The 57,671-nt window shown below is 26.4% G+C and carries 46 protein-coding genes and 3 tRNA genes (1 of these 49 only partly in view); 22 read left to right on the top strand and 27 right to left on the bottom strand.

What is annotated here, in order from left to right:
* Positions 1–217: the 5' portion of a YigZ family protein gene (locus tag EXC66_RS01730; RefSeq protein WP_006886650.1), read on the bottom strand. It extends 149 nt beyond the left edge of the window; only the first 217 of its 366 coding nucleotides appear in the window; its start codon is at positions 215–217; its stop codon lies beyond the left edge, outside the window.
* Positions 218–482: 265 nt separating this feature from the next.
* On the opposite strand from EXC66_RS01730, the gene EXC66_RS01735 reads away from it, so the two are divergent.
* Positions 483–1,448 carry a bifunctional oligoribonuclease/PAP phosphatase NrnA gene (locus tag EXC66_RS01735; protein WP_006886652.1) on the top strand — a complete coding sequence of 322 codons (966 nt, stop codon included), beginning with the start codon at positions 483–485 and terminating at the stop codon, positions 1,446–1,448.
* 27 nt (positions 1,449–1,475) lie between these two features.
* Here the strand turns inward: EXC66_RS01735 and metK are convergent, their stop codons facing one another.
* The 6 genes from metK to EXC66_RS01765 all read right to left on the bottom strand — a co-directional run bounded on the left by metK (position 1,476) and on the right by EXC66_RS01765 (position 6,909).
* A complete protein-coding gene (metK, locus tag EXC66_RS01740) occupies positions 1,476–2,630 on the bottom strand; it encodes a methionine adenosyltransferase (protein ID WP_112579118.1) in 1,155 nt (384 codons plus the stop codon).
* A gap of 145 nt (positions 2,631–2,775) precedes the next feature.
* On the bottom strand, positions 2,776–3,663 hold the full coding sequence (era, locus tag EXC66_RS01745; protein ID WP_006886654.1) for a GTPase Era: 888 nt from the start codon (positions 3,661–3,663) through the stop codon (positions 2,776–2,778).
* The gene (gene cdd, locus EXC66_RS01750) at positions 3,663–4,061 is read right to left on the bottom strand and encodes a cytidine deaminase (protein ID WP_006886655.1); all 399 of its coding nucleotides are present in this window, start codon (positions 4,059–4,061) and stop codon (positions 3,663–3,665) included. Before cdd ends, era begins: the two co-directional genes overlap by 1 nt.
* Position 4,062: 1 nt before the next feature.
* The gene (ybeY, locus tag EXC66_RS01755; RefSeq protein WP_006886656.1) at positions 4,063–4,530 is read right to left on the bottom strand and encodes an rRNA maturation RNase YbeY; all 468 of its coding nucleotides are present in this window, start codon (positions 4,528–4,530) and stop codon (positions 4,063–4,065) included.
* A gap of 14 nt (positions 4,531–4,544) precedes the next feature.
* Positions 4,545–4,766 (bottom strand): hypothetical protein, encoded by a 222-nt coding sequence (locus EXC66_RS01760; RefSeq protein WP_129622332.1) that lies wholly within the window; start codon positions 4,764–4,766, stop codon positions 4,545–4,547.
* Positions 4,767–4,890: 124 nt separating this feature from the next.
* Positions 4,891–6,909 carry an Mbov_0121 family peptidase domain-containing ABC transporter gene (locus EXC66_RS01765; RefSeq protein WP_006886658.1) on the bottom strand — a complete coding sequence of 673 codons (2,019 nt, stop codon included), beginning with the start codon at positions 6,907–6,909 and terminating at the stop codon, positions 4,891–4,893.
* Between the two features lie 70 nt (positions 6,910–6,979).
* Here EXC66_RS01765 and EXC66_RS01770 point away from each other — a divergent pair, with 70 nt between their 5' ends.
* The 5 genes from EXC66_RS01770 (at position 6,980) to EXC66_RS01790 (ending at position 14,481) form a co-directional block, all read left to right on the top strand.
* Positions 6,980–7,417 carry an RpiB/LacA/LacB family sugar-phosphate isomerase gene (locus tag EXC66_RS01770; RefSeq protein WP_006886659.1) on the top strand — a complete coding sequence of 146 codons (438 nt, stop codon included), beginning with the start codon at positions 6,980–6,982 and terminating at the stop codon, positions 7,415–7,417.
* A gap of 112 nt (positions 7,418–7,529) precedes the next feature.
* On the top strand, positions 7,530–10,439 hold the full coding sequence (locus tag EXC66_RS01775) for a coiled-coil domain-containing protein (protein ID WP_006886660.1): 2,910 nt from the start codon (positions 7,530–7,532) through the stop codon (positions 10,437–10,439).
* Between the two features lie 101 nt (positions 10,440–10,540).
* Positions 10,541–12,727 (top strand): transglutaminase domain-containing protein, encoded by a 2,187-nt coding sequence (locus tag EXC66_RS01780; protein ID WP_006886661.1) that lies wholly within the window; start codon positions 10,541–10,543, stop codon positions 12,725–12,727.
* 9 nt (positions 12,728–12,736) lie between these two features.
* Complete coding sequence (locus EXC66_RS01785; RefSeq protein ID WP_006886662.1) at positions 12,737–13,561, top strand: Mbov_0400 family ICE element protein; 825 nt, start codon at positions 12,737–12,739, stop codon at positions 13,559–13,561.
* 116 nt (positions 13,562–13,677) lie between these two features.
* Positions 13,678–14,481, top strand: a complete 804-nt coding sequence (locus EXC66_RS01790) for an Mbov_0400 family ICE element protein (RefSeq protein WP_006886663.1) — start codon at positions 13,678–13,680, stop codon at positions 14,479–14,481.
* A 65-nt stretch (positions 14,482–14,546) separates the two neighbouring features.
* On the opposite strand, the gene EXC66_RS01795 is transcribed toward EXC66_RS01790, so the two are convergent.
* A complete protein-coding gene (locus EXC66_RS01795; RefSeq protein WP_006886664.1) occupies positions 14,547–15,731 on the bottom strand; it encodes a phosphoglycerate kinase in 1,185 nt (394 codons plus the stop codon).
* Between the two features lie 144 nt (positions 15,732–15,875).
* On the opposite strand from EXC66_RS01795, the gene EXC66_RS01800 reads away from it, so the two are divergent.
* From EXC66_RS01800 to EXC66_RS01810, 3 genes are all read left to right on the top strand, one after another.
* Entirely contained in the window at positions 15,876–16,283 is a 408-nt protein-coding gene (locus tag EXC66_RS01800; RefSeq protein ID WP_006886665.1) for an MscL family protein, read from the top strand.
* Positions 16,284–16,423: 140 nt separating this feature from the next.
* Positions 16,424–17,647: a hypothetical protein gene (locus EXC66_RS01805; protein WP_006886666.1), complete on the top strand. Its 1,224-nt coding sequence runs from the start codon at positions 16,424–16,426 to the stop codon at positions 17,645–17,647.
* A 14-nt stretch (positions 17,648–17,661) separates the two neighbouring features.
* Entirely contained in the window at positions 17,662–18,225 is a 564-nt protein-coding gene (locus tag EXC66_RS01810; protein WP_006886667.1) for a toxin-antitoxin system YwqK family antitoxin, read from the top strand.
* Positions 18,226–18,280: 55 nt separating this feature from the next.
* Here the strand turns inward: EXC66_RS01810 and EXC66_RS01815 are convergent, their stop codons facing one another.
* The 13 genes from EXC66_RS01815 to EXC66_RS01870 all read right to left on the bottom strand — a co-directional run bounded on the left by EXC66_RS01815 (position 18,281) and on the right by EXC66_RS01870 (position 38,851).
* A complete protein-coding gene (locus tag EXC66_RS01815; RefSeq protein ID WP_112579113.1) occupies positions 18,281–22,204 on the bottom strand; it encodes a putative immunoglobulin-blocking virulence protein in 3,924 nt (1,307 codons plus the stop codon).
* A gap of 340 nt (positions 22,205–22,544) precedes the next feature.
* Entirely contained in the window at positions 22,545–23,426 is an 882-nt protein-coding gene (locus EXC66_RS01820) for a putative immunoglobulin-blocking virulence protein (RefSeq protein ID WP_206750136.1), read from the bottom strand.
* On the bottom strand, positions 23,423–26,440 hold the full coding sequence (locus tag EXC66_RS01825; protein ID WP_129622337.1) for an IgG-blocking virulence protein: 3,018 nt from the start codon (positions 26,438–26,440) through the stop codon (positions 23,423–23,425). Before EXC66_RS01825 ends, EXC66_RS01820 begins: the two co-directional genes overlap by 4 nt.
* A 37-nt stretch (positions 26,441–26,477) precedes the next feature.
* The gene (locus EXC66_RS01830; protein WP_006886671.1) at positions 26,478–27,839 is read right to left on the bottom strand and encodes an MSC_0618 family F1-like ATPase beta subunit; all 1,362 of its coding nucleotides are present in this window, start codon (positions 27,837–27,839) and stop codon (positions 26,478–26,480) included.
* Complete coding sequence (locus EXC66_RS01835; protein WP_006886672.1) at positions 27,839–29,362, bottom strand: MSC_0619 family F1-like ATPase alpha subunit; 1,524 nt, start codon at positions 29,360–29,362, stop codon at positions 27,839–27,841. The genes EXC66_RS01830 and EXC66_RS01835 overlap by 1 nt, the downstream gene beginning before the upstream one ends.
* A gap of 1 nt (position 29,363) precedes the next feature.
* Positions 29,364–31,559 (bottom strand): MSC_0620 family F1-like ATPase-associated subunit, encoded by a 2,196-nt coding sequence (locus tag EXC66_RS01840; RefSeq protein ID WP_006886673.1) that lies wholly within the window; start codon positions 31,557–31,559, stop codon positions 29,364–29,366.
* Complete coding sequence (locus EXC66_RS01845) at positions 31,549–32,025, bottom strand: MSC_0621 family F1-like ATPase epsilon subunit (RefSeq protein WP_006886675.1); 477 nt, start codon at positions 32,023–32,025, stop codon at positions 31,549–31,551. The genes EXC66_RS01840 and EXC66_RS01845 overlap by 11 nt, the downstream gene beginning before the upstream one ends.
* A 2-nt stretch (positions 32,026–32,027) precedes the next feature.
* Positions 32,028–32,666, bottom strand: a complete 639-nt coding sequence (locus EXC66_RS04530) for an MSC_0622 family F1-like ATPase gamma subunit (protein WP_416371541.1) — start codon at positions 32,664–32,666, stop codon at positions 32,028–32,030.
* The gene (locus EXC66_RS01850; RefSeq protein ID WP_129622340.1) at positions 32,597–32,914 is read right to left on the bottom strand and encodes a hypothetical protein; all 318 of its coding nucleotides are present in this window, start codon (positions 32,912–32,914) and stop codon (positions 32,597–32,599) included. Before EXC66_RS01850 ends, EXC66_RS04530 begins: the two co-directional genes overlap by 70 nt.
* Positions 32,914–33,435: an MSC_0623 family F1-like ATPase-associated protein gene (locus EXC66_RS01855; protein ID WP_006886677.1), complete on the bottom strand. Its 522-nt coding sequence runs from the start codon at positions 33,433–33,435 to the stop codon at positions 32,914–32,916. The genes EXC66_RS01850 and EXC66_RS01855 overlap by 1 nt, the downstream gene beginning before the upstream one ends.
* The gene (locus EXC66_RS01860; RefSeq protein WP_006886678.1) at positions 33,428–34,837 is read right to left on the bottom strand and encodes an MSC_0624 family F1-like ATPase-associated membrane protein; all 1,410 of its coding nucleotides are present in this window, start codon (positions 34,835–34,837) and stop codon (positions 33,428–33,430) included. Before EXC66_RS01860 ends, EXC66_RS01855 begins: the two co-directional genes overlap by 8 nt.
* Before the next feature lie 154 nt (positions 34,838–34,991).
* The gene (locus EXC66_RS01865; RefSeq protein ID WP_112579110.1) at positions 34,992–36,137 is read right to left on the bottom strand and encodes an SLAC1 family transporter; all 1,146 of its coding nucleotides are present in this window, start codon (positions 36,135–36,137) and stop codon (positions 34,992–34,994) included.
* A gap of 98 nt (positions 36,138–36,235) precedes the next feature.
* Complete coding sequence (locus EXC66_RS01870) at positions 36,236–38,851, bottom strand: hypothetical protein (RefSeq protein ID WP_006886714.1); 2,616 nt, start codon at positions 38,849–38,851, stop codon at positions 36,236–36,238.
* Between the two features lie 84 nt (positions 38,852–38,935).
* Between EXC66_RS01870 and EXC66_RS01875 the strand changes: the two genes are divergently transcribed.
* From EXC66_RS01875 to EXC66_RS01890, 4 genes are read left to right on the top strand one after another with little or no spacing between them, the layout of a single operon-like run.
* Positions 38,936–40,393 carry a DUF1846 domain-containing protein gene (locus EXC66_RS01875; protein ID WP_006886713.1) on the top strand — a complete coding sequence of 486 codons (1,458 nt, stop codon included), beginning with the start codon at positions 38,936–38,938 and terminating at the stop codon, positions 40,391–40,393.
* An 8-nt stretch (positions 40,394–40,401) separates the two neighbouring features.
* Entirely contained in the window at positions 40,402–40,866 is a 465-nt protein-coding gene (bcp, locus tag EXC66_RS01880; protein ID WP_006886712.1) for a thioredoxin-dependent thiol peroxidase, read from the top strand.
* Positions 40,857–41,570, top strand: coding sequence for a YaaA family protein (locus EXC66_RS01885; RefSeq protein ID WP_006886711.1), 714 nt, complete (start codon positions 40,857–40,859; stop codon positions 41,568–41,570). Before bcp ends, EXC66_RS01885 begins: the two co-directional genes overlap by 10 nt.
* Before the next feature lie 58 nt (positions 41,571–41,628).
* A complete protein-coding gene (locus EXC66_RS01890) occupies positions 41,629–42,456 on the top strand; it encodes an MAGa3780 family membrane protein (protein WP_006886710.1) in 828 nt (275 codons plus the stop codon).
* 280 nt (positions 42,457–42,736) lie between these two features.
* Here the strand turns inward: EXC66_RS01890 and EXC66_RS01895 are convergent, their stop codons facing one another.
* Entirely contained in the window at positions 42,737–43,984 is a 1,248-nt protein-coding gene (locus EXC66_RS01895) for a restriction endonuclease subunit S (RefSeq protein WP_006886709.1), read from the bottom strand.
* A 221-nt stretch (positions 43,985–44,205) separates the two neighbouring features.
* Positions 44,206–45,195 carry an ECF transporter S component gene (locus tag EXC66_RS01900; RefSeq protein WP_006886708.1) on the bottom strand — a complete coding sequence of 330 codons (990 nt, stop codon included), beginning with the start codon at positions 45,193–45,195 and terminating at the stop codon, positions 44,206–44,208.
* 101 nt (positions 45,196–45,296) lie between these two features.
* On the opposite strand from EXC66_RS01900, the gene EXC66_RS01905 reads away from it, so the two are divergent.
* From EXC66_RS01905 to EXC66_RS01915, 3 genes are all read left to right on the top strand, one after another.
* On the top strand, positions 45,297–46,268 hold the full coding sequence (locus EXC66_RS01905) for a potassium channel family protein (RefSeq protein WP_006886707.1): 972 nt from the start codon (positions 45,297–45,299) through the stop codon (positions 46,266–46,268).
* Positions 46,269–46,390: 122 nt separating this feature from the next.
* Positions 46,391–49,114: a cation-translocating P-type ATPase gene (locus EXC66_RS01910; protein ID WP_006886706.1), complete on the top strand. Its 2,724-nt coding sequence runs from the start codon at positions 46,391–46,393 to the stop codon at positions 49,112–49,114.
* Positions 49,115–49,122: 8 nt separating this feature from the next.
* Positions 49,123–49,962 carry a Cof-type HAD-IIB family hydrolase gene (locus EXC66_RS01915; protein ID WP_006886705.1) on the top strand — a complete coding sequence of 280 codons (840 nt, stop codon included), beginning with the start codon at positions 49,123–49,125 and terminating at the stop codon, positions 49,960–49,962.
* A 49-nt stretch (positions 49,963–50,011) separates the two neighbouring features.
* Here the strand turns inward: EXC66_RS01915 and EXC66_RS01920 are convergent, their stop codons facing one another.
* Together EXC66_RS01920 and EXC66_RS01925 are read right to left on the bottom strand one after the other, a co-directional pair.
* Complete coding sequence (locus EXC66_RS01920; protein ID WP_112579108.1) at positions 50,012–51,226, bottom strand: IS3 family transposase; 1,215 nt, start codon at positions 51,224–51,226, stop codon at positions 50,012–50,014.
* 75 nt (positions 51,227–51,301) lie between these two features.
* Positions 51,302–52,060 carry a class I mannose-6-phosphate isomerase gene (locus EXC66_RS01925; protein WP_006886324.1) on the bottom strand — a complete coding sequence of 253 codons (759 nt, stop codon included), beginning with the start codon at positions 52,058–52,060 and terminating at the stop codon, positions 51,302–51,304.
* Between the two features lie 89 nt (positions 52,061–52,149).
* Here EXC66_RS01925 and EXC66_RS01930 point away from each other — a divergent pair, with 89 nt between their 5' ends.
* The 4 genes from EXC66_RS01930 (at position 52,150) to EXC66_RS01945 (ending at position 53,468) form a co-directional block, all read left to right on the top strand.
* Positions 52,150–52,668, top strand: coding sequence for a type III toxin-antitoxin system ToxN/AbiQ family toxin (locus EXC66_RS01930; RefSeq protein ID WP_006886323.1), 519 nt, complete (start codon positions 52,150–52,152; stop codon positions 52,666–52,668).
* A gap of 319 nt (positions 52,669–52,987) precedes the next feature.
* A tRNA-Ser gene (locus EXC66_RS01935) sits at positions 52,988–53,080 on the top strand.
* A gap of 1 nt (position 53,081) precedes the next feature.
* Positions 53,082–53,155: transfer RNA gene (locus EXC66_RS01940), tRNA-Thr, on the top strand.
* Between the two features lie 97 nt (positions 53,156–53,252).
* Positions 53,253–53,468 carry a hypothetical protein gene (locus EXC66_RS01945; RefSeq protein WP_006886322.1) on the top strand — a complete coding sequence of 72 codons (216 nt, stop codon included), beginning with the start codon at positions 53,253–53,255 and terminating at the stop codon, positions 53,466–53,468.
* A gap of 277 nt (positions 53,469–53,745) precedes the next feature.
* Here the strand turns inward: EXC66_RS01945 and EXC66_RS01950 are convergent, their stop codons facing one another.
* Entirely contained in the window at positions 53,746–55,857 is a 2,112-nt protein-coding gene (locus tag EXC66_RS01950; RefSeq protein ID WP_006886321.1) for an ATP-dependent Clp protease ATP-binding subunit, read from the bottom strand.
* A 112-nt stretch (positions 55,858–55,969) separates the two neighbouring features.
* Between EXC66_RS01950 and plsY the strand changes: the two genes are divergently transcribed.
* Positions 55,970–56,650, top strand: coding sequence for a glycerol-3-phosphate 1-O-acyltransferase PlsY (plsY, locus tag EXC66_RS01955; RefSeq protein WP_006886320.1), 681 nt, complete (start codon positions 55,970–55,972; stop codon positions 56,648–56,650).
* 50 nt (positions 56,651–56,700) lie between these two features.
* Complete coding sequence (locus EXC66_RS01960; protein ID WP_006886319.1) at positions 56,701–57,369, top strand: YgjP-like metallopeptidase domain-containing protein; 669 nt, start codon at positions 56,701–56,703, stop codon at positions 57,367–57,369.
* 34 nt (positions 57,370–57,403) lie between these two features.
* Here EXC66_RS01960 and EXC66_RS01965 read toward each other — a convergent pair.
* Positions 57,404–57,488: transfer RNA gene (locus EXC66_RS01965), tRNA-Leu, on the bottom strand.
* Positions 57,489–57,671 lie beyond the last annotated feature (183 nt).

Here is a 57,671-nt window from a genome sequence, read left to right on the forward strand (position 1 = left end):
AAATTGGTCTTCCTGCAGTATGTTTAGGTTCACCATCATCATCATAACCAGCCTCATCCACTTTATTTTCGTTTGTAAAAAGATAAGCATAACAAACATGTCTAGCCTTTTTATACTCTTTTTTAAGATTTTGTACTATAGTTGAAACTTCTTTTTTATTATTTATTTCATAAACTTTTGAATAAAAAGTGGACTTTTTTATCACTATTTCATGCATTTATATTGTAATTATATTACAATTATTTCTATTTAGAAGTATAATTATAATTGTATAAATATAGATAGGAGTAATTGTGAACTTTTTAATCTTAATAATAGTTTTTTTAATAGGTATTGCTTTGATGAAAATATTCCTTAAAACATTGAAATTTATATTAATTGGAATGTTAGTTTTGCTTATTATTTTAGCCTTACTAGGAACTGGACTGTTCATATGACTCTAATATAATCTATATTTTTTATTTTAAAAATTAGGAGAAGAAATGATTATTGGTAATTCTAAAGTAGCTATAGAAGCTATTGAACAATACGATTCAATTGTTATTTTTCACCACATTAGACCTGATGGTGACTGTTTAGGAAGTCAAGCTGGTTTGGCTGAATTAATCAGAACTAATTATCCAAATAAAAGAGTTTATACCGTTGGAGATAGTCAACATACATTTGATTTCATGAACTATAAATTTAATAAATACGAAGAAATTGATTTTACTAATTCATTAGCAATTGTTGTTGATGCATCAAGTGGTGATAGAATCGAATGTGCTGAACTATTGTACGAAAATAAAACAACAGCTAAACTAAGAATAGATCATCATCCAAATGATGCTGATATTAAATATGACTATAACTGAATAGATGAACATTATGTAGCTGCTGCTGAAATGATAGCTCAAATAGCTAAAGATGCCGGTTGAAAAGTAACAGAAAAAGCCGCTGCACACGTATACCTTGGTATTAATACAGATTCAGGTAGATTTTTATATCCAGATACATCAGCAAGAACTCATGATTTAGTTTCATTCTTAATGAGAGAAGGGAACTTTCATCCTAAAAATATTCTTGCTGAACTTGGAAAACGTTCATTAAGAGATATTCAATTTGTTGGAAAAATTTTAAGTGGGTTTGAGAAAAAAGGAAGAGTTCTTTATTATAAAATAACAACAGAAATTATGAATGAGTTTGGTATGAACTCACTTGAAGCTGCCATCTTTGTTAATGAGTTGGCTAATATTGATGATAATAGATGTTGAGCATTCTTTATTCAACTTGAAGATGGAAAAGTTCGTGGTAGATTACGTTCAAACGGACCACTTGTTAATGTTGTAGCACGTGAATTTAATGGTGGTGGACATGATAATGCTGCTGGTATTACTTTGGATTCATGAACTCAAGTTGATTTAGTTTTAGATAAATTAAATGAAGCTATTATTGAATTTGAAAAATAAAAATATAAGCATTAAATGCTTATATTTTTATTTTTTGTAATTAGAGTTATAGTTTAATTCGATATATTGTTTAATATTATCAACCATGTTTAATTTTTCTCATGTAAATGATTCTTCATTTCTTCCGAAGTGCCCAAAACAAGCTGTTTTAGCATAAATTGGTTTTTTTAGATCTAATTTTTCAATAATACCTCTTGGTGTTAAATCGAATAAATCATCAACCATTTTTTGAATAAATTTAACAGGGTACTTGTGAGTTTTGAAAGTATTAATCGCAATTGAAATAGGTTTAGCTTTTCCAATAGCATAAGCTATTTGAATTTCAATTTTTGAACAAACACCAGCAGCTACAAGGTTTTTACAAATTCATCTTGCTGCATAAGCAGCTGAACGATCAACCTTAGTTGCATCTTTACCACTAAAAGCTCCACCACCATGATGAGCATAACCACCGTAAGTGTCAACTATAATTTTTCTACCAGTTAATCCTGTGTCGCCTATTGGACCGCCAATTACAAATTTTCCAGTTGTATTAATTAAAATTCTATTTGCTTTATCGAATCCATATTCATTTAATACAACATTAATAATATTTTCGATTATAAAAGTATTGAATTCTTCCTTATTATAATCTTCAGCATGTTGAATCGACATTAAAACTGTGTCGATTTTAACATTTTCAAAATCTGTATAATCAACAGTGACTTGACTTTTCATATCAGATTTTGCTCATTTGAATTTGCCATTTGCTCTAAGTTCATCTGCTTTTTGAACTAATTTATGAGCTAAAGTAATAGCCAAAGGCATATAATCTTTAGTTTCATTTGTAGCAAAACCAAACATTATTCCTTGATCACCCGCACCTAAGTTATCATTTTTTTTGACTACTCCTTGTGCAATATCAGGACTTTGTTTCTTAATGTCTGTAAAGAAATTAATGTCATATGAATAATATCCTAAATTCTTAAGTACATTTTTTGCAATTTCTACTACGTCAATTTTTGCTTGTGATTCAACTTCTCCAGCAATCATAACATTTTTACCACTGGCCATCGTTTCAATAGCTACTCTAGAATTAGGATCAAGTTTTAAATACTCATCAAGAATTGAGTCAGAAATTTGATCACAAACTTTATCAGGATGTCCTTTTCCGACTGATTCAGATGTAAAAAGTTTTTTCATTTATTCCTCCTTATAAATTAGCACAGGAGTTTATTTTGCATGTTGGTTAATACCCTAACTATCCACCTTGCTTAAATGTAGGTTGGCAATGGTCACAGCCGTCAAGCTACCATACTCTATATGCTAATTGGATTTATATTATATATTAATATCCAAATCTTTTTAATTCTTTTTCGTTGTCAACTCACTTTTTTGATACTTTAACTTTAAGCCTTAAAACAACAGGTTCACCCATAACGTGTTTTAATTTTTCTCTTGCTATAGTACCGATTTGTTTAATTTTTGAAGCTCCAGCTCCAATAACCATTCCTTTTTGCGAATCTTTCTTCACATAAATATTTGCATCAATTTCTATTGGTGTAGTGTATTCGTTAAATTCAGTTATTTCTACTGCTATTGAGTGAGGCAATTCTTCATAAAGATTATTTATTGCTGCTTCACGAATAATTTCTTGAGCAATAAATCTCATACTTTTGTCAGTAATAAAATCATCATCATAATACACAACATCTTCATATGCGTATTTTTTAATTGTATTTATTACATCATCAACAGATTTAGGATCATTAACAGAACAACTAATAATGTCGGTGAAATTAAACTTTTTAAGTTCCTCAATTTTACTAGTTAATCTCTCTGGTTGACCTTTTATTTTATCTATTTTAGATATAACCGCAATTTTATTTTTAATATCTTTAATTTTATCTAATATAAGTAAATCACCTTTACCTATTAATTCATCCGCAGGACTTAAAAATAATAAAACATCAACTTCTGGTATAGTATCAAAAGCGTTTTTATTTAAATGTTCACCTAATTTATTTTCTGGCTTATGAATCCCTGGTGTATCAATAAAGATAATTTGTGTTTCATCGTCAGTTAGAACTCCAGTGATTTGATCTCTAGTTGTTTGAGGAGTATCGGTTACTATTGATAAATCATAGGAAAGGATTTTGTTCATTAAAGAACTTTTTCCGACATTTGGACGTCCTACAATTGAAACAAAGCAGACTTCTTTTTTAATTTGTTCCATTATTTGAATAAATCTCCTGAACGTACCGCAAAAGGAATTAATTCACTAATTTTATTAATTCTAACTTTTTTTCCATCATAAGAATATTGATAAACTAACGAATTGTCACTCATAAATTCAGTCATTACTTGTCTACATCCAGCACAAGGACTGATAACTTCATCATTTAAATAAGAAATTATGTGTATTTCTTTAAAACTTCCAACTTTTGCTCCACGAGCTACAGAACCAAATAAAGCAGATCTTTCAGCACATAAACCTGAAGGATATGCTGCATTTTCTACATTAACTCCAGGATACTCATTGCCTTTATCATCTATGGCAATTGCTGCAACTGCAAATTTAGAATATGGGCTATAAGATTTTTTTAATAATTCTTGTAAATCAACTAATTTCATTTTAATCCTCTCTTGTGATATTTAATGGGTTAAAAATTTCATCAACTATTTTATTCATCTTAACTCTTTCTTCTTCAATTTCATGATCATAACCCATTAAATGAACTAAACCATGAGTAAATAAATAACAAAACTCTCTTCTAATACTATGATTAAACTCTTCAGCTTGAGAAATTACCTTTTCATAACTAACAACTAATTCACCAAGATGAATAAAAGGTAGTGTGTCATATAATCCATCATTACCAAAATCAAACGAAAGAATATCAGTTGCATAATCTTTACCACGATATTCTTTATTCAATTTTTGAATTTGTTCATTATTTACTATTGTTAGATCAACATTAACTTGTTTTTCAATCTTAAAATACTTAGCTAAATTAATAATGATTTTATACAAATCATTCTTAAATTCAATCTTAAATTTAGTTTGATTATCTATGCTAAGTTCAATATCACTTTTCTTCATATTTTAATATTATATTAAAATTTAGTTATTCACTGATACAACTTAATGCTTTTGATGTGTATTTTTATTAGGATATTATTGTTAAATGAAATTGAATTATTTAATGGATTATTAAAAAATACTTCATATGTATTTTCATCAAAACTTTTAAGTATTATTTCACACTCAAAGTGTTTTTTATTAATTTCAATAATGGAACTGTATTGTTTATTTATAGAGATTTCTTTATCTTTCATAATCAAAATTTTATCTTCAATATTATTAGTATAAAAATTTTTATACTGTATAATCTCAATATTAAACAGAAAGTAAAAACCAATAAAAAGCAAAATAATTAATAATGAAATAATTGCTAAATTTTTAAATGAGATTAACTTCTTCAATGTTTACCTTTCTTGAATCTTTAAAAATATAGTTTTGATTATGACTTATTTCAAGAAATATACAAGATCTAAACTCATCTTTTATTATTTCTTTTAAATAATTTGAAAGTTTAATATCTAAGTTTTCGAAAAATTCATCAAAAATTATTACATCAGGTTCATGAGTGAATAATTTAATAATTGATAGCAATCTTTTCTGTCCTGTAGAAAGATTAGAAGCATCATTTAAAATATTCATATTTAAGTTTAATCCATAAAATTTTAAGATTGAATTAAAGTCGTACTTGAGAAATCTATTTTTAATTTTTTCTTTATATTGATTGCAATTAAATAGATATTCTTTAATTGTTGTATTGGGAAAATATTCTTCATTTGAAAGCAGATAAATCTTTGATTCAATGTTTTTAATATCATTGACATTAAATTGCTTGTTAATTAAAACTGCTCCTTTATCAACCTTTAAAGTGTTATTAATAATTTTAGTGAATAAACTTTTACCAATACCATTTTTCCCAGTCAAGATTAAATTTTGGTCAATCAGAAGATTGTGTATTTTTAACTTATTTTTTCCATTGAATATCAACGAAACATCTTTGATTAGAATTTCGGTAATTTTGTTATTCAAACTAAACTTACTAGTAGTATTTTGACTTATTGATTCTTCAAAAACACCAAATTTAAATAAACTATTTTTATATTCAATATAATCACTAAATAAATGCGAAATACTCTTTAACGGATTGAATATAAAATTAGAACAAGTAATAAAAAATATCAATTCATTTAAATTTATTAAACCATTTCACAACTGAATAAGAGAAATGGTAATTAATAATAATGGAAAAATAATATTTAAATACTCCGATAGATCGTTAATAGCGTTATTAAAATAATTGGTTTTTTCTTGTTTATCAAATAGGTCTTTTATATTTTTTATTTCTTTGTTTAGTAAAAAATCTTTATACTGGTCTGTGTTACTATTGAGCATAATTTTTGATAAGTCACTTTGAATTATGCTATCTTTAATAACTATTTCATTTAATATAGGTTTATTCTTATATTCAAAGTAATTAATTAGATACGAGATTAAAAAATAGATAATTCCAAAAACAAAAATACAAAATATTAAAAATCTATTGATGAAAAATAAAAAAACACTTAGAAAAACTATTGAAACAACATTAATAATTAAATCAGCAAAAAATTGTTGTTCAAACTTTAATATAGTAATATAAGAATTAATTTTGTCAATTATTTCATAAGATGAATATTGAAATTTAATATTTTTATCTTGGTAAAGTAGAAATGATCAAATTTGACTCCGCTTTTTTGCAAACGAGTTCATAATAGATCTATTTAATAGATTAAAACTAATCCTTTTAATTAAAAAAGAAATAAATACAATTCAACTATAAATACTTAAAGTTAATACAAGGTTAATCAAATCATAATTCTGCGAGAACTCTGAGATCATTAATTTACTAATAAAAGGAATTATAAAAATAATTAAGTTAGAAATAACTCTAAAGAATAAGTAAGTGAAATTTATATTGAATTTCTCACTTTGTTTAATCATTTTGGAGTTTTTAATTTCTTTATTTAGTACATAAAAATTTAAAACTATACCTAAAAATTTCTCTTCAAAGCTTTTTAACGTTTCTTTAATTTCTCCATAAAAAGGATCGAAATATTTAATAAACTTTTTATCTATTTTCTTGATAATAACCATGTGCTGAACATTATCTTTTTTAATTACACAAGAGAGTGGAAATTCGTCTTTGTCAATTGAGATGAACTGTTTAAAATCACAATTAAAGACATCAAAATTCATATTAACTAACATAGCTATTTTCTCAAGTTCTAAAAGCGTTATACCATTTTGAGTATAACTGACTTGATTTTTAACTTTAGTTAAGTCAAGTTTTTTATTAAAGAATTTTTTGTGAAAAAATTCTAAATTAATCAAACTACAGTCTTTATTGTCTATTTGTTTCATCTCACCAATATATGTTATAATAGTAAAAATTAACTTAAAAGTTTACAAAAAAAGTAGTTTAAGGGGAAAAATGAAAAAAATTGTAGCACTTGCTAGTGATCATGCAGGTTTTGAACTAAAAGAAGGACTAAAAAAATACGTTCAATCATTAGGTTATGACACTATTGATTTAGGCCCAGATAATGGTGAAGAATCAATTTCATATGCAAAAAAAGGGAAAGAATTAGCTGAATATGTTGATAGTAGAAAACCTGATTTTGGTATTGCAGTGTGTGGAACTGGATTAGGAATTTCTTATGCTTTAAACAGACATTTACATATTCGTGCTGCACGTATTAACTCTGTAGAAGATGCTAAATTAGCTAAATTACACAATGACGCTAATGTTTTATGTTTTGGTGGTCGGCAAGTAAAACTTAAAGATGCACAAGCTATGGTGGATGAATTCATTAACACTAAATTCGAAGGTGGAAGACATCAATCAAGAATTGATGAGTTAGACAATTAATTGACTAATGTCAATTTTTTTGTTCACTTTTAGTTCATACTCTAAAAAATTTTCATGTAATTTTGAGAAAAGACTTACTCAAAAACTAATATGAAACTTAAAAGGAGTAAAAATGACTAAAAATTCAAATAAAAAACGCTGAAGTATTGTAGCACTTTCTTCTGCTGCAGTTCTTGCTGCAACACTAATTCCACTTAGTGTAAAATACTGCTCTGCAGTTAAAACTATAGAAAAGAGAGATGAAGAAATTAAATTATTAAAATTAAAGATTTCTAGCTTGAGTGCTGAAAAAGAAAAATTAATTAGTGAAAGAGATGAATTAAGTAAAAAAATAAGTTCACTGCAAACTAAATATGATGAATTAAAGTTAAATTATGATAAAACACTAACTAATTTTAAATCTATTACTGGGTCAATTTTAGATAGAAGTAATAGCTATAAAGCAATGCTTGAAAGATATTATAATAATGCTGATACTGAAAATGAAACAGAAAATACAAATAATAATGAAGAAGTATTAAGCTTTGAAGCTGAATTAGAAAAAATTAGAAATGGTATCCAAGAAAAAATTACTCAATATGTTAAGTTATTAACTGAAAAAATTGACTTATATAAGAGTAAAAATGCTGAATTAATGAATAATAATGATGAGATTAATTTATTAATTAAAGGTTTAGAAGACATTAAAAATTTTGGTGTTAATATACCACTTGAAACTAGTGAAGATATAGTTAAAGCGACACAATGAATATCAATGTCTGATAAGGAAGTTTTAAGTATTTTAGAAAAAATTAATGCTAAATATGAAAACTATATTAGTGAATTAAAAGAGATAATCACTCAAAAAGATAAAATTATTGAAAACAGTTTTAATACTGCTAGAGAATTAGTAAATCAAGCAATTAAAACAACTGAAAATCAAATTGATTATCTAGCAAGTCTAAAAGAAATTGTTTATAAATTTGTAAATCGCGATTATAGTAGTTATGGTAGTGATGAATTTGCTAATAGTATGCGTAATGAAGCACTTTCATTGATTAATGAAATTAATGATTATAGTAGCAGTGCACAAAAAGTTTTAGACCAAGCTAAAGCTGATTATCAAAAAGCTCTTAAGAGTAAAAATATTGAAGATTTTAGCAATATTAACATTGAAAGTTTTCCAATTAAAAACAAAACTTTTACTAAACTTATTGAAGCTCTTAATCAGAGAGATTATGAAGCGTTATTTAATAAAAACGCTGAAAATTGAATTAATTACACTAAAGCATTACATGAATATAAGTTAAAACAACAAGAAAATAGTGAATTACAACAAAAAATTAATTTAGCTAATAATACTATTGAAACTTTAAAATTAGATATTACTAATAAAGAAAGTTTAATTACTAATTTAGAAACTAAATTAAAAGATAATTTAGTTAATACAATTACTCATACAAGTGATTTATTAAATGATTTAATAACTACTTTAGAAGCTGATAATCTAAAAGAAATTAATGAAATTGCAACTCCACTTAAAGAGCAATATGAAATTCTCAAACAAATACTTTTAGAAGTTAATGAAGCAGATTTTGTTGAAAAAAATAGTGAAAAGGTTTATCTAGCAATTGATACTATCCAAAATATATTAGAAACATATAAGAGTGCAAGAGTTTTACCACTTGAAGCAATTGTAATTAATTTAGCTGAGAAAATAAGAGAGTTAAATGAAGAAAGAGATAGTTTAAGTACTGAACTAGATAGTGCTAATAATACTATTAAAGCTAAAGAGAATGAAATTGAAAGCTTAAATAATAGAATACTTGAATTAAGTGAAAATATTACTGAAAATGAAGCAGAGATTGAAAACTTAAATAAACAAAGAAGTGCTTTAATTTCAGAAAAAGAACAATTAACTTTAGAAAAAACTACATTGGAAAGCAAATTAAGTGCTAAAGAGAACGAATTAAGTAGTAAAAATACTGAATATGAACAAGCTAAGTCTAACTATGAAACTCAATTAAGAGAAAAAGATTTAAGAATTAGCGATTTAGAAAGACAACTTAGAGAACAAGGTGGGTCTAATAGTGCATTGGAAAGCGAAATTGCTGCACTAAAAAGAGATAAAAGTAATTTAAGTAGTCAAGTAAGTAGTTTAACTAATCAGTTAAGCACTGTAAAAAGTGAAAGAGATAGAATTAAAAGTGAATTAGCAAGTGCACAAAGTACTATAAGAGAAAAACAAGCTAGAATTGAAAAACTTGAAAAAGATGTGGAACACTATAAAAATAAAGAAACTCCTAATCCTGTGCAACCTACTCCACCTGCTCCATTACCTAATCCTGTTGTAAGCAATAAAAGTGTGGTAATTGGATATGATTTACTCTCCGAAGAGTATCCAAAATATACTCTTACTAGTGCAGCTGCTGCGGTTATTAATAGTTGAAATTGATTCAAACCTCTTTTATTAGATACAACTAAAATTTCTGAATGATTTGAACATAACGGAAAGAGACCTACGCAAGGAAGTAATTATTCTGGTGATTTAGGTAAGGTAAAAAATCAATTCTTTTTAAGAAAAGGTATTAAAGAAAAAGTTAGAATACCAGAAAATGCTAAAAGTGCTAAGATGAAATTGTTAGTTAATGGAGCAGATACTCAAATAACTTTAACTAAAGGACCTGATAGCTGACTTGGTACAATTAAATTTACTCCTAAAGCAAAAGCTAACTTTGATTTAAATTGAGTTTCAATTACAAGAACACCGAATGGAAGTTATTATAATGGTATTCCAAGAGATTTTACTGAGACTAGAACTCCAAAAAGTGAAAAATGAGAATGACCTATTTCTAGTCAAAGTTTAAGTTTAAGCATACCATTTACTTCAAGTCCAGGAAATTTAGAAGCAATTAATAGATGAGATATGATAACTAAAGAATTTTCTAAACCTACTGGTGAAGATATAAAAATAACAGGAGATTTAGATATCTTTAAGGGTATAAACTCAATTACAATTTTAGAAATTAGCTGAGAAGAATAAGGGTTATCCCTTATTTTTTTATTGATTAAGTTAAAATAATTATATATAAAATTTATTTATAAATTTTATATATAATAAACATATTATGATATAATATTAATATGAAGAAGTTTAAATTTATATTAGGTTCATTTTCTGCAGTTTTATTACCAGTTATTTCGGTATCGTGTTTTAATTCTAATGAAGTTAAAGAAACTCCTAAAAAAATAATTAACAAGCAAGAGTTATTTATTCAATATCAAAATATCCCTAGTGCTATTAAGGAAGTTTTAGATGTTAATACTTCAAAAGAAGACTTAAAAACACTAGATGAAAAATATAATCTTATTAACAATAGAAAATTTGAAATTGAAAATGGGATAAGTCTTTTTGAGTTAAATACTGAAAATTCTTTTAAAATTATTTACCAAAACTTGTTAAATCAAAAAATTACTGATTTAACTAAATTAGACAGTGCATTACAAAATGCAAATAATCTTTTAAGCAAATTAAGAACTAATATAAACTTCAAAATTGAAAATAGTTTTAAACACTTAACTAATCTAAATAATAACTTCTCAACTAATTTAATCAAAAAAATTAAACAACTCCAAGATAACTACACTAATGAACAAACTAGTTTAATTTTTCATCAATTTTTACAGTTAAAGAACAGTATCTTACAATTAGAAAAGAAATTTGTTGAATTATCAAAAGGTTATGATAATTTAACACTCTTTAAACAGTTAAACACTAAAGACTTCTATGATTTAGTTAGTGAAAATTTTACTGTTGATATTGACGCATTAAATAATTATGAAATACAAATTGCTAAAGCACAAATCCAAAAATATATTGACTACTTTAATAAAGTTGATTTCTTTCCACTAATTATTGAACGACTTACTTACTTTAGAGATAATTTTGATAATGGTAAAGGAAATTATAAAGGACAATGATTTATCACTAAAGATAAAAGATATACCTTAAATCCAGGAACTGAAGCAAATATCGAGTGACGCTTACCATATATGCGTGATGAGCGTTATGGACTAATTAAATTAACTAAAGAATATATTATTGATTGACTTAAAAGTTATGATAAATGACTTTGAGTAATTAATGGTGAAACTAAAATTGATGATATTAATTTAGATAAAGTTAAAATGTTTAATCATTATAAAGATTTTAACGACAATTACATTGCTGAAACTTTTAAAGATTACGAAAATTTTAATATTAATGTATTAAGATGAAAATATGATTATTTTAAATCAGAATTTGAATTAGAAAAGCAATTTAATAAACTTGCTGAAATTTATGGAAAAAATAATTTTAAAATCAATAATTGAGATTCTGAATTTAATTTCCTCGAAAATCCTTTAATTCCTGCTAAGTTTAATTTAGGTAGTTATATGAACTATAACTTTATTAATAAAAAATCAAAATATGAATTCGCAAGTTCAGTGTATTATGATTTTCTTGTTGAAAATCCTAATTTCTTTTCGAATTTTTACCAAAACCCAAATGGTAGTTTAAAAATAAAAGCTACAGGTATATTAAAAACAACACAAAATAATTACAATTATCCTAAAGCATCTAAATTAGATGAGTATAATAGACCTGATTTTTCAATAAGAGAAGAAGATAACAAACCACAACTAAAACAATGATTGCAAAACTGAATTAATTTCTTACCTAAATATATCTCTAAAAACTGAGACACAAAACAAATTATTAAAGCTTTATCTTTCTTTATCACTTCTAACGTAAATTATATGTATAAAAATAATAATTACAGTTTTAACACTGACGGTAATAATTTTTATAATCCTGCTTCCCTTTTTGAAATTGATAGAACGCTTCAATGCTATGGATACAGTCAAAATCTTAGTATGTCGCTTTCACTACTTAATATTCCAGTAAGAATAGTTGGTGGTACTATGTATGCAGACATTAATAATCCGCTAGTAAGTACTGGGGAACACGCTTGAAATGAAGTATTTGTTGATAATAAATGAGTTAGTGTAGATTTAACTTTTGCTGATTATCAGGACGCTTATAGTTTATTTAAGAGTGAACTTGATGAAAAAGAGATTTTTTTAGACCGTGATAGTGGAACTCGCACAATGTTTAGACTTGACTACACTTCATATATCACAACAATTATTAAGTATCTAAATAAAGATGAAAATGGTAATTATATGCACAACTATATTGATTTACCTACACATTACTCTACTGACCCCGAAAATGAACTAAAATGAGAAAATATGCTTCCTATACTAAAAACTCAATACAAAAAATAAGGAGTAAATATGATAAAACAAGTATGAAGTTTAACACGTCAAGGATACAAGCACTGAAAAAGTCTTAAAACTGTTTCGTATAAGTATAATGGACAACCTATCACTCCTTACCATAATTCATATAGTAATAACCATCCATTAGTTGTGTTTTATTCTGGGGATGATGTTTATTATCTTACATGTAGAAGTGTAGAAGATAAAATTAAAAAAGATAATGAAGTTGAAATTTTTAATAATAAAACACAAGAAAAATCATATGTTGAAACTAATAATATTCATATAATGAAAAGGGATGATTTCTTTAAGATTTTTAATAAAAATAAGGTACAAATACTAGGTGATATAGACGGTGCTGTGAGTATATTGGAAAAATTGAGAGAAAATTTGGATAATCAAACAATCAAATTACAAAAATTAGAATTAAATAGTGATTGAACAATAGAAAATAAAAAAATTAATAATGAGTTAGAAGCATTCCAATATTTAGCACATGCTGATAATTTATTCTATAATATTGGTAAATTCGGAACTATGAGATTATTTGAATATGGTAGAAATTTTGATAATGAAAAATGATTACAACAAGTATCTAAAAATTACATTCCACTTAAAGAGTTTAAGACTTGAGATTTAGAAAAATGCATGGATTTCCTACATAACTCAGATAAAACTAAACGTTATGAACAACAAGAAGAAGATGAAAGATGAAGTAATGATACTTGAGACTATGAAGCTCAATTTGGAGAATATCATAGACAGGAAGAACTAGAATATCAAAAGAAAAAACAAGAAAAAAAGGATAAGCAGGAAGATGACTTAGCACTATCTATGTAGTGCTTTTTTATATGAAAAATAAATCAATGATTACCAAAAAATATAAAATTATTATGTTAAAAATATTTATTTGTAAATCGTATATATCAAAACATCTAAAATACTAAGGAGAAAATATGATTAAACATGTCTGAAGTTTAACAAGAGAAGCTAAGAAAAATTGGGGCAAAATCGAAAGTGTTTCATATGATTATAATGGTAATATAATTACTTCACATTCTTATTCGCTTAATAATAATATACCACTTGTTGTGTTTTGTGTTGGGGATGATGTTTACTATCTTACAAGTAAAAGCATCAGAAAAAATAGACAAAAACAATACAGTGAAGTTGTTTTGTATAATCAGAGAACAAATAAATACTCTTATGTAGAAACTAACAACGTTCATATTATGAAAAGAGAAGACTTCTTTTCAATATTCGAAAGAGATGATATAGATAAATTATTAGACTATAATGAAGCTGATTTGAATAACTTATTTGGTATGTTAGGTAATCAATTATATTCTGGTACTTTACATATTCAAGGATTATCTAAAAAAGATTATTGAGTATTTCCTAATAAAGATTTTAAGACAATGAAAGCATATCAGTATTTATTACATTTTGACGAATTAATAAGTGCTCTAAACTCTTTAGAGTTCAATAAACTAAGAGAATATACAACAAATTTAAAAGATGATGAAAAATGATTGGAAGAGAATTGTAAAGATTATATTCCTTTACGAAAAATAAAGGATTGAGATTTAAACGAATGTAAATATCGCTTAAGAAATAATGATATAACAAAAATAAATTACCGTCCTGATTATCAAAACCTTTATAAAGATGATTGAAATTATGAACAAGAAGAAGCAAAACAACAAAACAAAAAGAAAGAAGAAAACGAGAAAAACAGGATAAGCAGGAAGATGACTTAGCACTATCTATGTAGTGCTTTTTAATATAAAAAAGTAGATGCTTAGCATCTACTTAAATTCTATTATTATTTTTCTTGGATAGCTTCAAATCCTGGAAGTTTAACTCCTTGAAGCAATTCAAGAGATGCTCCACCACCTGTTGAAACGTGTGAGAATTTATCTTCCATACCTAATTTTTGTACAGCAGCAACTGAATCTCCACCACCAACTACTGAGTAACAATTATCAAGTTTACTAATTGCACGACATACTTCAAGAGTTCCTTCTTTGTAATTGTCAAATTCTGTAACTCCCATAGGTCCGTTTCATACAACTGTTTTAGCACCAATTAATTCTTTAGCAAACAATTCTTTTGATTTAGGTCCAAGGTCTAATCCCATATATCCATCTTTAATATCGATTTCAGAAACAATACCTGGCACATCTTTAAATTCTGTAGCAACTAAGTGATCTACTGGAAGAACAACTTTAGAAGAGTATTTGTCTAAGAATTCTTTAGCTAATTCAAGTCTATCATCTTCAACTAAACTTGTTCCAATTGTGTGTCCTTGAGCTTTTAAGAATGTGTAAGCCATTCCTCCACCAATAATCATCTTATCAGCAATTTTAACTAAGTTTTCTAACACTTGAATTTTATCTGAAACTTTAGCACCACCAATAATAGCAACATATGGGTGTTTAGGATTTTCAATAGCTTTACTTAAAGCACTAACTTCTTTTTCCATTAAGTAACCTAAAGCATTTTCAGAAATGTTTGAACTAATTCCTACGTTAGAAGCATGTGCACGGTGTGCTGTACCAAAAGCATCATTAACAAATACATCACCAAGTGAAGCTCAGTATTTTCCTAATTCAGGATTATTTTTACTTTCAGCTTTACCATTTAAGTCTTCATAACGAGTATTTTGCATTAACAATACTTCACCATTTTTCATATTATTAATTGCTTGTTCTAATTCTGCTCCTCTAGTAGCATTTACAAAAGTAACTACTTGTCCTAGTTGTTTAGCTAATTCGTTAGCAACTGGTTCGATATTTCTTTTAGCTAAATCTGCTTCTTCTTTAACTTTTCCTAAATGTGAAAGAAGTATTGCTTTTCCACCATCATTAATAATTTTTTTAATTGTTGGAAGAGCTGCAGTAATACGTTTTGTAGAAGTAATAACACCATCTTTAATAGGAACGTTAAAGTCTACACGAACTAAAACTTTTTTACCTTTTAAGTTTAAATCATCAATAGTTTTTTTCATTTTTTACTCCAATCATTTTATACATGTATATTATATATTTAATTAAATAAAAGCAATAATTAATAAATTAAACTATAAAAATATATAAAAAACAATACCATAGTTTTTTGTACTTATAAAATCAAATTAGTATATAATAAATCTATGTTTAAGAAAGCAGTTAAAAGTGCCAAAGCTCACATTCAACGTGGAAACATGTTTATGTTGGCTATTGGTCTATTATTAGGGACAGTATTTGGTGCTGTTGTTAGTTCTTTAGCTAATGATATCATTATGTCATATATTTCAACTAACATCTTAAAATACAATAATTTAGACGATTATATTGTTTCAGGAATGAAAGTTGGTAAATTCTTAGGAGTATTACTTAACTTTGTTATCGTTACATTATTTATTTTTGCTGTGTTAGTTGTATATTACTTATTCTACAATATGAAAAAAGCTAAAGAAGAAAAAGCTAAGGCAGCGGAAGCTCCTGCACCTAAAGTTCCTACAACAGAAGAATTAATTCTTGCTGAATTAAAAGAATTAAACCAAAACATGAAAAAATAGGAGGAATAAAACAAGGACTACCCTTGTTTTTTCATATTTTTCCATGTTTTTTTCACATTATTATTATTATTATTATTATTAGAACATCTATAATTTTTATGGTAATACTAATTTTTACCATAACATAAGAGGTTTACAAAATGAATCAACAAAACAATAAATTATCCGAAGAAATTGATGTAGTAAAAGATGAAAGTGCTACAGATTACTTAAGATACGATATTAAAGAAAACACTATCGAAGAGGAAAGAAACCTTAATGGTGATTTCTTTAGTATGGATTATAAGAAAATAAATGAATATGACCTTTTTTCAGAGGATTTAAAAAGTTTGAGTGAAATTTGAACTCCGATAAGAAAAAATGGTAAGTTTGTGAATTTATTTAAATTTACTGATACTGATGACTCTAGTAAAAATATAAATATAACCGAAATGTCAGAAACATTTGAAGCAAATTGTATTTACATGGAGGTTACATCAAAAACAAAAGAACAAAGAGAGTATTGAATTGGTTTAAGAAATCTTAAAGATGAATTTTTTGGCGATTTAGAATTTCTTAGATATAAAGTCGTTTACTTTTATCTTAAAAACATTAAAGGGTTGATGAACATCTATAATGATAAAGATTACCAAACCCATAATTTTCATGACATTGATAGTAACTTTTATAATTGTTTACAGGAAAGTGAAATTATTAATTACGGTGATGATATCGCACCATTTAATAAGAATGATAAGTTAATATCATCTTTACAAAAACGCTTTATCGAACCATACCTTAGTGAAAATAAGGATGAAGATGTTATTACTAATCTTTATGAATATGTAAAATTCAGAATCGCTATCATTTTAAAGAATATGGCTGAGTTTAATCTACGTTCTAAAAAAGATAATACAAAAATTATTGAATTATCTGAATATGATGAAAAAACATTCTATTCAATTAAAAAACGAAGAGATTACTTTAAGAAACTTGTTTCAAAAATTAAAAGAGATACCATTATTTCATTAATTTTATTAGTATTTTGATTGGCATTCTTTATTACAGCATGTAGTATTTTACCAGCTCCAAATAACTGAATTAAGCAAAATTGAAAATCGGTTGATACATATATTTATATTGGTGTAGGTGCGCTTATGATTATTTTAGTTTTTGTTCTATACTTCAAGGTTTTAACTTATTATAGTGTTAATATTATGTCTAAAATAATTGAATATAATAACACTAAGAAGAAAGATGAAAAAGTAAATGTCTACAGTGGTATAGAGCTTAGTGATATTTATAGAAAATATCTCTCAAAAATAACTTATTTCTTCACAATAATTGTTAGTTATCCAAAAGTTAAAAGAATTACTAAACAATAATACGAGGTAAAATAATGAAAGCAATTTATAATAAAAATACAAATACTATTGTAGTTAAATTCAAAAGTACTAATGGTACAATCAAAAAAGATGAATTAAAAATTCTACCACTAAATGATAACAAAACATATGTATTAAACGGGGAAAGAAAATTAAGTAATGAAAAAGATGGGTTATTGGTAAAATCATATTATAATGAAAAAGGACAACTACATGGTGAGCAAACCGAATATTACGACAATAATAGAGCATTCCAAAATGTAAAAAGAATAACTAATTGAAATAATAACCGCAAACATGGAGTTGAAACATATTATTATGAATCTAAAACAACAGAAAAATTATACAACTGAGAAAACGGCCTAGCAAATGGAATTTGATATGAATACTATGATATTAAAATAGATGGTGTAACATATAAAAAATCACAAAAGACATACAAAAATGGAGTTAAACACGGTAAATTTAATGAGTGATATGAAAATAAAGATGAAATGTCACCAACTGTTTACTATCTAAATGGAAAGAAAGTGACTGAGCCTGATTTCATACAAAATAATAATAAGGATATATATTAAGAACCTATGTGGTTCTTTTTATTTAAAAAGTGCGAAATTTATTCGCACTAAGATATTATTTAACACTAATATTTCAACCATAAGTGTTAAAACTTGATACAAGTGAAACCATGTTAGGGTCATCCACAACAATTTTCTTGAAGATATTTCTTCCTGCACTAATAGCGGCAGCTAGTTGTGTACCTCAGCCTTGTTCCAAACTTGAAGCATTTCCTGAGATATATAGAGTATCAACATTTCTATTATCAGGGGTTATAAAATGGAATTTACCATAGTCACTAGGATGTTTTACAATTAAAGCACTAAATTGAGATCTAGCTAAATCTGATGATTTAATTTCAAAGACATTATTTTCATTTCATAATGTTAAGTCATAAAAGACTTTACCGTATAAATTCATATCCTTTAGCGTTCTAATATTTCTAACGTTTGAAAAATCTAAATGAGTAATTCAACTTCCTTCACCTCAATAACCTTGGAATACTCTTAAGTCATATTTATCTTGGAAAGCAATTTTTAGACCTTGATTAATTGTTGTTATATTATCAACATTATCAAATTTAAGTACTTGGAAGGTAATTGAGGTAGTCTTAAGTGCGTCTGGACTAACTTTTCTTGGATCGATATCATTGTTGTAGTCATATGGCACAAAGTCTACTCCTTTTAGTGCATTAGGGTTGATTGCTCAATCTTTATCTAAACCAAGCAATCCATTTTGATTTGTGTACAATTCTATTTCTTTAATATGCTTATCTTTAAGAGCTATTAAAGAACTTGTGTCTTTACCTTCGAAGAATAATGTAAGTTTTTGAACTGTGTTTGGTAATGATTTAAATACATCTTTTAGATCAGAAGGAGCTCCAAAACCACCAATATTTCTTATTACTATACCATTTATACCACCAGATAATTTTCCTTGTAATTTTTGAATATCAGATTTAAAATTAGCGTATGATTGAGCATCCTTTACATCAACGTCCAAAATATTAAGAGTTTTACCATTTTTTGTATAACTATATACTTTACTTGAGCCTGATAAACTTGTTGAGTAAGAACTTGAGACATCTCTTTTTTCTCAACCAGGGAAATTACCTTTTTGGATAGATTCAGGATCTCTAGAGTATCAAGTGTCATAATTCATAACACGTTTTGTACTATTTTGATCAACGATCTTTTTAATAACCGGACTATCTAGAGGATTAGGATATGTTCACGATCCACCACCTTCAACATATCAAACTTGTTTACCACCGCTATAATTCATAGAAATTCTATTTAAGAAACTTAAATCAGGAGCCATACCCTTAGCGGCATATGAATTTATTTCTCTTTTAACGTTTTCAAGTCATAATCTAAAATGTAAAAGAAAATCTCTACCAGGTTCTTGTCATTTTGCTCTGTAATTTTTAATATAATCAACTCATAGATTTGTGTTAAACTCACCAATACCTTGTTTTTTTAGAGCATCTCTAAATGCTTTCTCATCATTAAATCCATCTTTACCAATTGCTGTAAAAAGTGTATCAATAAATTCTTTCGTTCCTTTTAATGAATCTTCAGTAATTTTTTCAGCATTCATATCTTTATATTTTTCTCAATCTGGATTTTTATGATCAGGAATATTAACATCTTCAGGATTAATAGGTTTACCTGCAATGTTTGTTTTATTTGAAATTAATGAATTATCAATAGAAGGTCGATCTGGTTGATTAGGAGTAGGTTCGGGAGTAGGTGTAGGTTTAGAAGGTTCTGGTTGAACCGTTGGTTCTTCTGGAGTTGTAGGAACTTCAGGTTCAACTGGTAAAGTTGGTTCGGGTAATATAATAACTTCACTTTTCTTCTTGATTTTAACAAAAGCTGTATTTCTATCGGTATTTGCAACAACAACCTTACGAGCTTCATTTTGATCAAAAGCTTCATAACCACTAGGCATATATCTGATAACAGGAATTTCATCATCAACACTTTCTAGTCTTGAAAGTGGTTCTAAAATTGTTCCATCTTCTGAGATTCAATTGATGTAAATAAATCCCATTCTAGGTGGAGCTGGCCTTATTTGGTTTTTAACTATTTCAATTTTATTTGTTTTTCCTACATTAATTACTTGTTCGGGATTTTTAAGTTCATACCCTAAAGGTATATGAGGTCTTACATCTATTTTTGCATTATCAAGTGATGAAATAGTTTTAGTACCAACTTCTTTTGAATTAAGAATAAAAACTAATTTAGTTGAAACAGTTTCATGAATTTCTTCAACTTTTTTAATTGCTATCTCATTTCTTTGTCCAGTCGTTATGCTTGTGTTAGGATTAACTAGAATGTAATTATTAGGTAAATAGTTTGAAGCTGAAATTATTTCATCATCATTAGTAGAAATAGTTTTTTCAGAAATTACATCATCACCTTCTTTATAAACTAAAGTGGTAGAAACTAATTTTTTCTTAGGTTGAATTCCTATTCTATTTTCCTTACCATAACTAATTTCATAATTTTGTTTTACAAATTCATAACCTTCAGGTAAAAATTCTTTGTAATCTATAGTTTCGCCTTCAGGTTTTTCGATTGCTTTTTTAAGAATTTCTACATTATCACTTACATAGATTAATGTTGTAGTTACCATTCTAACTTCAACTTCGTTTGGTTCGATGTTAATAATATTTTCAGCTCCAATATTAACTTTAATACTTTGATCTACTAAATGATAATTAACTGGAACATAATTAATATCCTTAATTGTTAAATTTGAATTTTCTAGCAATTTAAAAACTTTAGTTTCGATGTTTTTGTTATTGTATCTAAAAATTATTGTAGTATCAAGTGTTTTAGGTTGTTCAACTTCTTTTTTAGCAACTAAAATTTCATTATCTTGTCCAGGGTAGATAAGTTGAGTTGAGTCAACTAAATCATAACCTTCAGGTAAATATGAAACAGGATAAATGAATTCTCCTTTTTTAGTTTGGACTTCAATTTCAAAAACCTTAGAGTTAGTCTTATTATCTTTATAAATTAATTTTGTAATAACTTTTTCGTCTTTAATAAGAGTATCATCAAATATTTCATTTTCATCTTCAGGATTTTCAGGTGTTGGTGGATTAGTTGGTTCAACAGGAATAGGTGTAATTTGAATTAAGTTGATTTCACCTAAATTTACTTTAACATTCTTATCAACTAATTCATAACCGCTTGGTAAATACTCTCCAGCACTGATTGTTGCATCTTTTTTAGTTTTAACTTCGATTTGTTTTATTAAATTAACTTCATAAAAATATTTTAGTGTAGTAGTTACTTCATCACTAACTTCCTCAGTTGGACTTTCAGGTTTATCAATTATTTTAATTAAGTTAATTTCATTATTTTGGTTAATGGTAACTTCAAAAGATTCATTCTCTAGTTTATATCCTTCTGGAATATATCTAGAGAGGTTTATTTTTTCATCATTAACTGTAGTAACTGTTTCAGTTTTTATTACTTGATTTTCAAATTTAAAAATTAATGTTGTTTTATAAGTTAAATCTTTAACAATTTCTTTAATGAATACTAAGTTTTCACTATTTTTTTTTAATTCAGTATTTTTATTTAGTAATTCATATCCTTCTGGTACACTTAAAATTAAATTGAATGATTCAAAATCACTATCATTTAATTCTATAGTGTCACCAATTTGAGTTTTTGTTGAATCATTTAATAAAAATTTTATTGTTGTTTTTTGTTGTTTATCATCATCTTTATTTGAACCTGGTGTTTCAAGTTTTGGAAGGTTATTATCTCTGTTAGATAAGTTTTTGTCATTAGTTGAAACACCATCTTGAAGTGTTGAATCAGTTCCATCGGTTCTTTCGCCAAGAGTATCAAACTTTTTATTTACATTATTTTGCGGATTACGAGCGTAAACACCCATTGTAAAGACACTTGAAACAGCCACAACAGCTATTGTGGACATTCCTAAATAAAATAGTTTCTTTTTAGTAATTTTTCTCATAAAACACCTTTCTTAAGATACAAAGAGTAATTTATTTAAGGTTAAATAAATACTTAGTATTCTGTAATGATAATTTTATTTATATTCCTTTATCTTTATTTTACATTAAAAATATAAATATTTTTAAAAATAAGGTTTTAGTCTAAAAGAATAATAATTTACATCATTCTCAGTTGTTAAAAATAGAAACTAAGTGTATAAAGCTCATGTGTATATCATCAAAATGCATATACAAATATAGTTAAATTATTGCTCAATATAGAGTTTTCGATATACAATCTTAATAAAAAATAAAACAAAAGCACAAATGCTATTATCTGTGCTTTCATGTTTACTTAAGTTATTTAACATTAATAGGTCAGTTGTATGTATTAAAACTAGAAACAAGTGAAATCATATTAGGATCGTCAACAACAATTTTCTTAAATATTTTTCTTCCTGCACTAATAATCGCATCCAATTGAGTTCCTCATCCTTGTTGTAAATCTGAAGCATTTCCAGATATGTGTAAAGTATCAACAGTTACATTATTTGGTGTAACAAAATGGAATTTACCATAATCGTTTGGGTGTTTTACAATTAATGCACTAAATTGAGAGCTTGATAAATCAGCTGTTTTAATTTCAAAACTATTATTTTCGTTTCATAATGTTAGATCGTAAAATACTCTACCATATAAATTCATACCTTTTAGTGATCTTATATTTTTAACATTTGAAAAATCTAAATGAGAAATTCAACTTCCTTCACCTCAATAACCTTGGAATACTCTTAAGTCATATTTATCTTGGAAAGCAATTTTTAGACCTTGATTAATTGTATCTAGGTTATCTACATCGTCAAATTTAAGTACTTGGAAGGTAATTGAGGTAGTCTTAAGTGCTCCATCTGAAACTTTGGTAGGATCCACGTCATTATTATAATCATATGGAACAAATCCAACGCCCTTAAGAGCATTTGGGTTAATTGCTCAATCTTTGTCAAGACCTAAAAGTCCATTTTGACTTGTATATAACTCAATTTCTTTAATGTTTTTATCTCTAAGAGCAATTAATGAACTGGTGTCCTTACCTTCAAAGAATAATGTTAATTTTTGAACTGTTTCAGGTAAAGAGTAAAATACATCTTTTAAATCAGAAGGAGCTCCTAAGCCACCGATATTTCTAACCACTATAGCATTAATACCACCATCAGAAGATAAACTTCCTTGAAGTTTACTTAAATCTGATTTAAAGTTTGTGTAAGATTCTCTATTTTAACATCAACTTCAAGAACATTAAGACGTTTCCCATCTTTAACATAACTATAAACTTTACTTGAACCTGAAAGGCTAGAACTATAACTTGATGAGATGTCAGACTTGGTTCAACCTGGATAATTTCCTTTTGCTATATCAGCTGGACTTCTGAAGTAGTAGGTGTCATAGTTCATTACACGTCTATTTTTATTTTGATCAATCAATCTAGATGTAACTGCATTTTCTGAAGGATTAGCATGTGTCCATACACCTCCACCTTGAGGGCTTCAAATTCTTCCTGAACTTGTATCTCTAAATGATAGTCTATTTAAGAAAGCTCAATCATACACAAGACCTTTTTTAGCAAATTCTCTAGCTCCTCTTTTATATAGCATAATTGCATCTTTGAATAAACTTAAAGCAGAGCTTTTATCGGCTTTAAAGAACTCAACTCATGTATCAGCAGATCATGAAGTAGCTCCTAAGTTTTGAACAGCTTTTTTAAAAGCTGCTTCATCTAACTCACCATTATTAAGTGCTGAATTTAATGCATCAACTAACTTATCACTTTTATCTATTATAGAACTTGATACTTCAGTTGTTTTATTTTTAAAACTCTCTAAATATTCATTCGTTAAATCACTAACATTAACTGAGTTAGGGTTTATTCGACTACCAGAAATACTTGATTTTTTCGAAATTAATGCAGTATCTATTGATGGACGTTCAGGTTGACTAGGAGTTGGTTCAGGAGTAGGTGTAGGTTTAGAAGGTTCTGGAATAACTTCTGGTTCTTTTGGAACTTCTGGTTCTACAGGTAAAGTTGGTTCAGGCAATATAACGACTTCAGATTTTTTCTTAATCTTGACAAAAACTGCATTTTTATCTTTATTATTTGCGATAACAACCTTTTCTGCTTCTTTTCTATCAAATGCTTCATAACCTTCAGGCATATACTTAATAGCAAGAACTTCTTCATCTTTATTCTCTAGGGCTTGTATATTTTTAAATTGTGTTCCATCTTCTAGGATGAAATTGATATAAACAAATCCTTTTTGTGGTGGTGCTGATTGGATTTTATTTTTTACTATTTCAATTCTGTTTGTTTGTCCTGTATTAATTACTTGATTAGGATCTTTAAGTTCATAACCTAAAGGAATATGTGGTTTTACATCAATTTTTTCATTATCAAGAGATGAAATAGTTTTAGTTCCTACTTCAACATTATCGAGAACAAAGACTAATTTAGTTGAAACTGTTTGATGAACTTCTTCAACTTTTTTAATTGCAATTTCATTTCTTTGACCTGGAGTTACGGTAACTTTAGGATCGACTAAAGTGTAATTGTTTGGTAAATAATTTGAAGCTGAGATAATTTCATTTTCATTAGTCGTGACTGTATTTTCAGCAATTATTTTTTCACCTTCTTTATAAACTAAGGTAGTAGAAACTAATTTTTTCTTAGGTTGAATTTCTATTTTATTTTCCTTACCATAACTAATTTTATAATCTTGATTTACAAATTCATAACCTTCAGGTAAAAATTCTTTGTAATCTATAGTTTCACCTTCAGCTTTCTTAATTTCTTTTCTAAGAATTTCTACGTTTTTACTTACGTAGATTAATGTTGTAGTTACCATTCTAACTTCAGCTTGATTTGGTTCAATTTTAATAATATTATCCACCCCAACATTAATTTTAGTAGTTTCATCAACCAAATGGTAGTTAAATGGAACATAACTTATATCTTTGATTGTTAAATTTGCATTCTCTAATAATTTAAAAACTTTAGTTTCGATATTTTTTTCATTGTGCTTAAAAATTATTCTAGTATCAAGCATTTTAGGTTGTTCAACTTCTTTTTTGACAACTATAATTTCGTTATCTTTACCAGGAAATATAAGTTGGTTTGGGTCAACTAAATCATAACCTTCTGGTAAATATGAAATAGGATAAATGAATTCACCTTTTTTAGTTTCAACATCTATTTCCAAAACCTTTGAGTTATTCTTATTATCTTTATAAATTAATTTGGTGATAATTTTTTCATCTTTAATAAGAGTATCATCAAAGATTTCGTTTTCATCTTCGGGATTTTCTGGTGTTGTTGGATTAGTTGGTTCAACAGGAATAGGTGTAACTTTAATTAAATTAACTTGGCCTAAATTGACCAAAACAGTTTTATCAACCAATTCATAGCCGCTTGGTAGATACTCTCCAGCGCTGATTGTTGCATCTTTTTTAGTTTTAACTTCAATTTCTTTTACTAAATTAACATCATAAAAATATTTTAGTGTAGTGGTTACTTCATCACTAACTTCTTCAGTTGGGTTTTCGGGTTTATCAATTATTTTAATTAAGTTAATTTCATTATTTTGGTTAATAATAACTTCAAAAGATTCATTCTCTAGTTTATACCCTTCCGGAATATATCTAGAGATGTTTATTTTTTCATCATTAACTGTAGTAACTGTTTCAGTTTTTATTACTTTATTTTCAAATTTGAAAATTAAGGTAGTCTTATAAGTTAAATCTTTAACAACTTCTTTAACGAATACTAAGTTTTCACTATTTTTTTCTAATTCAGTGTTTTTATTTAGTAATTCATATCCTTCTGGAACATTTAATTTTAAGTTAAATGATTCAAATTCATTATCACTTAGCTCAATTGTTTTTCCAATTTGAGTTTTTGTTGAATCATTTAATAAAAATTTTATTGTTGTTTTTTGTTGTTTATCATCATCTTTGTTTGAACCTGGTGTTTCGAGTTTTGGAAGGTTGTTATCTCTATTAGATAAGTTTTTGTCATTAGTTGAAACACCATCTTGAAGTGTTGAATCAGTTCCATCACTTCTTTCGCCAAGAGTATCAAACTTTTTATTTACATTATTTTGCGGATTACGAGCGTAAACACCCATTGTAAATACACTTGAAACAGCCACAACAGCTATTGTGGACATTCCTAAATAAAATAGTTTCTTTTTAGTAATTTTTCTCATAAAACACCTTTCCTAAAATACATGGGTATTTTAATTTTTACTTAAGCAAATCATCTACAGTGCTAATGTATAAAAATCTCTCTGGTTCTACATCATTAAATTCACCGTTAATGATTCTAATAACCGAATCCACAGTATCCTCTAATTTAACATAAACTCCTTTTTCATGAGTAAAATGTTCAGTCATGAAAAAGTATTGTGAGAAGAAGTTTTGCAATTGAAGAGCTTTTTTAACGGTAATTTTACTTTCATCATCAAGCTCATCAATTCCAAGAATTAATATAACATCTTCAAGTTCTTTATATCTTTGAAGAATTTTTTTAGTTTCAACAATAGCATCATAGTGTTTTTGTCCAATTATCATCGGATCGATACTTGAAGAACTAGATGCTAAAGGATCAATTGCAGGGAAGATATTTTTTGCTGTAACTTCACGTGATAGAACTAAGTTACCACCTAAGTGTTTAAATATCGCTACAGCTGATGGCTCAGAAAGATCATCCATAGGTAAGAAAACTGTTTGGAAGGATGTAATATTACCGTTTTGGTTTGCGAAAATTCTATTTTCAATACTTGAAATTTCAGTGTTTAAAGTAGATTGATATCCACCAAGTGATGGTTTCTTATCTAAAGAAGCCGAAATTTCATTTCCTGCTTGAAGAAAACGAAAGATATTATCGATAAAAAGTAATACATTTTCTTTTTCAACGTCTCTTAGATATTCAGCAGCAGTAATTCCTATTGGAACAATACTCATTCTAGCACCAGCTGACTCATTCATCCTTGAGACATATAAAATTGAGTTGTTCATCAAATTAGATTGTTCTAGATCATCTTTAAGTTCAATTGCTTCACGAGAACGTTCTCCAGAACCGATAAAAATTGAGCTAGTTTTTTCTTGATTTTTTGATAGGTTAAAAATTATTTCCTTCATTAAAACTGTTTTTCCAACACCAGCTCCACCAAAGATACCAATTTTAGCACCTTTGATAATAGGAATAAAGAAGTCAACTGCCTTAATTCCTGTTTCAAGAATTTCGGGGTTGTATTTATAATTGTGATTTTTAATAATTGTTGAATCCATTTCAACATAATCAAAATTATTTAAGGTTGGATTATTTAGTGACTTACCGCTAAAATCAAAGACATTTCCTTTAGCTTTTTGACCTACAGGTACCATAAATGATCTATTTAAACATTTAACTTCTTGGTTAATATAAAATGGTGTTTCATTATAAATTATCATCGCTAGAAGATTTTTTTCATCAAGAACTTTTTTAACCATTAAGTAATTTTTGTTATCTTCAGTAAGAATTAATGTATTAATTTTTGGTAATTGTTCATTTGTAAAACTAACTTGTACAACGTCAGTTCAAATTTTGGTTATTTTTGCAGACATTATTTAACTCCTAACTTTTCGATTATATTATTAATAATTTCTTTTCTTAATGGAATGAATTCTTTTTGAACTTTGATACTTCAATTTAGTCCTAATTTGTCACTAAATTGCTTTAGAGAGCTTTTGAAAAATTCAGAAACTCTTGGGTCTAGCACTTTAGTATCCTTTGTGCTTTCGAAAATTTTTCTTGCTGTTTCATCTTGTTTGATCAATTCTTGACAGAATTTCAATGCTAGTTGGATATCTTTAACACCAATTAAACAATTTCATGAAATTAACTCAGAATTTAGTAGTAAGTCCTCTTCTGAATAAACCGAAACACCTTTTTGATTGAACATCTCTTCAATTAAAATTCCATTTTTAATTAAATTATTAGTTTGTTCATTTAAGTCGTATTTTAATGAAGATAATTTTGTTTGTCTACGGTAAGCTTTGTAAATTTTTCCAATTTTTGAAGCAACTTTGGCTATTTGCTTGCTTTGAACCATTCCTCCAATACGTGATACTGATAAATCAATATCTACAGCTGGATATTTACCTGAAGCAAAAATTTCACTATTTGTTACAATTTGTCCATCTGTAATACTAATGATATTTGAAGAAATAAGTGAGGTTATATCGTTATCAACCGTTTGAAGAATAGGTAATGCTGTTATACTCTTTCTATTACTGAATTTCCCACTTCTCTCAAGCAATCTTGAATGTGCATAGAACATATCACCAGGGAAGGCTTCCTTACCAACAGGTTTATTAGTTAAAAGTGCCATTTCACGGTAAATATTTGCATGAGTTGTTAAATCGTCAAAAATAATTAATACATCATTTTCATAACTTAAATTCTCTGCATGTGCCATAGCTACATATGGAAGTAAAAATTGTGAATATGGTTGATCTGAATCAGCTTTAATAATAATTGTTTGATCGAGAGCACCATTTTGCTCAAGTAATTTATATACGGTTGACAATTGTGAGTGTTGTGCTCCTATAGCCGCATAAATACATTTAACATTTTTATTTTTTTGATTAATGATAGTATTTAATGCTATAAATGTTTTACCCGTTTTTCTATCTCCAATGATCAATTCACGTTGTCCTTTACCGATAGGTACAAGTAAATCAATCGAAATATAACCAGTATTAAGTTGCTCATTTAGTGAACGATAAGTCATTAAATCATTTGGCTTGTTAAAAATGTTTGACTCGTATCTTAAGTATTCGGGAGTTTCTTTAGTTAATGCTGGATAAATAATATTGTTTTCAATATCAATAATTTTTCCAAAGAATTTTTTAGAAGTTTTAACCAAATTACTTTCATTACTTAAAATAAATTCATCTTCTATTTTTAAGTTGCTTGGGTCGGTGTTAACGATACAGAATGCTTTGTTTTCAGAAGCTGAAATTACTAAGGCTTTAATGTTTTGATTATCCTTGTGTACTAAACGCTCATTTTGAACAAAATTATGTTCTCCATTTAGTTCGATTATATAGTCAAATATTGCTTTAATTTGAATTTTATTTGCCATATTATAATCCTCCATTTCCTATTAAAATTAATATTATCGATGTGATGATTGTTAATGCACTTACTAATCAAGAAAGAACTAGACTAGCTTTAATTTTAGAATTTGTGTTTTTGTTTCTTTTATATTTAAATATTTGCAATGCAGAAGTAATAGCTGAAAGTAATATACCAACTGCTAAAATTATATACCCCAGAATTCTAAGCAAGAACAAGTCTGACTTAGGTTGTTTTACTGGGTTTATCTCAAGATTTCTAAAGGCCTCAGTAAATCTTTGAGTGATATTTTCACTATTTGAAAGATCTTCATTAGTTAACTTCTTAGTGATAGAGGTAACTGTTGAGATATTTCTAAATTGGTTTTGTACTCTTTTAACTTGTGAAAGGTACTCATCATATTCACTAATAATTTCGGCCGGATTAGATATATTAATTATTCCAAATAGATAATTAATATCTTTATTTAAGGCTCGAATGACCTTTTCAATTTTTTCTTTATCTTGAGCTTTTTGAGCTTTAGCTTTATCATTTTTAATTATTATTTTATCTATGTTATATACAATAACATCTTTATTTGTGTCAATGAATGAAACATATTCATTAAATAATTCTTGATATGCACGAGAGAGATAATTTCAAAAATTAATTCTATTGATATATGAGCTAAAATGTGAACTTAGCAATAGATATTTAATATCATGTCTAAAATCACTGTTTTTATCCTTGCCCACCTTATCATAAAGTGCATCTGCACTAAGATCTTTATACTGAATTAAATAACTTGAAATTATCTTGTTAATTTCTTTTATAAATGAGGAATCATTGTAGATTCTAATTGATTCAAAAATCATATTAAACACTGTGTTAGATAAAATCTTTGTATTACCTAATTTTTTAAGGTCAATTTTTCTATTAAGTCCTAAGCTATCATAAAATTTAAGATAAATTTCATTTACTGTATCAATTTTAACTTGCTCAAGAATCGTTTTTTTCTTTGTTGATTCTTTTTTTACTTCAGATTCATAGGTAATTTCTTTATTGTTGACAGTATCTTTGATTTTAACATCAGCAAATAATTTATTATCTACATTTTTAAGTTTTATAACCTTGTATTCAAACCTAGTATTTATTGGATTATTAAAGTAGAAAAACTTACTTAATTCTTCTTCATTTTGATTGAATCTACCAGCATCATCAGTTATATTGATTGAATCGTAAAATTCATAATTTATGTAAGGGCTAAATCTACCAACATTTTCTTGTCCAATTTTAGCATCAAAAGGGTCAACGTTAGCCTCAGAATCAGTGGCTGGTGGTACTATTTCTGGTACTGAAGGTAGAATTGGTTGCTCTTCAGGTTTTTCCTCTTCCTCACTAACATCTTCTTTTTCTATTTCTTTATTTTTTCTTAAGTCATATGCTGTAAATCTAGGTTTAATTTTTCTAATAATATAATCGTCTCAGTCTTGATAATTTTTTGGAACAGTTAATTCAAGAACGTTAGTTTCAGGGTTTTTGTCAATATTAACTGTTCCATCTTTATCAATAACACTTTGTAAATCTAATCTTGGAAAATCTTCTTTGTTTGCAAAATATCTGTCAAAATCCGCTTCTAGTTCACTGAAGTACTTATCACTTTTAGAGTTGATATCTTCTAATTTGTTTGAGTTTACAATTTTTGGAACAGTTATTTCTCTGTTAATATCTGGATCATCAATAAAATATTCATAATTATATTGATCGGAATCTGCTATTTTTACTTCGGTATATGACTCACCATTGTAATCAATATTTGCTTCTGAGAGAGTTTTATTATTTGCGATAATTCTAGGATAAACTATCACAATTCCTTTATTTAGATAATTTGTGAGAATTTCATCCTTATTTTTACTTAAAAAATTACTTAGGTATTGCATGTATAAACTCTCAATAATTTTTTCAGCAAAGTTATCTCCGTTATTATCTATTTCTGAGAGTAAATTACGACTTCTAACTTTATACTCTTCAATTTTTTTCTCAACAATTTTTGTTAAGAATTCTTTGATTTTTTTGTCAATAACATCTCTAAATTGATCAAAATCAGGGCTTACTGTGCCACTTGAGTTATTGTTCTCTGTGGCTTCTGTAGTTGCTGATAAAGTTAATAAAGGAAGTGTAGAAGATGAAACTGTTAATAATAATCACGATAATTTATTTTTCATCATACTCCTTTTCGTATACTAATTTAATAGAAAAATCAAATAGTGCCTTATACAAATATAATTCATCTTTAAACTCTTTAATTTTTTCAAAAGTGTTTGAAGCAATATTAAGTTGTTTTAATGATTCGAAATATTTGATCTTGGAATTTAATTCATTAATTTTGTCTCTATAGCTTATCATTAAATCTTTTTCAATGTATTTATCATATACATATTGGCTAAATTTTCCATAGTAATGCACAGAAATGGTTTCGTTGATATTTTCGATAAAGACGTTATTTAATATAAAATAGTAATATTGTTCTTCTGTTGTTTTAATTCTTAAAAAAGTTTTTTTAAAACTTGCAACAGAAGGAGAAGAAATTTTTATCCAATTATTATCTAATTGAGTACATGAATGAACTTCAGTTATATTAAAAGAAGTTTCATTACCATTTTGTGAGATAAATATAATTTTCTTTTCCATATTTACTCCCCTTTAGAATGAAGCATATCTCTTTTACTACTTAATAGTGAAAATTGTTCAACTTCAATTTCTCTTTTTTCGTTCAATAATTTAATTTTTATTTTTCTTCTTTTTTCCTCTAGATCATTTAATGTCTTGTTTTGCACAACTAGATTATATTTTTCATAAATAAGAGATGATTCAGTTAGTAATGAAAGAGTTACATATGTTAAATAATTGTGAATTTCATTATCAATAAAACTTGTTGTGTTAGGATAAATTTTAACCTTTGCTAAATGACTAAGATCATGAGTTATGCCTTTAGCCTGTTCGAAATTAAAATTATTTTCATGAATTGGAAATACTGTAATATAACTTTCAGAGATCTTTGAAGAGTTAATAATAAATTTAATATTATGGAACCCATTTGCTCCTAAATAATTTTCTAAGTACTGAGGTAAAATGTTCGATAAAACTTCAACTTCATTAATTTCTCTTTGAAAAATAATGTCATAATTATTTTCTGTTGCAAATTCAACAGCTCTTTTACCTATCGCAACAATTACATCTGTACCTAATCTGAAGTTTTTCTTTAACGAAACCTCATGTTTTTTATATGAGTCAGTATCAAATTTTTCAACTTCTGTAATATAAACTCAAATTGTTGAAAATGATTTTTCCCTTTAAATAATGAAGAGAAGGTTGAAGCTTTAAGAAATTCATGGGTTACGTTATATTTATTTTGAATAGTTTTTATCAATTCTTTACTATAACGTGAACGTTCAAAATAGTTATTAATTGATTTTGATAATTTTAAAATATTAATTAAGGTTACGTTTTTGTTTGATTCAACTATTTTATAAATTTTGTCTAAATTATTTAATTTAGTTTCAATTTTTTTGATATTCATTATAAAATTTCTCTACCAAATAAGCATTTAAGGGTTTTAGTTGATTCATCGAGAAAAACGATTATGTTAGGAAATACTTCAACAACTTTGTTTTGATTAAAAACAACATTTTCTATATTAGTGTTTATTGAGATAAAAATATCATTAAATTCAACTGCACTTGAAGATAAATTTAAGCTCATTGAATTAGGATCTTCAGTATTTGTTAAAAAGCTAGGTACTAGTTTTTTACTATCATATCTAGGGTTTCTAATTCAATTAATAACAAATTTATCAAACACCAATTGATGGTGGTTTGTATTATTTTCAATAACTTTTTTATCAATAAACTTTAAAAATTCTTCAACAACTTCTTTTTCATAGAAAAGTAATGAAGAGTTTAATAACATATCAAAAGAAATGAAATTTTTGCTATTTTTTAAAACGTAGTAATCTCTAAATTCTTCTGGATATTCAGCAATATCATTAATTTCTCTTTGGTTAATATTTTTTCTGTTAAATAACTTAAATTTTTTACTCATAAGCAATTCCTTTCTTCTTGAATTTTAGTAATCTGATTATTGATATTACTCAAGCAATAATTTGATATGTTGAGAAAATTAATGAAACTCCTGCAACAATAAATAATAAATAATCCGGTATTGTATATGGTGAAGGGATAAATGAGATTGATGTATTTTGATGGTTAACTAATAAAATATCCACAGCAGAAACTAATAAAGAACCCGCTAACAATACGCTTGATATAATTACAAAAATTGAGTGTCTATAATTTAGTTTTTTTCTTAATAAAATTCAGTTAACTATGTTAACAAAAGTTAGTGCAGAACCAATTAATAAGCTTGTAATTGCTGAAAAGCGTTCTTTTTCATATATTCTAAAAATGATCATCGAACCAGCAAAGATTAAAGTTGTCAAATACATTATAAATGTGAAAAGACTTTTGTTTGAACGATATGAAGGAACAGTTCAGAATATAATTGAGTTTGCAACTATTCAAATCAATAACACAACCCCAAAAATTAAATATGTTCAATGTCTTGTGTTATCAATAATAATAAATCCAGTACTTACTTTTTGAGTAATAAGCATGAATAAAAGATAAATTAAATTTGATAAAAATAATGCTATAAAACATAATGCTACATTAAAGAAACAATTTGAGAAAATTTTTCTTTCTTTGTTTAAATAATAGTAATATACTCAATTACTTACCATTAAGACTATTGCAGCAAAAACTATGATAAATAACATTAATGCAGATTTAAATGATTGTACAAAGAACATCTCATTTACTTTATCAACAAATTTATTTTTCAAAAATAATTGAGATATAGGTGAATTTTCACCAGCACCATCAACAAACTGAATTAATAAATATATACCAATAATATACCCAATTATTTTTGAAACTAACGAAATCATAAAGTACAGAAAAGTTCTAATACTAAAGTATGAAATTAAACTTTTTGTTATAAATTGTACTGAATCATAAATGATATTAATTACTATTAATCCTAAAAAATAGTAAGTTGAATATGAAATATTGATTATTTTATCTTCAGGGAAAAACCTTAAAAAGATAAATAGTCCAAATGCAGCATAAGCAACATAAATTAAATATCATATTAGATAAAATTCTAGTTTTAACTCATGTCTATACATTTTTACGATCGAATATACTAGCGATCCAAAAATAGTGACTAAAAAGCACGCAAATGTATAACCAAGTACAAAACTTGAACTAAAAATAGTAATATCTGACTTATCAAAAAGGAAATTAAGATATCTATTAACGGTACCTTTTAGGGTAAAAAAGTTGCTAAAATTCCTTAGTATTTCCTCACAGAAAATAACAATTAAAATTAATGAAATAAAAATAAATGTTAATTTTAAGTCGATTTTGAATTTATTTTTATTCATATACCTCCTCTAAATCCTTTATTTATAGGTATAAAAGTAAGCTTTTAAACCAGTAAATAAATTATTAATTTTATATATTTTAAATATATAGAATTTTGAAAAAAAAAAAAAAAAACAATTATTTTTTTTGCTTTAATACCTTAAATAAGGTGAATTAATTTTTAATTAATAATTGTTTTATTTGAACTTGCTTGTTAAGCTTTTTTATCAAATTATTTCTCTGTTTTAATACATCAATAATAATTCTTCAGTGTGGTACGTTTAAACAAATAATTACAATCAAAGAGATTAACAGTAAAATAGTGCCCAACACAAAGAAAAGATAGTGAATAGCCACTAATTCACCACTTGCTACAAAATAATTTTGACTAAATTTTAATATGCTAGTCGCTGCAATTCCAGAAGGAAATGAAAACGGAGTGAATAAAATGCTAAATTTATGTTTTTTTAATGAATATACTAATACAGCAAACATTATTATAATTGAAGTCGCAACAAAAAATAGCATAAACATTCCTAAAAATTTATAAAATATTGCATTGTTTAGTATGCTAGTAAATTTATTTCCTGGGTTAAATACATCTAAATATCCAGCACAAAGAAGGTTAGCTGGAGAAGCAATTATACCCATACTTGGTTTATCATTTTCATTTTTATGTGGTAGAAATAAGAATTTATACAATACCACCGGTCAAACTCATAGATATATAGATAAACCCAATAGTCAAAGAATTTGAAAGAAAAATACTGGGATTAAATTACCTAAGTTGTTAAAACAAGTTACACTAATGACCATTCCTATAAGTGCAATGAATCACGAAGCATAAATTTCATCATCCCTATAATTATGTGGTAAAAATATATGTTTGAAAAAATAAAACAGAAAAGTTAAATGCAATAGTAAGCTTATTAACATAATGGTATTTGGAATTATAAAAAGATAGTATTTTAAGCTAAAATCATCTAGAATATAATTAGTAAACATTCAACCGATATAACCAGAGAACTGACACATACACATAAATGTTGCTGCAATAAAACCTGATTTATTCGGTGTTTTTAATTCAGATTTTAATAGTTCAAAACAATATCAAAAACGCAAAAATACTATTATTCAAATTGCAAAACTATATAAAGTTAATAAAATGTAAATAATTGTTTGAATAGTTAATAAAGTTTGTGAATTAGTAGAATTCTTAAACTCATTAATAAAGTAAATTAATGCACCTCCAAGGCCACTAATTCCTAATGCATATCCACATAATGAAAGTGGCATTTGACTCAAATATTGGTGTTTCATAGCAATATTATATTGTTAAAGATTTTTTTTGATAATGTTTAAATAATAAAATAGGTTAAAGATTTCATATTTAAAAAATGCACCATAGGTGCATTATGTTAATTAACACTATTGATGAAATTATTTAGAGCCTGCTTAATTTGTTCAAAGGTCGAATCATTAGATTCAATTAAAGAATTTAATCTTTGATATTCGCTACTATTAGCTTCAAAATTTAATAAACCAATAGCCATATATGCGACTCTTTTAATTGTATTAACCTCAAGTTGTTTGTATGAATCTTCTTTTGGAGATATTGAAAAGGCTAAAGTATATTTACTTGAATCATCAACTCCAAGATAAAAATCAAGTTCTTTGGTGTTAATATTTTGTTTAATAAAGAAGTTTTCACCTGTTAAATTATTTCTAATTAACTCAGTTTGATTTGTTTCTAGATTTAAACTGTAAATACTTTTGCTTGAACCATTATTGGTCATGAAGTATAAGTATTTACCAATATTAACTGCATTAGTTGTTAAAGTTCCGGAATAATTATTAAAGTTACTTGCTTCATTAAAGACATACTCATGTGATGGATCATTTGGATCAAAATTGTACAATTTAGCACCTGAACCGTTGTCCACTATTGAGTAGAACTTATTGTTGTAGAATGATAATGCACTTGATTTAGATTTTTCAGTTCTAATTTTTCCAATAACTTTAGTTGTAAAAAGATTACTTTGGTAGCTTTCACTAATTAAACTGCTATCGTTAAATGCATTTGTTGGAGTTAAACTAAATAATGTTTGGTTTGATGAAATTGAGTGGACTCTACGAATAAATAGTAGCATTTCTTTATCTTGATTAAATGTACTATCTTTACCAACTGGATGATATTTTTCGGGGATTCCAAAGTCTGAGTGAGTTGGGTCAGAAATAAATCAGTTGTTATTTTCATCTTGAATTGAAAGTCAAGTGTGTTGTTCACCAGTATATATTTTAAATCTGATATTAGCAAGTGATAAAAGTAATGCTAATTGTTCAACATACTCTTTACATACTCCTTCATTTAAAGCGTATGCTTCATCTAAGGTAGAAAGTCCAGCTGGGTTAGAAGCTGATGTATAAACTAAATTTTCCATTACAAATCTACCTAGAAGATAAACTTTTTGATGAACAGGCATTGAACTTTCTATTTGTGAAAGAGCATTAATTGCATATTGAACCATATCTTTTTTAGTTTGCACTCTAGTGTTAAGTAATGAGTTACCTACGCTAAAACCAATAAGTGAATTGTTTTTGGTTGTAAATTTTAATTCTGATTCTGCAACTAAAGAAACATAAGGATATTTATAATATTCATCTTTTAATATTTCCATCATTGCATTATATGCATAATCTGCATCGATTTTAATATTTGGTTTATTATCCTCTTCTGTAGGTTTGTAATTTGGGTTGTATTCTCTAAAAATTAAATTTTCGTATGATTTATTCTTTAAGCCTGCAAAGGTGTCAAGAATCATCTTTTTAATTTCCGCCTTATTAGGATTTGAAGCGAATTCTAATGAAGGAGGGAATGTTCTAGCGATATATGATTCTCAATTTTTTTGAATTTCATTAATTTTTGATTTTATTTCTTCAGCCGCTTCACGAATTCTATTTGCATCATCAGTATTACGGATTGAGTTATAAATTTCTTGGAATTCTCTTAATGCATTTAATGAATTTTCTCTAACTCCAGTTAGTCAGAAATGACCACTTTGATTTATCGAACTGTTATTAGTGATATCGTAAATTCACGCATCAAATTTATTATTCATTTCTGCAATTTCTTGCAACAATGCACCAAAACTTGCTTTAACGTTTGTATCAACCTTACCCTTACCATCATCTCCAACTTCAATTTTTGAAGAACCAATTTCTACATTACCAATTTCTCTACGATCTCCTTGCCCATAATTATCAATAGTAAATTCATATGTTTTAGTTGAAATTTCACTTGGTTTTACTGTATATCTAAATTTAGTAGTTACAAATACTCTGTTTGATTCTTCGTCGATTCTTCATTTTAAATCTTGTGTTGAAATAATTGAACTTGGGTAATTTGAAACAAACTTAATATCATCATCTTTTGTATATTTAGCAAGATAATCTTTTTTTGTTAAATTGTCAAAACTTACATTACTTGCAACTTCATCAAAAGTTGGTCATTCAGCAAAATTAGTGATTAAAATATCAACATTGTAAGGAATATTGTTTTTATCAACAAATTTAATCTGAGCCTTTAGTTCGTTTGTTTTAGAATTTTGAATTTGAGTTAGTAATAAAGTTTCGTTTTCAATGAATTTATCTTTTTTGTAATTAGTCAAAATAAGATTTTCCATAGTAAATTGAGTATTATAAAATACTTCAGGAATGGTTTTGTTGTTTAACACAATTTTTAGACCGGTTAAAGCTTCTGGAATTGTTCCAACTATCTTCAATGTCAATTTTTTTGTTTGTTCAGTACCACTACTATTACCATTGTCAGAACCACTATTAGAACTACCAGAATTTGTATCACCAGGTTCAGGATTAGTAGGTTGATCACCAGGTTCACTTGGAAGGTTTGGATTTTCCGCTGGTTCCTTTGGTTTTGCTTTTTCTTCTGAACAACTCGCTGAAAGAGAAACTATTGGTATAATAGTTCCTACTAAAGCTGAGTTTAAAATTATTAGTCTATTAATCTTTTTCATAACAAAATTTTAACACTATAATTGAACAAATTAATGCAAAAAAATGCTTTTTTAAATCAAAAACAAATAGTAAAATAAATTATTATGAAAAAGTGCTTTGATAAAAATAGATATATTAATTCACAAATTAAGAGAATTAATCAAAGAATTGAGCTATTTAAGAATAAATTATACCTAGAATTTGGAGGTAAAATCTTTGATGATTATCACGCTTCAAGAGTTTTACCAGGGTTTGAACCAGATACAAAAATAAGTATGTTATATAAACTTAAAGATAAGATTGAGTTTATGATATGTATAAATGCTGAAGATGTTATTTCTCAAAAGATTCGTTCAGACATAGGCATTAGTTACGAACAAGATCTTTTTAGGTTAATTGAACAGTTAAGCAATAAAGGTTTTTATGTTGGTTCAGTGGTTATAACACATTATAACAATCAAGAAAAAATTAAAAGTCTAACTGATAAATTAGATAATTTAAAAATACAATATGCTTATCATTATAAAATAGAAAACTATCCAATTGATGTAGATTATATTTGTAGTGAAAATGGTTTTGGCAAAAATCAATATATTAAAACTAAGCGAGAACTAATAGTTGTAACTGCTCCTGGACCTGGAAGTGGAAAATTGGCAACTTGTTTGTCTCAAATTTATAATGATTATCAAAATAATATTAAATCCGGTTATGCTAAATTTGAGACTTTTCCAGTGTGAAATATTGAACTAAATCATCCAATTAATTTAGCATATGAAGCAGCCACAGTTGATTTAAATGATATTAATATGATCGATCCATTTCACTATCAAAAATATAAAAAAATTGCAATAAATTATAACCGCGATATTGAAAGTTTTCCAATATTACAAAATTTACTTAAAAAGATTATGAATCAAGATATTTACTTCTCACCAACAGATATGGGAGTGAATATGTTAAAGAAAGGAATAATTGATTTTAATTTAGCAAGTAGCTCAGCTAAAGAAGAAATAGTCAGACGTTACTTTAACATAAAACTTAAAGTATTAAAAGATTATTCTAAAAAATATGAATTAGATAAGATTAAATCCATCATGGATAAATTAAATATAGATCAGAATATTAGAGAGGTATATAAATTCACAAAATCTTTAGCTGTTAAAAATAATAAAAACTATGCTGGATTTTTTATTGATAATAAACTTATTAGTGGTAAAGAAAGTGAATTGTTTGAACCTTCAGCTGCTGCTTTACTTAACACTCTTAAAGTAATTTCCAATATTGACATTGATCTAGATGTGCTACCTTTTGAGATAATAAATCAGCTTCTTTTACTTAAGAAGAGCAATATTTTGCAAAGTAGCAACAAGCTAAAAGTTTATGATGTTTTAACAACAATAGCAATTCAAGCTAAATTTGATAAAAATTGTAAGTTAATGTTTAATAACTTAAATAAATTAAATAACTGTGAATTTCACTCAAGTAAATTACTAAGCAAAAGTGAGGAAGAAACTCTGAGAAAACTAGGAGTTAATATAACTCAAGAATTAATCAATAATTAGGAGGATAAATGCTAAAAATTAATGAAATTGCACCCGATTTTACATTATTGGATCAAAATAACAAATCATTTACATTAAGTGATTTTAGAAATCAAAAAGTACTTTTATATTTTTATCCCAAGGATAATACACCAGGTTGCACAAATCAAGCTTGCTCATATAGAGATAGTATAGAAGAATTTAATAAATTAAATATAAAGGTAGTTGGAATAAGTACAGATAGTGTGGATTCACATAATAAATTTATTGATAAAAATAAATTGAATTTTACTCTTTTATCCGATTCAAATAAAGAAGTAGTGCAAAAGTATTTTGTTTGAAGAGAAAAGGTTAATTTTGGTAAAAAATACTTTGGTATTATTCGTTCAACTTTCTTAGTTGATGAAGATGGCAAATTGATCTATGTTAAATACAAAACAAGTCCATCAACTGATGTAGAAAATGTTTTGAAAATCTTGCAAAAATGAAAATAATAATCTCACCCGCTAAAACATTTACAAAATCTTCGGTTGAACAACATAATCATTCTTTACCTATTTTTCATTCTCAAAGCAAAATTTTAGAAGATCTAGTTAGTAATTTAAGTATTGAAGAGTTCAAACGAGTTTATAAAATTAACAACTCCAAATTAAAACAGTACCATTACTACAGTTCAAGTGAAAATCCCGAAAATTTACTAGCAATTTACTCTTTTAGTGGCATACAATACAAATATTTAGCTTACAATACATTAAATCAAAGTCAAAAAGATTTCATAAATGAAAATACACTTATTTTAAGTAGTTTATATGGGATTATTAAACCTTTAAATATAATAAAAGAACACAAAATCGATTTTAACAATAATCTTAATTTATATGAATTTTGAGAACCATATATAAAAGATTTCTTTATTTCAAATGAAGATAAATATCTGATTTTAAGCTCCAATGAATATACTAAACTTGTTGAAAAACACCTAAAAAGTGAAAATTATCTAAAAGTTAAATTTGTTGAATCCCATGGTGAAAAATTATTAGCTAAAAGTACTATGTCAAAAATTCAAAGAGGTAAAATGCTTCGTTGAATAGCTCAAAATAATTTAACAGATTTTGAACAAATTAAAAGTTATCGATTAGATGGTTTTATATTTTTAAAGCATGAAAATAATGAAATAGTTTTTATTAAAGAAAAATAACTTAATTGATATTTATTAAGTTGTTTTATAAAAAAATTTTTTGATTTATAATAGTTCCATGAAAGAAAAGATAATAAATTTGAATAAAAAACAAAAAGTTTCATTAGTGATCGGTATTATAGTTTTAGTAGTTTTCTTATATTCAGCTATAGGAGATGCAATCTTTAGAGTTAATGAATTTAATAAACAATTAAAACTTATTGATCAAAATACATTAACTGAACTGTTAAAATATGAGCAACTTAGACCGACATTATTAGGTTTTATGTGAAAGAAAACTTTAACCTTTACGTATATTACCAACTTATCTCTTGCAGTAAGTTTAATAATATATTCTTTTTATGGTGATAAGCTTTTTTCAAAACTTTGATTGTTCTATTCTTCAACTTGAATTACAATTACATTTATAGTATTTTGAAGTTTAATTTTTGCTGAATTAGCAAAGGCTGAATTTTGACAACTAAGTTTTACAATTTCAACTCACGCAATTAATCCAATAATAGGAATGATAATGTTATTTTACTTCAAGAAAGATTTGAGCAAATATATTAAATTTAAGCATTGCATTCATTCGGTTTGATTTATGATTGTTTACTATATTTTTGCACTTGTGATTTTCTTTAGCGGTTATAGCGCTGTAAGTGTTTTGGAAAGTAAAATTACTGATATTAATATTAATGTATACAAGGTTATTGATTTACCAATTTATAGTTTCTTAAACTTTGCAAGACCACTATTTTATAGTGGAAATAGTATTGTGTTAAAAATACTTTTAAATGTCATAATAGTTATTGTAGGAATTTTAACAGTTATAGGTCTTTCGACAATGTGAATGAAATTAATAGGAATTAGAAAAAATAAAAAAGTTAGAAGAGATATAAAATAATCTCTTTTTTTATACTTTTATAACGACTCATCTTATAATTGAATGACTTTCCAGTTAGTAGAATAATAATATTTAATAAGTGTATGGAAAACATAAATGTGAAAAAAACACTTATTTTTTATTTTATGATTTAAGTGAATTTCTGAATTAGATTCAAAAGGATAATTTACTAACTAAATTTATTAAAAACTTTATATTTTTTAAAAATTTACATAAGAATTTTGATATTCCCTATTAAATTCTTACTTAAGGGTGGTAAATAAAAACTACCAATTGGCAGTTAATTCTTAGGAAAATCTAAAAGTTTATTTCTATAATATTCATACTGTTGTTTTCTAAGTTTGATTTCTTTGGGGAGACCATTATTAATATCATTTATAATCATTTTTAGTTTATCAAGTTTTTTAGATAATTCAAATTGCTTATTTTTGCAAATAATTGGTATTTTTAATGAACCAATGATTTCAGAATTTAAATTACTAACAGTTCCTGAATTTATATTCAAACTTCAGTAATTTTGAACATAATCTGTTAATAAATAATGATACAAATAGTTAGAATCTAACTCACTCTCATAATTTTTAATAACTGCTCAACCATCATGTACAGCTCCATCAATCATTAAGATATAAGGTCTACCATAACTCATCGAATTAGATAAAATAAAGTCTCCTTTACTTACTAATCTAGACTTTTTAGCACCTTCAGAATTTATAAATTCCTTTGTGTTAACTACATATTTGTCATTCTGATCAACATCACCAATTTTAATTCAAGGTATACCATTATCTTTTGTTGTAATGAAATTATTTATAGGTCTTGGAGAGGCTCCTCTATAAATTTTACAAACATCACCCAATCGCTTATTCTTAACGCTGTTGTAGGTAAACATATCATTATGTGATGATAACATATTTTCTCTAAATAGATTATTTAAATAGTGTTTATATTGTTTATTTCTGTGCTCCAACTCATGCTCCAACTCTTTAACATAAATGTTGAATTTATCAAGTATTTTTACGATTTTGTTTTGTGTATCTATTGAAGGAATTGGGATTTCGTAACACAAAATCATTTCAGTACTTAAATTTGCTATAGATTGATTTTGGATATTTTTAACTAGACTTTCAGATATTTCAGATAATCAAAAATATAGATACTTATTATTTAAAACATACGAATTAGGTAGAAATTTACCCACACGTTGGTTCAAAAATAAATTTATCTCATCCGAATAATTCATCCCTATTTTACCAACTGAAGCTCCGGACATAGCAATTAAAATATCACCTTGATTGATTTTATATTTTGCTAAATCAACGTCTTTGTATTCATCTTTAGAAACATATACAACATTTTGAGTATCTATTTCGTCATTTTTAATATTAGAAATTCTAATAATTTTATAATCTCCGTTAGTTTGAAATTTTTTAGCACTGAACGAATATCCTTGAATTAATTTGCAAACTTCCCCAATAGTTTTTCACTCAACTTTTTCATTTTTGATCAAATCTCAAATTTTACTCATATCTCTCCAATTGTTAAATTAATTATATTTTATTAATGCTTTTTTACTAGTAAAATATTATGCTACTAAGCGGGAAAGTATAATAAAACAATAAAAAATTCTTATGTAAATTTTATAAAAACGTAAGATTCTAAATATTTTTAGTCAAAAAAACAACTTTTTAAATTATTCTTGGAAAGTTAAATTATTAATAATCAAAATAAAAAGTTAGTTTGACTAACTTAATATCCAAGATTTTCGTTTTTATAAATCAATTTTGAAACAATACTGTAAGAATAATAAATAATAAGTAAATTCCCTCAGATTTTTATAGGACTAATTAAAGTGTGATTAAAAATTCAAAGTATTATATTTTCAAAACCACCTTTATTAATTATAGAAGCATCACCAATAGATAAAATTGGAACGTTAGTTATTTCAAGTAGTGCTGAAAAAATAACAATTGGAATAATAATTAAATAAGTTACTTTATTCATCTTAAATCTAGCAACAGTTAAGAATATAATCATAGTTGCAAAACCTGCTACAGTTAGAGATAATAATAATCATCTATTACTTATAGGTAATTTCACAAATGCTGAATCTGGTAATTTAAAACCAATTATTGAAATTAAGACAGCAATAAGTAAACTTAAGAAAAATATAGATATAGTCAAACATATATTTCTAAGTTGTGACTCAGTTTTATCTTTATCAATGTTTTGTATTTGCTTTGAAATTTTAACTATCTTATTATGCACAATTGCTGCTTTTTCATAGTTATTTTTTAAAACTAATTCATTAAATTTAATATCTAATTTAAATATTTTACCTTTAAGATGTTCAATTTTTGATTGATCGTCAAAATAAAATTTTAAGAAATGCATAAAAAATCAACCAACAATTCCCGAAACTAAACCATTCATAGCTGTTGCTAAAGTGTACAAAGGACTATAAAGAGTTGGAACGATAAAAAACATCGAAATTAAATCGCTTAATAAACCTACTAAAAAACCGATAATTGGTCCAAAAATAAAACCAGTTATTTTAACAGGTAATCCAATAATACTAAATTTTAATTGAGGTAAATAACCTGCTGGAATACCATTACTTAAGAAAATTGTTAAAGCAACTGAAACAGCAATTAAAATACCAACAAAAACCATTTTTTTGATGGTTCATCTACTAAAAATTCCTCATTTATTTGTAGGAGGTAAAATAGGTGATTTCATATATATAAATAATAAATTATTTTTGATTAAATTCAATTTAATTTTATAAATTTAAAAATAAATATAAAATTAGTAAAATTAAAATACTTATAAGGAGAATTATGAATGTTTTACATAATAAAATGATGCATATCATTAACACTATTGTAACTAGTGATAGTGAAGTTAATAAACTAAAATTGGGTAAAAAAAGAACTCATTTAATCAAATTCGGTCAACTTTTTTATATTGCTTTAATTGTATTTGCTGTAATATTCTCATTTATTAGCTTTGCTATTAAAGCAAAAGAATTTAAAAGTATTATTATTACAATCAATATTTTAACTTTTTTTATTCTGTTAGCTGATTATGTGTTACATTGAATTACCTTTCCAATTCGTAGTGATAGCAACAAAACATTTAAAAGTCTTTTACTGTTCCCTTTTACCGGTGTTGGGTTAATTTTATTAATTTCTTTACTGCCATCATTCTCAGCAATGCAATTCCTACATTTTGAGACAAATCAAGTTTTTAAATACTTTGAAACTTTAACATTTATTAGAGTTATTCGGTTAATCTTAATTCTTAAGATTTTCCCACCATTTAAGATTTTAATTAATGTCTTCAAAGATCAAAAATTAATTTTATCTTATGTATTTATTTTCATTATTATTTTAATCTTTGTTTTTGCATTAATTATCTGAAAAAATGAAGTTGAATGATTAGAAAATGAAGCTTTAATGCAGACTCAAAATTGGTTTATTTCGCAAAACTTACAAATAGATCAAAGCTCTCAAGAGTTTATAAACAAATATAATGAATTAAAGGAATCACTCAGTTCAAATGTTGTAACTAATTTATTTGATGCAATTTACTTCTCTACCATTACTTTAACTACTATTGGTTACGGTGATTTCTCACCTCATGCTGCTACTTCAAAATTTATTGTTATTGTTATTTCTATTATTGGAATTGCAATATTTACTATTCCTTCCGGGATTGTGGCTGGAAGTATTATGACAAATATGAATGCTATGGTTGATAAAAAGAGTAAAAGAACTGAAAAAGAAAATAAACACAAAGATACTAAATAGGATTTCTCCTATTTTTTATTTATATTTTCAGTTAAATTTAACTCTATTTTATTTCCTATAATAATTTAATTATTAATATAAAATTTAAATAAATACTTATTTATATAAAATTAAGGAACAATATGGATAAAAATATAGAAGAGTTAATAAATTCAACTAATATTAAAACCGGTTTAACTACTCAAGAAGTAGAAATAAACAGGGAAAAATATGGTAAAAATGTTTTGAGTCAAAACAAAAAAATAAATCCTTTTATCGCATTTTTAAACCAATTTAAGGATTTTATGATTATACTTTTACTTATCGCTGCTGTGATAAGTTTTGGGGTTGCTTTCTATGAACTTTATTCAAATAAAGACAGAAGTAGCACTGAAGTTATAATCAGTTTTGTGGAACCATTTATTATTTTATTAGTTGTGGTTCTTAATAGTATGCTCGGTGCATACCAAGAAGTAAAAAGTGATCAAGCCGTTAGAGCACTTGAGAAAATAAATGAACAAAATGCTAAAGTAATTAGAAACGGAATTACTCTTACTGTTCCAGCTTCTGAGTTAGTAGTTGGAGATTTAATAGTAGTTGAATCTGGTGATACCATTTCAGCTGATGCAAAAATTATTGAGGCATATAATTTCTATGTTGTAGAGTCATCTCTTACAGGTGAGAGTGTTGCAGTAGAAAAAAATGCAAATAAAATTATTAAACAAACTGAAATTCTTGCAGAAAAAACTAATATTATTTTTTCTGGAACTTATTCAACTAATGGACGTGCTTTAGCGGTTGTTTATTCAGTTGGTAAAAAAACTGAAATTGGAAAAATAAATAATTTAATTCAAGAACAACAAGTCTCAACTACCCCATTACAAGATAAATTAAATAAAATGGGTAAATTATTTGGTTGAGCTGGAATTATCTTATTATTTGTTAGTTTAATTATTCAAATAGTTTTAATAAATACATTAAAAGGTAATTGAACAAATATTGATGTTTATTCAAACTCACTAATAACTGCAATTAGTTTAGCTGTTGCAGCCATTCCAGAAGGTCTAGTTACTTTTACTACAGTTTTACTTGCTATTGGAGTTTCGAAAATGGCTAAGGAAAACGCAATAATTAAGTCACTTCCTGCGATAGAAACACTAGGTTCAACTAATATTATTTGTTCTGATAAAACAGGAACTTTAACACAAAATAAAATGACTGTGGTTGATTTATTTAGTGAAGATAAATTACTCTCAGAAACAAATGATAAAACTTTATTTAAGAATATTTTAAGAGCAAGTATTGCATGTTCTGATGCGGAAATAAATATCATAGATAATGAATTTGTTGAAGTTGGTGATCCAACTGAAACTGGAATTATTCGTGCAGGACTTGACATTGATCTAACTAAAGCTGATATTTTAGATAAATACAAAAAAGTTTCTTCACTACCTTTTGATAGTAAGAGAAAATTAATGTCTGTTTTACTTGAAAATAATTCTCGTAAAGTTATGATTACCAAAGGTGCACCAGATGTTATATTTAATCTAACTAATGCAGATAAGAAATTTAGAGACTTAAATGAAGAATGAGCTAAAAAAGCTTATCGTGTTATCGCTGTAGCAAAAAAAGAGATGTCTAGTGATACAACTGAAATTAATTTTAAGGATGAGCAAAACTTGGAAATTATTGGTTTAATTGCACTAATTGACCCTCCACGTGAAGAAGTTAAAAAATCTATTCTTGAATGCTTAGGGGCTGGCGTTAAACCTGTTATGATAACAGGGGATCATATCACTACAGCTGTAGCTATTGCTAAAAACTTACATATTTTTAATGAAGGTGATATTGCACTTTCAGGTGCTGAATTAGCAAATTTAACTGATGAGGAATTATTCAACACAGTTGAAAAAGTTTCAGTTTATGCTAGAGTAAATCCTAGTGATAAACTTAGAATTGTACAGGCATGACAAAAACACAATAAAGTTGTAGCAATGACTGGTGATGGTGTTAATGATGCACCTGCACTTAAAGCTTCAGACATTGGTTGTGCAATGGGAATTACCGGTACAGATGTATCTAAACAAGCTGCTGATGTAATTCTCACCGATGATAATTTCAATACCATCACTAAGGCTATACGTGGTGGTAGAGAAATTTTTGATAAAATTAAAACAGTTATACTAAACTTATTAATTTCTTCAGTAACTGAAATTATTGTTATGATGATTGGATTATTTGTCTTTAGATTTGCTTTTGCTAAACAAATATCTGATTCAGATTTTTGAGTTCTTTCAGCTTCACAATTACTTTGAATCAATCTCTTAACACATGGTTTACCTGCTATTGCACTTGGAATGGTTCATAATGGTGATGATGTAATGAATAGAAAACCCTTTAATAAAGATGAATCAATTTTTGCTAGAGGGATGGGAATTAATTTAATGATTCAATCTAGTGTTGTTTCTCTCCTAGCTCTGTTATCATATTCAATTGTTGCACTTATTGCTACGAAATACGCAATTACAGGAATTGAGTTTGTTAAATTAACTTCAACTGCTTGTTTTGTAACTTTAGGAACGGCTGCCTCATTAAGTTCACTTAACTTAATAAGTCATAAATCGATATTTAAGTGTAATGTTAGAAAATTTAAATTAGTTTATTTAGCAAGTATTTTTTCACTGTTATGCGTTATTCTTGCCGCATATGTTCCTGGTGTTAGAACTGTATTTAAAATGTATAATTCAAGTACATATCCGGTTGAATTATGATTAATTCCAATAGCTTTAGGCTTTGGTTTGATAATATGAAATGAAATATCTAAAGCAACAGGATTACATGCAAAAATTCATAAATTAAATAAATAAGGAGAAATATGAAAAGTAAATGAGCAATTTTTAGTGATGTTGATGGTACAATATATGGATTTCCAGACAAAATTTTACCCGAAACAAACAGACAAAAATTATTAGAAATAACTGAAAAAGGTGTACCATTTATTCTTAACACAGGTAATGGACCTTTTGAAAAAATCAAAAAATTAGCTTCATTAACTAAATCTAGATACATGATTTGTTCAAATGGTGCGGTAATATATGATAATGTTGAGAATAAATTTGTTCACATTGAATATATTCCACTCCAAGAAGCAAGAAAAATATTTGATTTAGCAGATAAGCATAATATTAAACTTTATTATTTCGGAACTGATCAGTACTATTTAAAAAACCACACTCCAGAAATGTATAGATTCTTAAGCGATTTCTTAGAGTATGAAGATTGAATAACTGATGGTCGTCTAAATGAAGATGTTCACAAAATTGAAGTATACGGTAATCATGAAGAGATTAAAGAAGCATATGAAATATTCAAGAATGCTAATATCGATTTAAATATTATTTATTTAGGTTCACACATAGAAATAACCAAACAAGGAGTTTCAAAAGGTTCTGGCCTTAAATGAATGTGTGAGAATGTTTTTGAGACATCACTTGATAATGTAATGGCTATTGGAGATAGTCAAAACGATCAACAAATGCTTGAAATTGTTGGTTATTCATATGCAATGGCAAACTCTGATGAAGATACAAAAAGAATCGCTAAATATCACACTTCAGATGTATTACAATGCGGTCTAGCTGAAGCTATTGATGATTATTTATACAGAAGTGATTTTGAATTAAAAAGACAAATTAGTCAACAAACTAAGAAATAAAAAATACGCCATTTTAAACTAGGACAACGAAAGTTGACAAAAAAATATTTTAAGACATCATTGCAAATTGCTTTGGTGTTTTTCAATTTAAATTTGATTGTATTCTTTCATTATTATAATAATTTATGAATTTTTTTATTTCATCATTTAACATTTTTAACGTTAAATTTCTTACATTCAAATCTCTAATGAATTCAGTTTTCAACACCGAGAACCAATATTCTGCTTCTCTATTATCCAGACTATTACCAATTCTTGAGTATGAAGTTCTTCCATTCAATGATTTGACTTTATCTATAAATCTTTCGTTTGTATATTGAAATCCATGGTCCGAATGAACTATAAAAGTTTTATTATTGAAATTATTTTTATTTAAATTATCCATAACTAAGTCAAGATCATTGTAAAAAGATAGTTGAAATGATTCAACTAATTTAGATCTATGATCAATAATCACAGAAAGATAAACGTGGTTTTGGATTGCATCTTTTGTAGCAGGTAAGTATGTTATATCAGTACACTTAATATTGAGATTTTGAGAATCGTTATAATCTCTTTTAACTAAGTCTTCTCCTATGTAATTAATATCTTTTATTTCTTTTGTTCTTCTACGTTTTCTTATTTCTGAATTTAAGTTGTTTTTGCTAAGAAATCTCCCTAAAGTTCTTTCATTTAATACTATATTAAAGTCATTTTGCATGATTTTTGATAATTTAGTTCTGCCTGCATTTTTATGTTTTCTTCTAGCTTCTAAAATCTCTTCTCTATATTTTTCAGGTATTGTAGAATTTCATTTTTTAGTTGAACAATCTCTTTTTCTTGTATTATAAATAGATTGTCTTGAAATCTTCAATAATTTAGAAATTTTAGTAATTGATGTTTCAGTTAATGCTTTTGATTCTTTTGTTTTTTCTCTTTTAGGCATGTCTTTAGTTATCTCAACATATCTTTTAGCAATTTCTATCAATTCTTCTCTCTTAAAATCACTTCAATCAATTTCTTGATCTTTATTTTCTTTTCTGGGTCTTCCACGTTTCTTCATCTCACTAGGATGTTTTTTGCTTGTTAAAATGTATTCCATACCTTTATTATAAACTTTTGCTCTATATTTTAATGTTCTAAAAAAAGTTCTTATCCCGTTGGCTTTTAACTTTCAGTGCCCAGAAAAATTAATATATTTTTCAAGGATTATCTTTCTAGATAATCCATTATTCCAATCATTGATGAGTTCGAATCAATGATTGGAAGATAAATGTTTTCCCATATTTCCTCCAATAAAAAAAGTTGACATTTATTTGTCAACTTTTTGTGTCCTAGTTTATTTTGGCGTTTTATTTTACTAATTTTTAGTTCAACTTACAAAAAATATAGCTTGATTGGGTAAAGTTTCACCACAATTAACTTCGTAAGCGAAATAACTATCATTTTCATAAACTATTGCTCAACCATTTTCTTCCGCAACTTTTGAATTTAAAATTAACTCACATTTATAAAACTGATTTTGATAATAAATATCTTCATTATGATTTTTTAATTCAGCTGTATAGTCTAAATCTTTAACACATTTTAGTGCTTTATCAATATGGATTTCTCGCATTTGATTATTTTTATCAACTCGTTTATAATCATATAATCGATAAGTTGTATCGGAAGGTTGTTGCACTTCTATAACAGTGATATTTGCGTTATTTGGGGTTCCCAATCCATGAACTAACCCTGCTGGAATATTGTAAAAATGGGATTTTTTTGCTTTAACAACATTTAAAATATCAACAAGGTTATTCTCTTTTAATTTTTGTTGAAATATTTTATTTCTATAGTCACTTAGTCCTAAAACTAATTCACTATTTTTTTCACAATTTAAAACAAATCAAGTTTCTGTTTTTCCATTTTCTTGATTTTCGATTTCTTTAGCTAAAGTATCATCTGGGTGAACTTGAACCGAAAGTGGTTCTTTTGCATGAATAATTTTAATTAATGGAGCATTTTTTACTAAAGAATTATCTTCAAATTTTGTTTCATAACCTTTTAATGATGAAACTAATCAAATTTCATAACCTCAAATTTTATTATGAATTACTGGTACAATTTTTTTCATAATTAAATTATATATTTTATATAAGCAAAATATTTAAATTACCTATGTAGTTGTTTATAAAAAATTAAGTTAAATATATAATTAAATATATGAATGAACTTGATAATAAATATGAATTAAAAATGAATAAAATAGTTTTTTGTGAAATTGATATTGACTACTTAAAATCTTTATATGAATTCGATAATGAAGTAAGTTATAATCAAAATTATAAAAAGCATATAAAAGCACATTTAGGGATATTAACTTCAATACAAAATAACACCTTTATAATTCCACTGACTTCACCTAAAGAAAAACATTTAAAAATTAGTAATAATTCTAATCAAATTGAAAAAATGTTTGATCAAGATAACAATTCATTAGGAGTTCTTTTAATACAAAAAATAATTCCTGTATCTGAAATTTTGATTAAGAGAATTAATATAGAAAAAGATAAGAAGTACGGAAATTTAATACTGAAACAATTAAACTACATAAAGAAAAACAAAGCAAGAATACTTAAAAAGGTGAATACGCATTACGATAAAGTTATGAACAATAAAAAAATCAAATTTTCAACAAACTTACCAGCCGACATTAACTTTTTAAAGAACTACCTAAAATAATGTTATAATTTATATGAACATTATAAAGCATTGGGATTCGCTCCAAGTAAAATTATGCGAGACTAAAAAGCATTGGGATTCGCTCCAAGTAAAATTATGTGAGACTAAAAAGCATTGGGATTCGCTCCAAGTAAAATTAGGCGAGGCTATAAAGGAATAAAGATCACTCGATTACTATCAAGAGAGTCAAAATATGTAATGTTCTACCACCTTGGAGGTGGTTTTTCATTTACTTTAATAAGTGTATAAAAATATTTTTACGTTACAGTTTTGACAATTTCATCTTCATTCTTTTAATGTATAATAGTTAATATAAAAAGGTTAGTTACCCAAGTCCGGTTGAAGGGACCGCTCTCGAAAAGCGGCAGGGGTGGCAACACCCGCGAGGGTTCGAATCCCTCACTAACCACCACGCCAGTTTAGCTTAGTGGTAAAGCACTTGACTCGTAATCAAGCGACACGAGTTCGATTCTCGTAACTGGCACCAAAGAACTCCCAACTATTAAATTACTTACTGAAATTAAATATTCATTGAATATTTTCTATATTATGGTAAAATAAATTTAATAAAATGGTGGTATATTATGACAAAAGAATTACAACAAGATACACAAAAAAACACAGATAAAAAGCAAAAAGTTAAATTAATCATCACAATTGTTATTATTGTACTTTTATTAGTGTTTATTGCAGTTATGATAGCATACATCTCAGACTTTTTCATTTACAAAGATACTGTTAAAGATGGTTTATTATGAACTGTATCGCAAAGAGAACATGGATTGTTTGGAATCTTTTAAGATCATAACAACCAGTTAATTGGGCGTTCAATGCTCAATTTTTTATTTTAAATTTACTTATTTCGATCTAAATACTAATTTATATAAATGTGGGTAATGTAAAAAATGCAGAAAATAATTTCTCCACATATTTTTTACTACATTCCAAAATTAGTTTTATTTATGCCACTAAGCTAAAAGCTAAAGTCAACATTAAACAAAAAAACATCAAATTAAGAAATTTGATGCATTGAGTAATTTTAATCTATGTTATTGTATGACATCTTTAATAAGATTACTATTCTAAATTTAGTTCATTATTTTTAACACTTAAAGTATATTCATATTCAACTTTTAATTTATTTTGAATAAGTTCCATGCTAATAAATGTTTCGATATTTTTTTGTATAAATCTTTTAATTGGTCTAGCTCCAAATTCACTATCAAAACTATTTTTAACTACATATTCAAGTACCGAATCATCAAAGGAAATTTTAATTTTGTGGGTGTCTCATATTCTTTTAATTAATTTGTCTATTTCTAGCTTTGCTATTTGTTTAGCTTCTTTTAATGAAAGGGGATTGAATTTTACAATCTCATCAAAACGATTTATAAATTCAGGTTTAAGTTGCTGTAATAATAAATCTCTTAATTCTTTTTCGCTTTTAATTTTATTGTTCAATATTTCATGACTGCCTATATTGGTAGTCATAATAATAATTAAGTTACGACAATTTATAACCTTACCTTTAGAGTTTGTTATTTGTCCATTATCAAGCATTTGTAAGAAAATATTTAATACTTCTGGATGTGCTTTCTCAATCTCATCAACAAGTAAGATTGTATAAGGGTTCTTTCTTATTTCTTCAGAGAGATTTCCTGATTCACCATAACCTACATACCCAGGAGGAGAACCAATAATTTTAGATACACTATGTTTCTCCATAAACTCTGACATATCTAACCTAATCATGTTTTTCTCTGAATCAAATAATTCATATGCTAATTGCCGAGCCAACTCAGTTTTACCTACCCCTGTTGGACCAGCAAAGAGAAAACTAGCTAATGGACGATTTGGATCATTAATGTTAGCTTTAGAACGAATTATTGTATTACTTAATTCTTTGACAGCATGCTCTTGTCCTATAATTTTTTTGTTAAGATTTTCTTTAAGAGATAAAATTTTATCTATTTCTTCTTTGATTAATTTATTAACGGGAATTTTCGTTCACTTTGAAACAATTTGAGCTATTGTTTCCTTAGTAACTGTGTCTTTAATTAATTCAAAGTTTGCATTTTTTATCTCTTCGAGTTTATTTTCTTTTTCTGGAATTAAACCATATTTTAACTTTGAAGCTTGTTCAAAATCTCCCTCATTTAACGCTCTATTTAATTTATGTTTAAGTTCCTCAATTTCTTGTTGAAGACTAATGACATCTTTAAGTTTATTCTTTTCAGATTCTCATTTTTTTCTTAATTGCTTTATTTTTAGATCAGTTTCATTTAGGTTTTTAGCATTAATTTCAATAAGTTGATTATCTTTTTTTGTTGCTGAATTTAACGCTAATTTTTCCATTTCAAATCTAATTTTTTCTTGATTAAGTTTCTCTAGTTCCTCAGGAATAAAATTCATTTCAGTTTTAATTGTTGCAGCAGCTTCATCAACTAAATCTATAGCTTTATCTGGTAAAAATCTGTCTGAAATATATCTGCTAGATAATTCGGCTGCATAAACAAGTGAATTATCATCAATTTTAACTTTATGAAAACTTTCAAGTCTTTCTTTGATTCCACGAAGAATTGTTATCGTATCTTGAATACTTGGTTCATTGACGATAACTTTTTGCATTCTTCTTTCTAGCGCAGCATCTTTTTCAATATATTTTTGATATTCATCATAAGTAGTTGCACCAATTAAATGAAGTGCACCACGTGCCATTAAAGGTTTGATAATATTGGCAGCATCCATACCTGAATCAGCACCAGTTTTACCTGTTCCAATTAACATATGAATTTCATCAATAAAAATAATTATTTCGTCTTTTTTCTCTTCAATTTCTTTTAATATACTTTTTAATCTTTCTTCAAATTGACCCTGATACATAGCTCCAGCAATTAATGAAGCTAAATCAATTTCAACAACTCTACAATTTAATAAATTTTCAGGTACTTGTTTATCTATTATTTTTTTAGCAAGTCCTTCAACTATAGCTGTTTTACCAACTCCAGGTTCACCAATTAAAACAGGGTTGTTTTTTGTCTTACGACTTAAAATACGAATCATTCTTCTTATTTCATCATCACGTCCTATTACAGGTTCTAATTTATTCTCTTTAGCAAGTTTAGTTAAATCTCTTCCATACTTCTCTAATGCTGGACGATTATCACTTGGTTTATAATTCATTTCCATTTTAACCTCCTGTATTAATTGTATCACTTTTTTAGCACTCTAATCATTTAATTGCTAAATTTTATTATAGTGAATGTATTGTTAAAGAAATATAATAATATAAAATATAATCATGAAGATTTTTATTATAGTTTTAATTAACTTATTTATATTTATAGTTGGATATTTAGTCGGAAGCGTTAATACCTCAATAGTTTTAAGTCATAAACGAAAATCACAAGATATTCGAGATTATAATTCAAAAAACGCAGGAGCAACAAACTCACTACGTACCTATGGTGGAAAATTTGCGCTAGCTGTATTAATTATTGATATATTAAAATCTTATTTAACAGTTATGATTTTTTCACTTTTAACCAGATATATTTCAGCTACAAATACTTACTTAATTATTCCAATGCTTGCAGGTGTAGGTGTTGTAATCGGACATGTTTATCCTATATTTTATAAATTTAAAGGTGGAAAGGGTGCGGCATGTTCACTAGGGGTGTTAATAGCTATTAACCCACTTAATTTATTTATATCTGCATTTATTTTCTTTAGTGTTATTTTTATCACTAGATATGTTTCACTAGCAAGTATGTTAACAGCATTTTTAATGGTATTTATTTGTTTTTGCCCATGAATTGCACATGGAATCTTAGCAGTGTTTAAAAATAATGCAGGATATTTCTATATTGAAGGAATCTGTTTCACTCTTTGTGCTTTATTATTAATTTATGCACATAGAAGTAATATTGTAAGATTAATAAAAGGAACTGAAAGAAAACAAAAACTTTCAAGAAGCAAATAGCATTAAGCTATTTTTTATTTTTAAATTAGTTATTGAAGTAAAATTAAGTTATGACTTATCAAGAATTAGATAAATTAGATAACATTGTAGAATTTAATGAAAATCTACAAAAACATTTTTGCTTTTCATGAAAGGAAATTGACAATAAGTTAATAATTAATTACAATAAAAATAACGACACTAATGAGAAATACCTTAAAAGAATAAGAAGAAGAATAAAAAAATTCAATCAAACAAATTTTTATAAAAAAACTTCAGAAAAATATATTGTAGTCTACGGTAAAAAAATTTTCTACAAGTATATTTCTGAATTGAAACTTATTTCATTTTCAAATTACTTTGATGAAATAATCATCTGTAAAAATCAAAAACAAGTACAAGAACGCATCAATATTTTTTTATCAGAGAAATTAATTAAATTAGTTAGTGAAATAATTACAAACTTTAATGACAAAAATTTAAGTGATTATAAATTAATTGTTAAAAACAACATTAAAAGTTTTTATGGAAAAATAAATTATTTAGATAAGAAATTAATTTTTAATTTAATTTTAATTCATTATCCAATCCAAGTAATCAAATCTGTTATTTTTCATGAAATATCTCACTTTTATACTAAAGGTCACAAGCACGATAAATTTTTTTATGCTAAGCTTTATGAATTGTTTCCTGAATACAATAAATATAATACAGAACTAAATCAGAATAAATTTATCTAAAATTAAAAAAAAAAAAAAAAACGCAACGCGTTTCTGGTGCCCGAGACAGGATTTGAACCTGCATGGATTTCTCCACTAGATCCTTAGTCTAGCGTGTCTGCCAATTTCACCACTCGGGCGCACTTTATTATTTTACATTATTTATTAATATTTTGTAAAAAATATTTATTGAAATATAAAAATATAAAGTGGAAAAGTCATGCGACCATTATTTTTATTTAAAGAGCTTGAAGTACAATAGTGCTTCAATATTTATAATTATATTGCTTTTTTATATAAAAAAGCACACCAAAAGAATCGGT

Origin of the sequence: Mycoplasmopsis anatis (assembly GCF_900660655.1) — a bacterium.
Taxonomy (GTDB): domain Bacteria; phylum Bacillota_I; class Bacilli_A; order Mycoplasmatales; family Metamycoplasmataceae; genus Mycoplasmopsis; species Mycoplasmopsis anatis.